This is a genomic window from Streptomyces sp. NPDC006430, from assembly GCF_040612395.1.
Classification (GTDB): Bacteria; Actinomycetota; Actinomycetes; order Streptomycetales; family Streptomycetaceae; genus Streptomyces.
This window is the reverse complement of record NZ_JBEXQA010000004.1, coordinates 171337-229007: the sequence shown is the minus strand read 5'-3', so window position 1 is coordinate 229007 and position 57671 is coordinate 171337. Positions and strand designations below refer to the sequence as shown.

Sequence of the window (57671 nt, the reverse complement as noted above, 5' to 3'; positions counted from 1 at the left end):
TGGGGTTGTAGTAGTAGCGGTTCGTTCCCCACTTGCTTCGTTTGAAGACGGGTTCGTCGTCATAACGCATGGCTGGACCCCTTGTCGACTGGTCGAGCGGCCGCCACGGATGTACTGCGCCACCTCGTGTGCGAGATCCACCACCGGCCCGGATGCCCTCCCGCTTCCGCAGTCCGGCATCAGGGCGGTGCTGGTCTCCCCCTGACCTGATCCTGCCCGTTCCGTGTGCGGTCGCGCATTGCCGGTGACCGGCAGTTTTTACGTCGTCTTGATTCCGATGACGGCGTGCTGCTCAGCACGTGTGGTGTGAGATCGGGGGCAATATGGCCGAGGCGACAGCGCCAACAGGGCTCGTGGCGGGGTGTGCTGAGATTCTGCTCGACGCCTGCGCCACGGGGCGTCGGCTCACCCGCGACGAGTTGGAGTCCCGGAGGGTTCAGGGGGCGCGGGCAGCGGAGGCGGGGCTGGCGCTGCGTGGCCTCATCCGGGACCATCTGGCGGCGGCGCGGGAGATACATCCGCGGTTGCCGTCCGGGTCGATGGGCCCGCTGCTGGCCGCAGTCGAGCAGGCGGTGGACGCTTCTCCCTGTCTGCTCAGCCGCGGCCTGCCCGTGAGCCGAGCATGGCCAGGCCCGTGATGAGCGCGGCGAGGCCGATGACCAGCACCGGAAATCCGGGGCCCGGCAGTACGTACAGCCAGGCGCCGACCAGCGTTGCAGGTGCACCGGCGATCACGAGGGCGACCGCGATGCGGGGTTCCGTGAGGTTGCGCCGCGCCCATCCAAGGAGTCCGCTTCCCGGCATCACGATCAACTCTTCGCTCGCGAGTTCACGCGGCGGGAGGCCCGTTCCGCGCGCAGGAAGCACATCGCGGCCACCACCACGAATCCGAAGCCCAGACCCGTGCAGGCCATGACGACGCCCGAGGGTGCGTCGACCATGCGGGGGACGGCGTTCAGTGGCATCACGGCATAAAGGCAGAGGAGGGCCCATGCGTAGGGGCGGACGGCCATTCGCCGCTCCCGAAGCCCGCGCGGCGTCCAGCCGTTGAGCACCGCCAACGCCAGGGGGAGCACGAGCAGTGTGCCTACCGCCAGCGCGATGCCGTGGTACAGCGGATTTCCGTTCATGGACACCTCTCTGATGCGTACGCCCACGATAGACCGCCGAAAAATGACGCGTTCATGCCGGAGTCCGGCAATGTACGGCTGTCCGGACTGCCGTCAGAGCCCCGTCAAGACGACGTAAGGGATACGTAAAGTGGCCGGTGGAGTGCCGGGAAGCCTGGTCGGCGATCACGAAACACATCTCTTCTCGAATCGGGGGCTTTTGCCATGGTGCTCGTAGCTGTCTTCGGTGTGGCCCTGCTGATCGCAGTCCTTTTCTCCGGGCTCGCCGCCCGCACCGTGCTCTCGACCTCGCTGCTGTTCCTCGTGGGCGGAGCCCTGGTCAGCGACGGGTTCCTCGGGCTGATCCACATCACCGCCGACAGCCCGATCGTGGCCGTCACCGCCGATCTGGCCCTGTTCGCCGTGCTGTTCACCGACGGCATGCACGTCTCCTTCCCGAAGCTGCGGGAGAACTGGAAGAACCCCGCCCGCGCCCTGGGGCTCGGTATGCCGCTGGCCATGGCCGGCATGGCGCTGATCACCCACTACCTCGTCGGGCTGGACTGGACGACGTCATTCCTGGTCGGCGCGGTGCTGGCACCGACGGACCCGGTGTTCGCCTCGGCCATCGTCGGCCGCAAGGAGGTTCCGGCGAAGCTGCGCCAGCTGCTGAACGTGGAGAGCGGCATCAACGACGGTCTCGCCCTTCCGGTGGTCCTGATCCTCATCGCCGTCGCCGGACCGACCTCCGGCCAGATGCAGGCATCCATCCCGATGATCGGTCTGGAGCTCGGGCTGGGGCTCCTCTTCGGGATCGTCCTCCCGCTGGCCGTCGCGGGTCTGGTGTGGCTGCGACTGCTGGGGGCGGAGCCCAAGCTCCAGCCACTGCTGCCCCTGGCGACCGGCATCATCCTGTACGGGCTGTGCCACCTCACCCACGCCAACCCCTACCTGGCCGCCTTCTCCGCAGGTGCCGTCCTGGCGGCCGTGTCGCCTGAGGCGAAGACGGTCTTCGAGCCGCTCGGCGAAGCGCTGGCCGAGCTGGCGAAGTTCGCCGCCCTGCTCGTCTTCGGCGCCCTGCTCACACCCCAGCTCTTCGGTGACCTGTCACTCGGCGGGTATGTGGCCGTGGTTCTGGCGATCGTCCTGATCCGCCCGGCTTCGCTGCTGCTGTCGCTGCTCGGCACCCGTCTGGAGCGGCGGGAGAAGCTGGTCGCCGCCTGGTTCGGCCCCAAGGGCTTCGCGTCCGTCGTCTACGGCCTGCTGGTCCTCCAGGCCGGCATCCCGCAAGGCCAGGAGGCGTACACCCTCATCGCGATCTGCATCGCCTTCTCGATCATCGCCCACAACAGCACCGACGTACCGATCGCCCGCCTCTTCCACGTCGATGACCTCGCCGGCATCCCCGCCGCCGACGCGCCCAGGGCCTCCCACCCGCCGGTCACCGCTGACCGCGAGACGAGCCGTGCCCAGTCGTAAGACGAGTCGCAGCGAGCGGACACGCGCCGGACGCAGGCGGCGTCTGCACGCCAGGGGGTGCTGGCCTTCCTCGGTGGGCCGGCCGGCATCGCGGTGGCCGCCGCCATATTCGCCCTGCTGCCCGGAACCGTCGTGGACGCAGGGGGAGGGAGAGCGGTGGACCGGCACGAAACGTGCCTCGAGGTCATCTCACTGACGGCTTGGTGGGTCATGGTCACCGGTGCTCATCTGGGCTTTCAGCGCCATCGCGGACCGACCCGCTTCCCTTGCGGCATGCGCGGGCAGCGCCGCTCTCCTGACCGCTCTCGGTGAGATCGGCGACTGGCTGCGAAGGCGCTGGTCCGCAGCCAGGTCGGCAAGGGGACGGCGAGAACCGTGACGGCCAGGCCGGGGCGCCGGGCGTGGTCACTTGCCGGCGCGCGGGGGAGCCTGCGGGGGCTCCCACCGGCACATGCCGCCGGGAGGAGTCCTGAACGGCTCGCTGCTGGCCCTTCCCCGAGCAGGGTTCTGCCGGCCGGCCATCCACGCATGATCGCGACCACGAGTGCGATCGCTGATCGCCTCGGCCATCTGGGCCGAGGTGAGGGTCACTATGTACGTCACGAGCGGACTCTATCGACGCCGCCATGACAGCAAGCGCCCGTCCGGCTGGCCAGGCGCTGGGCGGGCGCGTGGGGCTGAGCCGGGTCCAGTTCGGTGCCGGGACGACTGGGCCAGTACCGTCTGCGGCGAGCGAAGGACTGGTGGAACTGCGTCATCGCAGTACGGCAACGGGTCCGGATGCAGACGGCGCGACCGGCCTTGCGATGACCGGTTGCTTGATCACGTGGGTAAGGTAAGTCTGAGGTGCCCCGGGGGAAGCGAGTCGGCCTAAACCCTCCCAATCTGCGTGACGTGCCGTCAGGCAAGTCAGCATCGGTCCCCCCACATTCCGAAGTGGCTGTCCGATGCGACGCCTGGTCGGCGGCGTCACAACAGCCTGGTGCCCACGAAAGTGCAGGCCAGGAGCCTTCTCGTCAGAGGCAGTTGATTTTCTTTATGATCTCCGATCTGACCCCTACCGGTGTAGAGTGCAGGACGCCCTTGACCTGCAGAAAGCTGGCAGGGAGCCGTCTTCTAGGAGTTCAAAATGCTGCGCACCATGATCAAGTCCAACACATAGGATCTGGACATTTCCGCAGGTCAGCCTTGCGCTGTTGTGGTCCAGGTCAGCAAGTAGTCAGCATCGGTCCCGATCAGGTCCCGCCGTTGCTGACCTCGGAGACGGCAGTGGGGGAAGTCGGCGGCCTCCCGCCCTGCACCGGAGACTTGGCTCCTGCGCCGCTGGTCGCAGCAGGTTCTTCGTGTACGGGTGGCACAGTGGTCACACTCGCGCTGACCTGCGAAAACGATGGTGATTCATGCTGCGGTGGGATGCCGTAGCTCTGTACGGTCGCCCGGTCCGTGAATCGGTCGGCTCCTGTACCCGTTGGTCTGGGAACGAAGCCGTGGGTCGCCGCTCCGCCCGATACGGAGAGTCTGCCCTCGTCGGGATGGAGCGGTATGGACGGGTCGCAGGAGAGAGCGGGGTCCTGGCGGAGGATCGCCTGCTGTATCCAGGCGAGTTTTTCGCCCGGCTCCACGCCCAGTTCGTCGATGAACATCTCCCGGGTGCGGCGGTACATGGCGAGGGCTTCCGCCTGTCTGCCGCCTCGGTAGAGGGCCAGCATGAGTTGTGCGCGCAGACTCTCGCGCAGCGGGTTCTCGCGTACCAGCGGCTCCAGCTGGAGGACGGCCTCTTCGTGGCCCCCCAGGCGCAGGAGTGCGGTGGCGTTGCACTCCCTTGCGACGATGCGCAACTCCTCGAGGCGGCTGATCTCATGGACGAGCGGCTGGTGGTCATCAAGGTCCGCGAGGGCAGGTCCGCGCCACAGCGAGAGCGCGTCGGCCAGGAAGTAGTGCGCCGCTTCGGCGTCGCCGGAGCGGAGGAGGGCCTGACCACGTGCCACAAGACGCTCGAAGGTGACGCTGTCGATCTGATCACCTCGGGCGTGCAGCGAGTATCCGCCCGGCGCGCTGCGCACGATGCGGCCCGCGCTTCCGTCCCGGTCGGGGTCCAGCAGGCAGCGCAGCCGGGAGATATACGTCTGGAGGCAGTTGACTGCGCTGGGTGGCGCCGCGTCCCCCCACACGTACTCGATGAGCCGGGGCACCGGTACCAGCGTGTCGTGACACATGAGGAGCGAGGCCAGGACGGCGCGCTGTCTGCGTCCTCTGATGGGTAACGCGCAGCCCTGATGAACAATCGATACGGGACCGAGCACGCGGAATTCCATGGTCTCCCCCAGACCTGTAGTCATCCCCGTGGTTCCGCGACTGGGCCGGGTGCTCGTACGGCACTCGCGCCTCTACGCGGTAACCCCAGTCGGCATTGTGCAGCACGTGCATCGGAAGGTCGCCATGCAGGCGTGAACTGGCTTGATTCCGTGCCATGGACGCCGGCCCCGGACGTCCCCGGTCCCTGTTCATGCCTGCTGCACGCCGACTGCACGTGCGCTGCACGCGGTCTGCAAGAGCGTCCCGCGAGTATGGCGGCGCGGCATCACGGGACGCGGCCGCGGCTTGCGGGGTTACGGGGGGATGTATGGGGGGATGTATTGGCGCGTTCCTTCCCGCCACAGAGCGGGCCACCAACGACGATGTCCGAACAGCAGCAACAACTGCGTGACCGTCCAGAGAGCATGCATGTGACCGAGATCCGGATCGTACTGGTTGTGGAGGATGTCTTCGCGCGCGGCGGGATCAGCGCCATCCTGAACGGAGAGCCGGCCTTCCGGACCGTCGGCGAGACCGGAAGCCTTCGGGAGGCCGCCACGCTGGCTTCCCGGCTGCAGCCCGACCTCTTCGTGGTCGATTCCCCGGTCATGGCGGCCGACGGCATCGAGATGGTCCGGAGGTTGCGTGGCCGGGGACACACAATGGTGTGTCCGGTGCTTCTACTGGCGGACGGAGGCAGCGCGCTCGGCGCCGAGGCGCTGAGGCTGGGAGCCTGCTCAGTCCTTCGGCGCCGCACCGCGCCCGACGAACTCGTGGCGGCTGTCAGGTTGGTGGCAGCTGGCTATCTGCCCATCGAGGGTGCTCTGGTCGAACGGCTGGCCGAGACCATGACGTCGATCAGTGTGGGGCTCGAAGGTGCCGGATTCGGACATGGGCTGACCAAACGCGAGCGCGAGGTCTTCGAGCTCATGGTTGAGGGCATGTCCAACGCAGAGATCGCCGTGACCCTCAGCGTGGCGAGTTCCACCGTGAAGTCCCATGTCCAGGACATCCTTGGCAAGCTCGGACTGCGCAATCGACTGCAAGCCGTGATCTATGCCTATCGGTCCGCCATATCCGCAGGCTCCGTGGGGGAGCTTCCCCTCTCCCGGCCGGCCGAGCCTCCCGGGCACGGGTGCTTCGCCGGAATCGCCGTCGGTGAATTCGAGGAGCGGTAGTGGCGGGAAGGATGCGATGACCGCGGAATGCCTGCACGATCTGTTCGGGGAGGCGGTGGCCCGGTGGCCCGACACCCCGGCGCTCGTCACAGCCGGGGTCACCCTGACCTATCGCGAGCTGGACGAGCGGGCCAACGGGCTGGCCCACCGCTTGCGCGATCTAGGCGTCGGCCCGGAGAGCCTCGTGGGCCTGTGCCTGCCGCGCGGTCCGGAGGTGGTCGTGGCGATCCTCGGCGTACTCAAGACCGGAGCAGGCTATGTGCCGTTGGATCCCGACCATCCCGCGGAGCGGCTGACGCACTGTTTGCGCAACTCGGCGGCCGAGGTCGTCATCACCGATTCCGCTGTGCGCGACGGACTGCCGCCCATCGACTCACATGTCATCTGCTGCGACCGTGACCCGGACGTTCTGTCCGGCCGGACGCACGCCCCCGAGCGCCGAGGGGACACTGACAACGTCGCGTACGTCATCTTCACCTCGGGATCCACCGGCCGGCCCAAGGGGGTCGCGGTGCCGCACCGGGGCGTGGTCAACCTTGTTCCACAGCTGCGCGACGTCCTCGGGTACGGGCCGGGCGCCCGTGTCCTGCAATGTGTCTCCTTCGGTTTCGACGTTTCCGTCGTCGACGTCTTCTGCGTCCTGTCGGCGGGCGGCACCTTGTATGTCGCGGGTACGGCGGACCTCGCGACGCCGCAGAGTCTCGGCCGCCTGCTGCGGCAGAGCGCCATCACCGCGGTCAGCCTGCCGCCGTCGATGCTCGCACTCGTCCCCGACCAGGCCTACCCCCATTTGCGGACCGTCTTCGTCGCGGGGGAAGCGTGCTCAGTCGACATCACGCGCCGGTTCGCCGGCTTACGGCTGGTGAACGGATACGGGCCGACCGAGGGGTCCGTCATCGCCACCACCTACACCGTGGACCCGCTTGCCGAGCTGGCCGCCGTCCCGATCGGCATGCCGGTACGGGGCTGCCCCGCCTATGTGCTCGACGTGGACGGCAATCTGGCGCCGTGCGCTCCGGGGGAGACCGGGGAGATCCATCTTGCCGGAACTGGCGTCACCCGCGGGTATGTGGGGAGCCCCGGCGCCACGGCAGAGCGGTTCCTCCCCGATCCTTTCTCGCCGGGCGGCCGGATGTACCGCACCGGCGACCTGGGAAGAGTCCTTCCCGACGGCAACCTGGAGTACCTGGGCCGCACCGACCACCAAGTCAAAGTGCGCGGTCTGCGCATAGAGCTGAACGAGATCGAGCGGGCTCTCGAGGTCAGCCCGAACGTGCGGCAGGCGATAGTGACAGTACGTCAAGATATGGTGCACGGCGCTGAGTTGATCGCCTTCTATATTCCGGCAGGGCGGGTCCGTGGGGAGGAACAGGAGCTGTCGGGGCGCTTGCGTGACCATCTCGCGACCACCTTGCCGCGCTACATGATCCCGAACCTGATCGTTCCGCTGACGGAATTCCCGCTGACGCCCAACGGAAAAGTCGACCGCGCCGCACTCGCCGCACTCGAACTCGGCGTACACAGGACGCACGGAGAACGACTGGCACCTCGGACACCGTACGAGCAGGCCGTCGCTGCGGCCTGGCGCGAGGTCCTCGGCGTCGACGTCGTCAGCCTCCACGACGACTTCTTCGAACTGGGCGGCAACTCGCTGCTTGCCACACGGGTGCTGGCGCGTCTGCGAACGGCTCTCGGCGTCGACGCCGAGCTGCGGACCGTACTCGATGCTCGCACCCTGGAGGCGCTGGCGGCATCCCTTACACAGCTGTCGGCCGGGCACGGCACCGCCGCGCCGACGATCCGTCCCCGGCGGGCGAGTACCCGCGCCTCGTCCGGCCCCGGCCAGTAGCCCGACGCACGGTCCGGAACCCCAGAGCGTCCCGCCCGGGGCGGAGGGCGCCGTCTGCTCCGCCGTACGGAGGAGCGGCCGATGGGAATCCCGCCGCCAGGCGGATGGCCGTGGCCGTCCACGCAAAGGCATCTTTGCTGTATTCGCGTTTTCCAGTGAATTCACCGCCGCGCACACATTCTGGCGGCGCACTCATGCTGAGGGGTGGCCATGACGGACACGCAGGGCGATGACCGTGTGTACGCGGTGGTGCTGAACGACGAGGAACAGTATTCGATCTGGCTGGCGGACCGGGAGCTGCCGTTGGGCTGGCACCGGGAAGGGAAGACCGGCCGACGGGAGGACTGCCTGGCGTACATCGGCGAGGTCTGGACGGATATGCGCCCGCTGAGTCTGCGGCGGCGGATGGAGCAGGACGGCGTTCGATGAGTTCCCCGGCCACCCAGCCCGCGGAGGGACGCGACCCCGACTCCGGCGACCGCGTGCCGCAGTCGTTCGGCCAGCGGCGGCTGTGGTTCCTGGACCGGTTGACGCCGCACAGCGCCGAGTACGTCGAGCCCTGGGCGATCCGGCTGCGGGGCTGCCTGAACGTGGCGGCGCTGTGCGCCGCGCTGGACGCAATAGTCGCCCGGCACGAGGTGCTGCGCGGCGGATTCGATGTGGTGGACGGCGAACCGGTCCAGCGGATCGACCCGCCGGAACAGGTCGCCTTGGAGCAGGTCGATCTCACCGCCGACGGGGAGCGGGATCCGGCGGCGCTGCGGCGGCTGGAGGAACTGATCGCGTGCCAGACCGCACGGCCGATCGACGTGAAGCGCGGGCCGCTGCTCCGTGCGGTGCTGGCGATTCTCGGGCCCGACGACCACGCGCTGGTCGTCACGGTGCACCACATTGTCTGGGACGGCTGGTCGGCCGCCGTGTTCGGGAACGAATTGAGCGCCCTCTACGGCGCGGTTGTCGCCGACGGGTCCGTATCCGACGCCCTGTCCCCCTTGCCGGTCCAGTACGGGGACTACGCCCTCTGGCAGCGCGAGTGGCTGCGCGACGACGAGCTGGAGCGGCGGCTGGACTACTGGGGAGGCCGACTGGCGGGAGCGGTCGCAACCGAACTCGCACCCGACCGCACCCGTCGGCCCGTACGCGGCACGACGGGCGCGACCTCGGCGTTCCGGATCCCCGCAGGTCTCGTCACGCGCCTGCGCGACCTTGGCCAGGAACACGGCGCGACGCTGTACATGACCCTGCTGGCCGCCTTCGACGTGCTGCTGGCCCGCTACACCGGCTCGACCGATGTGGTCATCGGCACACCGCTCGCCGGACGCGGCAGGCGCGAGGCCGAAGACCTCATCGGATTCTTCGTGAACACGGTGATCCTGCGCGTCGACCTGGGCGGAGACCCGTCGTTCACCGAGGCGCTGTCCCGTGTGCGCGAGGCCGCCCTCGACGCGCATGCCCACCAGGACGCCCCGTTCGACCAGATCGTGGACCGGCTCGGCGTGGAACGTGATCTCAGCCGCACGCCGCTGTACCAGATCAGCTTCGTTCTGCAGAACAACCCCGAGGCCGCACTGGACCTGCCCGGTCTGCACACCGAGCGGATACCCGCGCAGAACCCGGCGGCACGCACCGATCTGACCTTCGACCTCAGAGAGCTCGGCGACGGTTCCGTCGAGGGCGTCATCATCTATGCGGCCGCCTTGTTCGAGCAGGCCACCATGGACCGCCTGGCGGACCATTTCGTGCGCCTGCTGGAGAGTGCCGGAGCGCGGCCGCACAGCCGGATCTCAGAGCTGGAGTTCGTCACCGATGCCGAACTCCACCAGCTGGTCGTGGCGGCCAACGACACCGCCCGGCCGCGCTCGTGGGAACCGGTCCACCGCGTGATCGCCCGGCAGGCGACCGACATCCCCGACGCGACCGCCGTTGTCGCGGGCCAGATACAGCTCACCTACGCCGAACTCGATGCCCGGGTCAACCGGCTGGCGCGTCATCTGCGCGACCTCGGCGCCGGGCCGGAGTCGGCTGTGGCCGTTTGCCTGGAGCGGGGGCCGGACCTGGTGGTGGCCCTGCTCGCCGTCCTCAAGGCGGGCGGTGCCTACGTGCCGCTCGACCCAGGCCACCCGGGCGAACGGCTGGCACACATCCTGACCGACTCCGGCGCGCGCATCATCGTGACGGGATCAGCGTCCGTTCCAGGGCCGATCGCCGCCGGCGACATCGTCCACGTCCGGCTCGACGACGACCGGGAACGCATCGAGTCGCAAGACCTGTCGGATCCGCACTACCCCGTGGACCCGGACGCTCTCGCCTACATCATCTACACATCGGGCACCACCGGGCGGCCGAAGGGCGTGTCCGTCAGCCATCGTGGACTGATCAACTACCTGTGGTGGACCGTCGAGCAGTACACACGGTACGGGGGCCGGGGCACCGCCCTCTTCTCTTCGGTCGCCTTCGACCTGGTCGTGCCGAACCTCTACACCCCCCTGTTGATCGGGCAGCCGGTGTATCTGCTGCCGCAGGACTTCGAAGTGGCCGGACTCGGCCAACTGCTGCTCGACGTCGGCCCGCTGGCGTTCGTCAAGCTCGCCCCCGGCCATCTGGAGCTGATCGCTGCCCAGCTCGGCCCCGGGCAGCCCGCCAAGATGGCCGCCCTGGTGATCGCGGCGGGCGATTCCTTCACCAGCCGCTTGGCCAACCACTGGCTGGAGCTGGCAGGTGCGGGGAAGACCCGGCTCGCGGCCGAGTACGGCCCGACCGAGATCACGATCGGCAACTCCGCCCACTTCGTGGAGGGACCGGTCACCGACGAGCTGGTGTCGATTGGCACACCGATCCCCAACACCACGGCGTACGTTCTGGACGCGTCACTGCGCCCGCTGCCGGCCGGCGTGGTCGGCGAGGTGTACGTGGGGGGAGCCGGGGTCGCGCGCGGCTATCACGGATTGCCTGCGCTCACTGCGGACCGTTTCGTGCCGGACCCGTACGGCCCCCCCGGATCACGCCTCTACCGCACCGGAGACCTGGCCAAGGTGCTGCCCGGCGGGGATTTCGGCTTCGTCGGACGTGTCGACACTCAGCTCAAGGTACGCGGCTACCGGGTGGAGGCGGGCGAGGTCGAGAACGCGCTCGCACGGCATCCGGACGTCGACGCCGCCGTGGTCACGGTCCGCGAGGTCGGCCCGGGCGACCACGAGCTGGTCGCACACGTCGTCCCTGGCCGCGACCGGGTGTTGAGCGCGGACGCGCTGCGTGCCTTTCTTGGAGAACGGCTGCCGTCCTACATGATCCCCGCAGCATTCGTGCCGCTGGACCGGTTCCCGGTCACCAGTAATGGAAAGGTCGATCTCCGTGCGCTGCCCGCACCGGGACGGCCCGCGCGTGGGGCAGTGGAGTACAAGGCACCGTGGACCCCCGCGCAGCGGGACGTCGCCGAGGTGATGGGGACCGTGCTCGGTGGGGCCCAAGTGGGAGCGGATGATCGCTTCTTCGACATCGGCGGCGATTCCATCCGCGCCGTCGCCCTCGTCGGACCCTTGCGCGCGAAGGGCTACACCGTCAGCGTCCGGGACGTGTTCGAGCACCCCACGGTCGCCCGCTTGGCGGAAGCGATAGGGGAGCGTGACGTGAAGACGGCGGCCGCACCGGTTCTCACCTCCTTCCAGCTGCTCGCCGAAGGCGACCGGAAGCGTCTGCCCGACGGTGTCGTAGACGCGTACCCGTTACCGCTGTCCCAGGCGGGCATGCTCTACGAGATGTCGCGAGGCGACGAACGGCCGGACTACCAGGTGATCGGCAGCTTCTACATCACCGACGACGGGCCGTTCTCCGAGCGGGCGTTCGAGCATGCGGTATCCGGGGCCGTGGCCCGGCACGAGGCGCTGCGCACCTCGTTCGACCTTGTGTCCTACTCCGAGCCCCTCCAGCTCGTGCATGTCGAAGCCAGCCCGCTGATCAGTATCCATGACCTGCGCGGCCAGGACGGCGACCAGGACCTCACGGTCCGCTCCTGGATCGAGGAGCAGCGCAGACTGCCGTTCGCCCTCGACCGGGCCCCGCTGATCCGGGTCGCTGTCCACCTGCTCTCTGACGAGGCTTGGCGGCTCACTCTGGTGCAGTGCCACGCGGTCCTGGACGGCTGGAGCGAACACACCCTGCTCAGCGACCTGCTGGCCCGCTACCGGACAGCACGGCAAGGGGGGACGGCAGCGGGCCAGGTGGCAGAGTCCGGCCGGGCGCGATTCGCCGATCTCATCCCGCTCGAACGCGCAGCGCTGTCCGACGCGCGGACGCGGCGCTTCTGGGAGGAGCGGCTGCGCGGCGCCGTGCGTTTCGCCGTGCCGGAAGCCTGGCGCGACGGCTCGGCGCCGGGCGGTGACATTTACTACCAAGTCGGTGTGCCGTTCACCGATCTCGAAGAGGATCTGCGCCGACTGGCCGCTGCCACCGGTGTACCGCTCAACGTCGTCATGCACACGGCCTATCTGCGCACGATGGCCACGGTCAGCGGAAACCGCCGGTTCTGCACAGGACTCGTGTGCAACGTACGGCCGGAAGAGACAGGCGGCGACCAGGTCCTGGGCATGTTCCTGAACACCGTCCCGTTCGTGTGCGACCCCACCTCCACGACATGGCGTGATCTCGTGGCCGAAGTCTTCGCCGAGCATCGCGCGCTGTCACCCCACCGCCGTTACCCGCTGCCGGAGATGCAGCGCCGCTGGGGCGGAGGCGAGAGGCTGGTGGACACCCTCTTCAACTATGTCGACTTCCATGTGGTCGACCACGATCTCGTCGACGTCACCCGCACTATCGAGGCGGGCCAGGGCGAGGTCGCCTTCGACATCACCGCCATGAACGGGACGGCCGTGGTCACCGGCAGGGCGGACCGCATCGGACGCGAGCACGCCCTGCTGCTGGCCCGCGTCTACCGCCGGGTACTGGAGCTGATGGTCGCCGACCCGGACGGCGACCCCCGGGGGAATGTGCTGCCTGATGACGATCTGCGGGCGGCGCTGAACAGTGCCGAGGCGTCGCCCGGTGAGCTGCCGCGGCTGTGCGTGCACGAGTTGTTCTCCCAGCAGGCCGCGCGCAGCCCCGGCGCCACAGCGGTCGTCGACGAGCGTGAACGGCTGAGCTACGCGGAACTGGACGCACGCGCCGACCGTCTCGCCAGCCGCCTGCGCGAGGCCGGCGTCGGCCTCGAGGTACCGGTGGGCGTATGCCTGCCACGCTCGGTGGAACTCGCCGTCGGCCTGCTCGCGGTGCTCAAGGCCGGTGGGGCGTTCGTGCCGCTGGACCCGGGCCACCCGCTCGACCGGTCGCACGCGATCCTGCGCGAGACCAAGGCGGCGGCGGTGCTCACAGCACCGTCGACGGCAGGGTTGTTCGACGGATTGCACTGTGTTGTCATCACGCCGGACGGGGAAGCCGGTGCCGCGTCGCCGACCGTACGGGCCGCCACCCTGCCGTCCTTGGCCAGCAGTCCGGACAACGCCGCGTACGTGGTCTACACCTCGGGTTCGACAGGCGCGCCGAAAGGTGCGGTGAACACACACCAAGGCCTGGTCAACCGCGTGCTGTCCGGTATCCGTCTGCACGGCGTGCGCACAAGCGACCGGATACTGCAAGCCACCCGACTCTCGTTCGACCCGGCGATCTACCAGATCTTCGTGCCGCTGCTGGCTGGGGCGAGCGTGGTGATGGCGCCCGACGGTGCGGAGCGCAGTTCCGCCGAACTCGTCCGGCTGCTGGCCCGGCACGACATCACCGGACTGGAACTCGTCCCCTCTGTCCTTCGCGCACTCGCCGACGAGCCCCGGCTGTCCGAGGCCACCGGCCTGCGCTGGCTGACCTCGGCGGGAGAAGCCCTCCACGCCGACCTGTGCGACCGGCTGGCCCGGCACAGCGACGCCCAGATGTGGAACGCCTACGGGCCCGCCGAGTGCGCGATCGGCGTGACCGATCGGCGCTGGCGGCCCGGTCAGGACCTGGGCCTGGTGCCACTCGGCCGGGCGATCGACAACATCCGGCTGCTCGTCCTGGACGCCCAGGGGCTGCCGGTGCCGGCCGGGGTGCCGGGCGAGCTGTACGTGGGCGGAGCGGGGGTGGGCCGTGGTTACGTGGCCGCGCCCGCCCTGACCGCTGAGCGCTTCGTACCGAACCCGTACGGGCCGTCAGGATCACGCCTCTACCGCACCGGTGACATGGTCCGCCGGTCACTGGACGGGGAACTGGAGTTCCTCGGCCGTATCGACCACCAGGTCAAGGTCAACGGTGTACGCGTCGAGCTGGAGGAGGTCGAGCACGCACTGCTCGGCCACCCTCGCGTCGCCGCTGCCGCCGTCACCGCCCGGACGGGCGATGACGGCAATTCCAGGCTCGTCGCGTACGTGCTCGGCGAGCCCGCCGACGGTGTGCCGGGCGACACCGAAGGGATCACCTCGGCCGGGCTGCGCGAGTTCCTGCGTACTCGGCTGCCGGAGGACCGTGTCCCGTCATCGTTCGTGAGGCTGGACGAGTTCCCGCTGACCGACAGCGGGAAGATCGACCGTGCCGCGCTGCCGTCCCTCGCCACGGGTGAGGACTTGCGCCCGCCCCACACACCGCCGGCTACCGAGGCCGAACGGATCGTGGCCCGGATATGGACCGACGTACTCGGCGTCCAGGGCATCGGGGCGACCGACGACTTCTTCCAGCTCGGCGGTCATTCGCTGCTGCTGACCCGGCTGGCCGCCCTGCTCGGCACCGAGACCGGCCGGAACGTGCCCGTACGCGAGCTGTTCCGTGCGTACACCGTGCGGGCACAGGCTCAGCTCATTGGCGCCGGGCACGACACCCTGCCACCGATCCGGCCGGTCGGCCGACACCTTCCGCATCCGCTGTCGTTCGCCCAGCAGCGGCTGTGGTTCCTTGACCGGCTGAATCCCGGCAGCGCGCAGTACACCCTGCCGCTGTTCGTGCGGCCGCCGGCGTCCGCGGGCGCCGGCGCCGTGCGGCGGGCCCTCGAAGAGCTGGCTGTCCGGCACGAAGCCCTGCGCACCCGCTACGCGCTGATCGACGGCGAGCCGCGGCAGGTGATCGAGGACGGGGTCCTGGTGGACCTGCGGGTAGTGGAAGCACGGCCGCACGAGATCCCGGCCCTGACCGCCGGGCAGCTGGCCCGTGGGTTCGATCTGGAACGCGGCCCGGTCTGGCGGGCGTTGATGATCACCGCTCCGGACGAGCAGCCTCTGCTGCTCGTGACCGTCCACCACATCGCGTGTGACGGATGGTCAGCGGTGACGCTGGAGCGAGACGTCTTGGAATTGCTGGCGGCACGGCTGCAACACCGTGCCCCCGCACTGCCGGAACTTCCCGTGCGCTACGCCGACTACGCGGTCTGGCAGCGAGGCCGCCTGGCTGCCGGGGAACTGGAGGACCAGCTCGCCTACTGGAGGAATCAACTGGCCGGTCTCGCCCAGCTGGAGTTGCCCACGGACCGGCCGCGTCCGGCCGGCCGTGACCCGCTCGGCGCCGCGATCGGCTTCACCGTGCCCGCCGACATTGCGCGCGCCGTTCTGGCGGTCGGCCGACGACACGGCGGCACTCCGTTCATGACGCTGCTCGCGGCGTTCGCCGCGCTGCTGGCGCGGTACAGCGGCCAGAGCGACATCGCGATCGGCACCCCGGTGGCAGGACGGCTGCACCCGGACGTCGGCGATATCGTCGGCTGCTTCCTCAATACCGTGGTGTTGCGCTGCGACACCTCGGGCGACGTCGCCTTCGGCGAACTGGTCGACCGGATCCGCGCGACGACGCTTGCCGCCCAGTCCGCCCAGGAGGCTCCGTTCGAACTCCTCGTCGAGGAGCTGGCGCCGGACCGCGACCTCTCCCGCAACCCCTTGGTGCAGGTCGTGTTCGACCTGCACGACGAGGGCGTTACCGGGCTCGCAGCCGAAGACACGCGGTTCGACGGGCTCGGCGGCGACTGGCGCGGGGCACAGGTGGACATCAACCTCACCGTCTCACGGCGCGCCGACGACTCCGTGGACGCGGTGCTGGAGTACGCCACCGCGCTGTTCGACGAGGCGACCGTGCGACGGTTCGCCCAGCACTACGTCAGGCTGCTGGAGAGCGTGGCCACCGCGGAGAACAGCCGGCTTTCACGACTGGAGATCCTCTCCGGACCGGAGCGGCATCGCCTGGTGCACGAGTGGAATGACACAGCCGTCGAACGCGCCCTGCGGCCAGCCCACGAGGTGATCGCCCGTCAGGCGGCAGCCACACCCGAAGCGGTCGCTGTCCGCGTGAGCGGCGCGTACCTCAGCTACGCCGACCTGGACCGGGGCGCGAACAGGCTCGCCCGCCATCTGTGTGCGCACGGCGTGGGCCCGGAATCCGTGGTCGGGATCTGCCTGGACCGGGGCCCCGACCTGATCACAGCGTTCCTGGCGGTGTGGAAGGCGGGTGCCGCCTATGTCCCGCTGGACCCTGCGCACCCGCGCGACCGGCTGGCGTACATGCTCGGCGACGCCGATGCCCGCCACGTCCTCACCCAGACCGACCACAGTGCCGGCCTGGCCGCGGCGCACGACGCCGAGTACATCCTTGTCGACCGTGATCGTACGGCGATCGACGCTCATGACGGCACGGCACTGCCCCCCACCGACCCGGACGCGTTGGCCTACATCATCTACACCTCCGGCTCGACCGGTCGGCCCAAGGGGGTGCTGATCGGTCACCGCGGTCTGGCGAACTACCTGGAGTGGACCGTCGAGGACTACACCCGGCAGGACACCGGAGGCACGCCCCTGTTCTCCTCCGTCGCCTACGACATGGTCGTTCCGGACCTGTACACCGCGCTCATGACCGGACAGCCGGTGCACCTGCTTCCGCCACGGTTCGACGTGACCGAGCTGGGGCGGCTGCTGGACGAAGCAGGGCCTTTCGCGTTCATCAAATTGACCCCCGGTCACCTCGACCTGCTTACGGCTCAGCTGACCCCCGACCAGGCAGCCGGCCTGGCCGGAACCCTGGTCGTCGGCGCGGACTCCTTCCCCTCCACGGTGCTCGACCGCTGGCTTGCGCTCGCCGGACCGAACGGGCCGAGGCTGCTCAACGAGTACGGTCCGACAGAGATCTCGGTCGCCAACTCCACCCACATCATCGACGGACCCGAACCGGGCAGCATCGTTCCGATCGGCCGGCCCCTGCCGAACACCACGGCCCACGTGCTGGCCCCGGGGCTGAACCCGGTGCCCGTCGGAGTCGTCGGCGAGCTGTTCATCGGAGGTGTCGGTCTGGCACGCGGCTATCGGAACCTGCCCGCGCTGACCGCGGAGAGGTTCCTTCCCGATCCCTTCTCGGACCGGCCTGGTGGGCGGCTGTACCGCACTGGCGACCTGGCCCGCCACCGGCCGGACGGCGAACTCGAGTTCCTGGGGAGGACGGACGAACAGATCAAGCTCCGCGGCCACCGGATCGAGCCGGGCGAAGTGGCCGCGGCCTTGACCAGTCACCCCGGAGTGCGCGACGCGTTCGTCACCGCCGACGGCGGTAGCCGCAGGCTGATCGCCTACTGCGTGCCCAGCGCCGATGCCCTTCCCGGACCGGCCGAGCTGGCCGAACATTGCTCGGCCCGGCTGCCCGACCACATGGTGCCGGACCTGTACGTGCCGCTGGACCGCATCCCGCTCAACGCCAACGGTAAGGCCGACCGCGGGGCACTTCCCGCACCGGACGCGGCAGCGGGCCCGGCGCCCGACGACACCCCGCCGCGCAACGCGCTCGAACAGCGGCTCGCCGACGCCTGGGCGGACCTGCTCGGGATCACCGGCGGCTTCGGAGTCCACCGCAGCTTCTTCCACCTCGGCGGGAACTCCATCCTCGCGGCCCGGCTGGTCGTACGCCTACAGGAGGAGTTCGACGTGGCCCTGCCCCTGCGCACCGTGTTCGAGCACGCCACCGTCGCGGCCATGGCGCAGGCCGTGGAGGCCGTGATCCGGGCCGAGATCGCCGCGATGTCCGATGCGGAGATCCGGTCCTATGCCACCGATCGCGATCGTTTCGACCCGGCACGAGAGGCCCGCTGATGACGACAAGCAGGGAAGGGTCCGAACGAGGCGGTACCGACTCGCTCCGCGAAGAGCTGCTCCAGCAACGGCTCGCGGGACGGGCGACGGCTCGCCCCGGCACACCGCCGCGCGTGGACCGCAGCCGCCCACTGCCTCTCTCGTCCGGCCAGCGACGCCTGTGGTTCCTCAGTCGGCTGGAGCCGGAAAACCCGGCCTACCTGGTGCCCCTGGCCTGGCGCCTGCACGGCCCGCTCGACGTGGCGGCCCTCCGGCGGGCAGCGGACAGTCTGGCCGCCCGGCACGAGATCCTGCGGACACGCTACGAACTCGACGGCGGCGGACCGGTGCAGCGCATCGACGCGCCGGGACCGGTCGATTTCGAGTCCGTGGACCTGTCAGGCGGTCCGGCGGGCATGCAGGACCTCGCCGAACGCGAGCGGCAGGCGGCCGAACTCGCACGCCGCGAGGCCAGAACCCCCTTCGAGCTGGATGCCAGGGCTCCGTTCCGGCTGCGACTGGCCATCCTGGGCGAGCAGGATCATCTGCTGATCGTGGTGCTCCACCACATCGCCTGCGACGGCTGGTCGGTCGGCGTTCTCACCGATGAGCTCACGGCCCTGTACCGGGCGGCGCTGACCGGCACCCCCGCGCAGCTGCCGCCCCTGGCGGCGCAGTACGTGGACTACGCGGCCTGGCAGCGCGACCAGTTGACCCCCCAAGTACTGAAACGCCAGCTCGACCACTGGACTGGCCGGCTCGACGGGCTGACCGCCGTCACCCTGCCCACCGACCGACTGCGGCCCGCCGTACACCGGTGGGAGGGGGACGACATCGGCTTCACAGTCCCGGCCGCTCTCGCCGACGACCTACGCGCCCTGGCCGCGAAGCACAACGCGACGCTGTACATGGTGCTGGTGACGGCGCTGCACGTGCTGCTGTCCCGCTACAGCGGTGAGCAGGATGTGGCGGTCGGCACCTCGGCAGTGGACCGCCGCAGGCCCGAGACCAAGAATCTGATCGGTGTCCTGCTGAACACGCTGGTGCTGCGCGCACGGTGGGACGGCGACCCGTCCTTCGCCGAGCTACTGCGACAGGGCCGGGAGATCGTGCTGGAGGCATTCGACCACCAGGATGTGCCCCTGGAACGGCTGGTCGACGGGATCGAACCCGACCGGGACCTGTCCCACAACCCGTTGTTCGGCGTGATGGTGGAGATGCACTCCGCGCCGCAGCGCGGCCTGGACCTGCCCGGAATCCGCTCCGAGCCGGTCGACCCGGCTGGACGGGTCACCAAATTCGACCTGACACTGCACCTGACCGAACGCGCGGACGGAGCGATAGCGGGAACGCTGGAGTACGCGACCGCATTGTTCGACGCCACGACGGCGGCCCGGATGGCCGAGCACTACACCCGTCTGCTGCGTGGTGTCGCCACGGCTCCGGACGGTGCGCTGTCACAGCTGGAAATAGCGGGCGAGGCCGAGCGCCGCACAATGGTCGTCGATGGGAACGCCACCGCGCGGCCTCGGCCGGAGCGGCCGGTGCACGAGGAGTTCGCCCGCCAGGCGGCGCACACCCCCGACGCGGTCGCGGTGACCGCCGGGCGGACCCGCATGACGTACGCCGAGTTGAACGCGCGGGCCAACCAGCTGGCCGGGCATCTGAGGGCGCTGGGAGTCGGCCCCGAGCGGGTCGTCGGGATCTGCGTCGACCGGGACCCGTCGCTGCTGGTCTGCCTGCTGGGCGTCCTCAAGGCCGGAGGCGCGTACTTGCCCCTGGACCCTGAACATCCGGCGGAGCGGCTTGTCTCCGTGCTTACGGACAATGGGGCCCACGCCGTCATCGTCGCGCCGGCCCATGCCGGGGCACTCGACGCGTTCCCCGGGGCCAAGGTCGACCTGGACCGTGACCGGGAGGCGATCGCCGGACATCCCGCACACGATCCGGCCACCCCCGACCCCGGTATGGACGGGCTCGCGTACATCATGTGCACCTCCGGCACGACCGGGCATCCCAAGGGAGTCATGGTCGGTCACCGTTCACTGATGAACTATCTGTGGTGGACCGTCGACGAGTACGCGTCGCCGGGCAGCGGCGGAACGCCCTTGTTCTCCTCGGTGGCCTACGACCTGGCCGTGCCGATGCTCTACACACCGCTGCTGACAGGGCAGACGGTGCACCTGCTGCCGGACGGCTATGACCTCGCCGACCTCGGCAGCCTGCTGGCCGCGGCGGCTCCCTACGGGTTTGTGAAACTGACGCCGAGTCATCTCAATGTACTGGCCACGCAGCTGACCGCCGAGCAAGCCGCCGGTCTGGCCGAGGTGGTGGTGGTCGCGGGTGAGCCGTTCGGAAACCGTCTGCTCGACCAGTGGCGGGCACTGGCCGGAGAGCGGGGCCCGAGGCTGGTGAACGAGTACGGCCCCACCGAGATCACGGTCGCGAACTCTGCCTACCGGGTCGAGGGCACCCAGGGCGTCGAGCCGCTGCCGATCGGCAGGCCGATGCCGAACACGACGGCGTACGTCCTCGACGACCACTACCGTCCCGTACCCATGGGTGCGGTCGGCGAGGTGTACGTCGGAGGCGACGGCGTGGCCCGGGGCTACCGGAACCAACCGGCGCTGACCGCCGAGAAGTTCGTACCCGACCCGCTGGGCACCCATCCCGGCGGACGGCTCTACCGCACCGGGGACCTCGCCAGGGTGCTGCCCTCCGGCGACTTCGCGTTCCTCGGGCGCCGGGACACCCAGCTGAAGCTGCGGGGTTTCCGCATCGAGCCCGGGGAGATCGAGACCGCACTGGCTGCTCATCCCGGCGTACGCGACGCCGCCGTCGTACTGGTCGGAGACAGCGACGCCGAGCGCCGCCTCGCCGCCTACCTCACCGCGGCCCGCGAATCGGTGCCCGACGCGGACGAACTGAGGGACTTTCTCGCGGCCCGCCTCCCGCAACACATGATCCCCGCCTTCTTCGTGCCGTTGGAACGCCTTCCGCTGACCGGCAATGGCAAGACCGACCTGCGCGCGCTCCCCGCCCCGGGGCCGCTCCGGCCGGGCGTCGCGCATGTGCCGCCGCGCAACGCCACCGAGGCCGCGATCGCCGCGGTCTGGTGTGAGGCCCTGGGGATCGAGCGGATCGGAGTGCACGACAACTTCTTCCACGTGGGCGGCGACTCGATCCGTGCCGTGGCCGTCGTCGGCGCACTGAGGGACGACGGATTCTCGCTGACCGTCCGGGACCTCTTCGAGCGCCGGACCATCGCCCGGCTCGGGGAGCTGCTGGCGACGCAAACGGGTCCCGTCCGCCCGACGGCGACCGTCGCGCCGTTCTCGCTGCTCACCGCTGAAGACCGGTCGGCTCTGCCGGCCGGGCTCGACGACGCCTACCCGCTGTCACAGATTCAGACCGGCATGGCCTACGAACTCCTCGCCTCCGGTGGGACCGGCAACTACCACAATGTCACCGCTCTGCGAATCAACGACAACCGGCCGTTCGACCTGGACGCTCTGCGAGCCGCGGTCGCGCTCGTGGTCGAGCGTCACGAGGCGCTGCGCACCTCGATCGACCTGACCTCGTTCTCCGAGCCGTTGCAACTGGTCCACGCCACCGCCCGGATGCCCGTGGGGGCACGTGACCTGTCCCGGCTCACGGACGAGGACCGGGAGCAGGAGATCCGCAGGCACATGGCCGAGGAACGGGCCAGGCCCTTCGACTTGATCCGGCCTTCCCTTTTCCGGCTCTTCGCCCACACCGGGCCGACCGAATGGTGGCTGGTGCTCACCGAGTGCCACCCGATCCTCGAAGGGTGGAGCTGCACCTCGATGATCGCGGAGGTGCTCGACCACTACCGGCGAATCCGCGACGGCAAGGTACCGCGGCCGACCGAGCTGCCCGCCGTGCGCTTTGCCGACTTCATCGCGGCCGAGCGGGAATCCCAGCAGTCGCCGCAGGAACGGGATTTCTGGAAGGGCGTCCTGGACAGCCACGTCAAGTTCGCGCTTCCCTCGGCGTGGGCCGGTGACCAGGACGCTCCCGATACGCTGCACAAAGTGCTCGTCCCGTTCGACGACCTCGACGCGGCTCTGCGCGGGTTCGCCGCCGAGGCGGGTGTCTCGCTCAAGAGCGTCCTGCACGCCGCGCACCTGAAGGTGATGAGCATGCTCACCGAGGAGCGCGCCGTGTTCACCGGACTCGTCTGTGACGGCCGGCCTGAACTCGCCGGCGCGGACCGCGTCTTCGGCATGTACCTCAACACCGTTCCGTTCCCGTTCACCCTGCGGTCCGGCAGCTGGCTCGATCTGGTGCAGCAGGTGTTCCGGACCGAGGTCGAGGTGTGGCCGCACCGGCGCTATCCGCTGCCGGAGATGCAGCGCGTCCTCGCCGACGGCGAGCGGCTCATCGAGGTGTTCTTCAACTACCTGGACTTCCACCGGCTCGACCCGGGCCTCGTGGACGGTGGCACCACCATCGACGACAGCCCCAACGAGTTCGCCCTCTCCGCGACCTCCCACCCCGGTGTTCTGACCCTGACGACCCGCAGCAGGGCCATCAGTCGGCAGAACACCGAGCGCCTCGCCGGGCTTTACCGCCTGGTGCTCGAGGCCATGGCCGAGGACCCTGGCGGTTCGGCGCTGACCAACCCCCTGCCCGGAGCCGAACTGAAGGCCCTCCACGAATGGAACGACACCGCGGCGAGCTACCGGCGTGACCGGTGTCTCGGCGAGCTGGTCGCCGAACAGGCGCACATGGCACCGGCAGCGGTCGCCGTGGTGGACGTCAGCGGGCGGAGCGTGTCCTTTCAGGAGCTCAACGAGCGGGCGAACCGGCTGGCACACCTCCTGCGCGAGGCCGGAGCAGCCCCGGAGGTGTTCGTCGCCGTCAGCTTCGAGCACAGCGTGGACATGCTGACCGGGCTGCTCGGCGTGGTCAAGTCGGGTGCCGCGTACGTCCCTCTGGATCCCGGCCACCCGGCCGACCGTTCCGCGTTCGTGCTCGCCGACACCCGCGCCGCGATTCTGGTGACCCAGCAGCATCTGCTGCCCAAGCTGCCGCCGTTCGACGGGCGGGTGATCTGCCTCGACCAGGATCAGGCCCTGCTCGACACGCGTCCCTGCACAGAGCCCCCGACCGTCAGCCACGCCGAGAACCTGGTGTACGCGATGTACACCTCAGGCTCGACCGGACGCCCCAAAGGCGTGATGATCACGCATCGGGGACTGATCAACTACCTGGACTGGGCAGTCGACGGCTACGGCCTGGACGGCGCCCAGGGCGCGCCCATGCTCGGGTCGATCGCGTTCGACCTGTCCGTCCCCAACTTCTGGCTGCCACTGATCGGCGGGCGCAGCGTGACGCTGCTGCCGCAGGACCGCAGTCTGCAGTCCCTGGCCGAACTGATCCAGGCGCCCGGTGACTTCAGCCTACTGAAGATCACCCCGGCGCACCTGGACGTTCTGCGCATGCAGATGCCGCCGGACGGTGTGGTGGACAGCGTACGCACCTTCGTGGTCGGGGCCGACGAAGTGCGCCCGGAGACCGTGGTGGCGTGGCGCCGCGTGGCCCCGTCCGCGCGGATCATCAACGAGTACGGGCCGACCGAGACCGTGGTCGGATGCTCGGTGTACGAGACAACCGAGGATTTCGACCCCGGCGAGCCCCTCCCGATCGGCAGGCCGATCGCCAACACGCGCATGTACGTGCTGGACAGCGCCCTGCAACCGGTCCCCGTGGGCGTCGTGGGAGAGCTGTGCATCGGCGGCTCCGGGGTGGCCCGCGGCTACCTTCGCCGACCCGCGCTCACCGCGGACAAGTTCCAGCCAGACCCTTACGATCCGGTGCCCGGAGCACGCCTGTACCGCACCGGCGACCTGGCCCGGTTCAGGCCGGACGGCAGTCTCGACTTCCTGGGACGGATCGACCACCAGGTCAAGATCCGCGGCTATCGCGTGGAGCTGGGTGAGATCGAGGCACTGCTGTCGCAACACCCGCGGGTGAGCGAGGCGGTGGCCGCGGTCCGCGAGGAAACGCCGGGCGACAAGCGACTGGTCGCTTACGTCGTGCCCGTCGCCGGGGAACGCCCCGGACACGACGAACTGAGGAACTCCCTGGCCGAGAGACTGCCCGACTACATGGTGCCCCGGCAGTTCGTCACCCTCGACGCACTGCCGCTGAGCGCCGGCGGGAAGGTTGATCGCACCAGGCTGCCAGCGCCCGGACACCTGCGAGCCGAACGGGCCGGAGCCGTCGCGCCGCGCACGGCCACCGAACGGCTCCTCGCCGGCATCTGGGCCGACCTGCTGCGGCTCGACAGCGTCGGTGTCCACGACGATTTCTTCCAGCTGGGAGGATACTCGCTGCTCGCCGCGCAGCTCGTCGCCCGGGTGCGTGCGGAAACCGGTGCCGATGTGCCGCTGCGCCGCATCTATCAGGCCGTCACGATCGCCGGGCAGGCGGAGATCGTCGAGGAGTGCGGAACACGGCAGATCCCCCCGGTGCAGCCGGTCCCGCGTGCGGACCGCCTGCCGCTGTCCTTCGGCCAGCACCGGATGTGGGTGCTGGACCAGCTCAACCCCCGGAGCCCCGAGTACATCGTCACGCACGTGCTGTCCTTCGACGGCGATGTGGACGCCGAGGTGTTGCGGAGGGCACTCGTCGAACTGTCCGCCCGGCACGAAGCGCTGCGCACCAGGTACCCGATGGACGACCAAGGCCCCCGGCAGGTCGTCGAGCTGGTCGGCGACGTCGGTCTCACGGTCGTACAGGCGGCGCCCGAGCAGCTGACCGAGCTCGCCAACGCCGACATCGCCCGGGGCTTCGACCTGGCCACCGGCCCGGTGTGGCGCGCGCTGCTGGTGCGCCTGCCGTCCCACCGGGCGGCGCTCGTGCTCACCATCCACCACATCGCCTGCGACGGCTGGTCCACAGTGATCCTCACCGAGGAGCTGCGGGCCCTCTACACGGCACTGAGCGGAGGCCGCCCGTCCCCGCTGGCCCCGCTGCCGGTGCAATACGCCGACTTCGCCGTGTGGCAGCGCACCTGGCTCACCGACGAGGCGCTCCGCGAGGACCTGGACTACTGGCGGCTCGCCCTCGCCGACGCGGCCCCGCTGAATCTGCCGACGGACCGGCCACGGCCTGCGGTCCGCGACATAGCAGGCGGGCTGTACGGATTCCGTATTCCGCCGGCCCTGTCCCGGCGCATCGAGCAGCTCGGCCGTGAACACGGCGCCACTCCGTTCATGGCGCTGCTCACCGCGTACATGGTGCTGCTGGCGCGGCACTGCGCACAGGACGACATCTGCGTCGGAGTGCCGGTCGCCGGGCGTGGGCGGCCGGAGGTTCACGGAGTGGTCGGGTTCTTTCTCAATACCGTGGTGCTGCGGACGGACACGGGAGGCGGTCCCGGCTTCGCAGAACTGCTCGACCGGGTGCGGCAGACCGCGGTCGAGGCCTTCGCCCACCAGGACGTGCCGTTCGAGCGGGTGGTCAACGAGCTGGTCGCGCAGCGTGACCCGTCCCGTACCCCCTTGTTCCAGGCGCTGTTCGACCTCCATGAGGCGGGACGGTCCGGTGTGGCTGGTGACCGGGACGACCAGGCGCTGTTGTCCGAAGGCGTGGTCCAGGCCGCGAAGACAGACCTGGCCCTGGTGGTCCGGCGCGAAGCTGACGGATCCTGCGAAGCGGCCTTCGACTATGCCACCGCGCTGTTCGACCGCACCACGATCGAGCGGTTCGCCGATGACTACCTGCGGATACTCGAACAGGCCGCGGGAGACCCGGTCACACCCCTGCTGCCCGTCCGCACGGCGGAGCGCAAGCGTGCCCCGGCGGCGTCCTCGGCCGCTCCCGCGGGCATGCCCACGCCTCCGCGGACGCCGACGGAGAAGCTCCTCGCCGCGATATGGGCCGAAGCCCTCGGGCTCGACCAGGTCGGGGTGCACGACAACTTCTTCGACCTGGGCGGCGACTCCGTACTGGCCATCCGGGTCGTTCAGCGGGCACGCCGCGACGGACTGCGCATACCCCCACGGCTGATCTTCGAGCACCAGACTGTCGCCGCTCTCGCCGCGTCGGCGGACACCCGGACCGCCCCGGCCACACCAGGTCAGGACAAGGCGACAGGAGAGGTGCCTCTGACTCCGATCCAGCGCTGGTTCACCGAACTGGACGGGGAATCACACCACTACAACAGCTCGGTCCTGCTGTCGGTGGAGGGAACGCTCGGGCCGGAACTGCTCGAACGAGCGCTGCACGCGGTCGTCGATCACCACGACGCGCTGCGTCTGCGGCTCGTCCGCGACGGGGACATCTGGCGGCAACGCGTCGTCGCACAGGAGCCGCATCACCTGCTCCGGCGTGTGGACCTGTCCGATGAGGGCCCGGCGGACCATGACGCGCTGATGGAGCGGATCGCGACCGAGGCACATCGCAGCCTGGACCTCGCCACCGGACCGCTGCTGCGCGCGGTGCTTTTCAAAACCGGCGACGACCGGCCACCCCGGCTGCTGATCACGATCCACCATCTGGCGGTCGACAGCGTGTCCTGGCAGATCCTGCTGGAGGACCTCGACCTGGCCTGCCGACAGATTTCCGACCGATCCATGCCGGAACTCCCGGCCGCCACCACCACCTACCTGCGGTGGGCCCGGAAACTCGAAGAGCTGGCCAACTCGGACGAACTTCTCACGGAACTGAACGTCTGGTCGCAGCCAGAGCTGAGGCGACCCACCGCCCTGCCCCCCGGCAAGCCGAGGGCGTCCGCCGGTCCGGGAGAGACCGGCACCACGGCCGACGCCCGCACCGTGGAGACCGTGCTGGACGCCACCGACACCGAAGCGCTCCTGCGCCGCGTAAGGGGCGTGCGCGAAACCCGGGTCGACGACGTGCTACTGGCCGCGTTGGCTCTCACCATTACCCGGTGGAACGGCGAGAACCAGCTGCTGGTGGACGTCCACGGCCACGGCCGCGAAGATCTCTTCGACGACGTCGACGTCTCGCGCTCCGTCGGCTGGTTCACCAGCCTCTACCCCGTCGCCGTACCGGTCCCCGCCGACCGCGACCCGGCGCGGCTGCTGGCCGGCATCAGCACGCAGCGGCGCCGCATCACACGCGGCGGTGTCGGCTTCGGCCTGCTGCGCTACATGCGCACCCATGGCGACACCGGCACGCTCGCCGCGCTGCCCTCGCCGCCGGTCAGCTTCAACTACCTCGGCGGGCAGAAGGACCAGGACGGAGGCGGGCAGTTCCTCCTGCTGCCGCTGCCGGACACCCCGGGAGAGCTGCGCAGCCCCCGGGGAGCCCGCCGCCACGTTCTGGAGATCACGGCGTCCATACGCGACAGCACGCTCCGGATGACCTGGACGTACCCGGGTGGGCGGTATGACAGCCTGACCATGAGGCGGCTCGCCGAGGACCATCTCACCGAGGTACGCAACCTGATCGGCGACAGAGCTAAGACCTCTGTCGTACCGCGGTCCACTTGCCCTGTACGGTCACCGCTGACCGCCGAGATCGCCGAGAAGATGGCCGAACTCGGAGTGCCCGGGCTGAGCCTCGCCGTCGTCAGCGACGCGAGATTGAACGCCGCATGGGGCTACGGAGTCACGGTGGCGGACGGGGCAGCCCAGGTCACACCGGACACGCCCTTCCAGGCGGGGTCGGTCAGCAAACACGTGGCTGCGCTCGCCGCGCTACGGCTCGCCGGACAGGGTCGGCTCGACCTGGACGCGGGCGTGCGCACGTACCTGACATCGTGGCGCCTCCCAGGCGAAGGCCGGTCTGCGCACGTCACCGTGCGGCAGCTTCTCGGTCACACCGCCGGGCTGACGTTCGCCCGGTACGGCGGCTACGCGCGCACCGAACAGCCGCCCTCGCTGCTGGACGTACTCGAAGGGAGGCCGCCCGCCACGACATCCGCCGTGCGTGTGCAGGCATCGCCGGGCGAGGCGTTCCGCTACTCCGGCAGCCACTACACGGTGTTGCAGCAGCTGCTCACCGATCTCACCGGGCAGCCGTTCCCCGAACTCATGGTGGAGCTGGTGCTGGATCCGCTCGGCATGACCGGCAGCAGCTTCGCCCCGGCGTTCCCCGAGAGCGGCAGGCACGGGCCGGCCCACGGCCATACCCACACCGCCGTCCCGCTCCCCGGCGGCTGGCGTGTCATCCCGGAGCTGGCCGCGGCCGGATTGTGGACCACCCCGGCGGACCTGGCCCGGCTCGCTCTGGACGTCCACGGGGCCCTTCGGGGCGAACCATCGGTGGTGCTCACGCGGCCGCTGGCCGAGCAGCTGCTCCTCGACCGAGGAAGCGGCTACGGGCTCGGCTGCATCGTCGATCCCCAAGGCCCGGTCTTCGGGCACTCCGGTGAAACGGACGGCTACCGGTGCCTGACCGTCATGGACGCCGGGCGCCGCAGCGCGCTGGTGGCCATGACCAACGCCGACAGCGGCGGCGAGCTCATCGACTTCGTGGAGGCGGCCCTGGGTCGAGAGCGGGAGGAACTGCGCTGGGCGGCGGGCTGCCGTCGGTGGATGAACGCGGTCCTCGCGGCCATGGGCACCGCATGAGCAGAGCTCAGGCACCCCGGGAGACGAGCCGGGAGGCGGGGCCTCTGCGGCGCAACCGCGACTTCCTGCTGCTGTGGAGTGGCGCGGGGATCGCCTTCCTCGGGTCGAGGGTGGGCGCGATCGCGTATCCGCTGGTAGCGATCAAGCTCACCGGTTCGCCCAGCAGCGCCGGCGTGGTGGCCTTCGCATCCACCCTGTCCATGGTCATGCATCTGCCCGCCGGGGTCCTCGTCGACCGGTTCGACCGCCGCCGCATGATGATCGCCTGCGATGCCGGCCGCACCCTGGCGGTCGTCAGCATGGTGACCGCCCTGCTCACCGGTACTGGCTCGATCCCGCATCTCGCGGCCGTGGCGTTCGTGGAGGGCAGCCTGACCACGTTCTACCGGATTGCCGAACGGGCCGCGGTGCCCAACCTGGTGCCTCCCGAGCAGCTGACCCTGGCCATGTCCAGGAACGAAGCCCGCGAACGCTCGGGCGGGCTCCTCGGTCAGCCGGTCGGCGGGGCACTGTTCGGCCTGGCGGCCTGGCTGCCGTTCGTCGGCAGCACCGCTTCCTACCTGATGTCCCTGGGTACCCTGCTGTGCATCAGGAAGGGCCTCCAGGACAACTCGGTACGGAAAGACGAACGTCTGACCAGAGAGATTGCCGAAGGGTTCGCCTGGATGTGGCGCCACGCCTTCGTGCGGGTCACCACCCTGCTGATCGCGGGCAGCAACACCCTCTTCCAAGTACTCACCCTCTCGCTCATCGTGCTGATCGAGGGCGACGGAGGATCGTCGACCGTGGTGGGGCTGGTGCTCGCCGCGACCGGAGTGGGCGGCATCGCGGGAGCGCTCAGCGCCTCCTGGTGCACGGAGCGATTGCGCATGCCGGTGATCGTGCTCGCCACCAACTGGATCTGGGCACCTCTGGTCATCCTGATCGCCTTCGTCCACGAGCCCCTGCTGCTCGCCCTGATCTCCGCCGTCAGCGGCTTCGTCGGCGCGCTGTGGAGCGTGGCGGTCTCCGCCTACCAACTGAGGATCACCCCGGACGCCATCCAGGGCCGGGTGCTCAGCGCGCAGCTGCTGTGCGGGTTCCTCCCGGTCCCGTTGGGCGCGCTGGCGGGTGGCTGGCTTCTCGAATCGCGGGGCGTGCACACCACCGTTCTGATCCTTGGTGCGGGCATGACACTGCTGGCCGTCGCGTCCGTGGTGAGTCCCGCCATGCGTCAGGCGCTCGCGTCCGACGAAACCGGCTCACGTCCAGGCCTCCGCCGCCCGGAGGAGTAGAGGCGAAAAGCCGCTGCGCGGCGGATTGCAGCCGGTGTGAACGACGTTGAATTCTTCCTTCTGACGATATCGGTATGACGGCGTCAGCCGAAAACCCATCGGGGGCCGTGGAGCCATGACCGCAAGCACAGAAATGAAGGCCACCGGCAAGGAGTTGCCGATTGTTCTGGACGACCGGGAGCGCTCGGAAGTCCGGGCTCTGGCCGCAGAGCTCACCAACGTCCCGCCGAGGCTGGTGGACGATGCCGGCTGGATAGCCCTCGCACGGGAGCGTTCGTGTGCACTGCCCCTCCGTCTGCGGCAGAGGCTGCGGCGCTTCCGAGGTGATCCCGATACCGATGGGCTGCTGCACATACAAGGCCTGCCGGTGGACCCCGGCCGGCCGACACCCGTCGAGAGCGGTTCCGTGGAACGCCACGCGACCGCACCGGCCTCGGTACTCGTTCTCAACGCGCTGCAACTGGGCGAGATCGTCGCCTTCCGTGCCGAGAAGTCCGGAGCACTCGTCCAGAATGTCGTGCCGGTGCCGGGCCAGGAATCGCAGCAGAGCAACGCTGGGTCGACCCCCCTGAAGATGCACGTGGAGAACGCCTTCCACCCGAACCGGCCCGACTTTGTGGCGCTGCTGTGCCTGCGCGCTGACCACGAGCGGAAAGCGGGGCTGGAGATCGCCTCCATCAAGGAGGCGCTGCCCCTCGTCTCGCGGGCCGACCGTGAGGTCCTGAGTGAGCCCCGTTTCCGCTTCGACCCGCCGCCTTCCTTCAACGACGCGCTCGGTGCCTCGGCCTCCCCCGTGCTCACCGGAGCCCCTGAAGACCCGGACATCCGGGTCGACTTCGCCAGCACTCACCCTCTGGACGACCGAGCAGGCTCAGCCCTGGCAGCTCTGGAGGGGGCACTCTGCGCCGTACGCAAGGTGATCGTCCTGGCCGCTGGCGATCTCGCGATCATCGACAACCGTGCCTCGCTGCACGGACGGACGGCCTTCACACCGCGCTACGACGGCCACGACCGCTGGCTCCAGCGGACGTTCATCCACCTGGACGACCGGCGTTCGCGCGCGGCGCGTGTCAATGACGGCCGTGTCCTGAGCTGATCGGGGAGATGCCAGCTATGTGTGCAATGCGGATCTCAGGCTCCCGCCTCCTGGCGGACCTTGCCGAACTCGCCACCTTCGGGGGCCGCGAGGACGGAGGCGTCGACCGGCTTGCCGGATCGCCCGAGGACATCGCCTCACGGGCCTGGCTGGCGCGCCGCATCGAGGATGCGGGACTGGAAGCGTGGACTGACGACGTCGGCAACGTCTTCGGGCGGCGGTACCTCGGCGAGGGGCCCTGGCTGCTCATCGGCTCGCACACCGACACGGTACCTGCGGGTGGACGCCTGGACGGGGCGTACGGGGTCATCGCCGCCTTGGAGGTGCTGCGCACCCTGCACGAGGCGGATCATCCGGCCGCCGCCCGTCTGGAGATCGTGGACTTCTGGGACGAGGAGGGCGCGCAGCCCTCCTCGACCGGCGGACTCGTCGGCTCCACGGCCCTGAGCGCGGGCGGTCACGCCGCGGACATCGTCGCCTTCCTCGAACTGCACATCGAGCAGGGCCCCCGCATGGATAAGGCGGGCCTCGAACTCGCCGCCGTCGACGGCATCGTGGGAATAGAGCGTCACATGGTGACCATGCGCGGCGAACCCAACCATGCGGGAACCACCCCGATGGCGGTACGCGCCGACGCCGGCCGCGCCGCCGTCAAGGTCGCGGACGCGGTATGGGACATCGCTTGCGATGTCGACAAGCAGATGGTCGCCAACGTCGGCTGCATCGAGTTCCATCCCGGTGCCCCCAACGTCATCCCGGGTGAGGCAAGCCTCGTTGTGGAGTTTCGGGCAGCTGCCGAGGCGTCACTGGGGGAGGCTGCGGCCCGTCTGTCAGCCGAGGCCCGCCGCGCGGCCGAGGGGCAGCGATGCTCCGTCGAGGTCACCCGTCTGTCCCACAAGCCGGTGGTCCGCTTCGACGAGGTGCTCGTCGACACCGTCGACCGAGTCTGCGGGCGCACGGGAGTTCCAGCCGCCCGGATGCCCAGCTTCGCCGGGCACGACGCGGGTGCGATGAGCGCCAGGGTGCCCACCGCCATGCTGTTCGTGCCCAGTACCGGTGGCGTCAGTCACTCACCGGCTGAGGACACGCCGGACCAACTGCTCGTACAGGGCGCGCAGGTCCTTCTCGACGCGGTGGTGGAGTACTGCGGCTCTTGGTCGTACGCTCTGGGCCGACGGCGGTAGGCAGCCCCGCCGGCCACGGTAGGCCTTGCGGACCCACTGGCGCAGCGACTCGCTGTTGACTGGTGGACTCCTCCCGGCTGCGCACGGTGACCGGTCTGCGCCGTCCTGGTGCAGCTGCGTGACGGCTTGGTTCATCTCGGCCCACCTTCGACCGCTCGGTGACCAACGCAAGGCCGGCGCGCGCCACCGCCGAGCGCGTCCCGGGCGCCAGATTTCCGGGCGAGATCGAACGTACGTACGCGCCCTCGCCTAGGCCTGCGCTCAGTCGCCCAGCGTCGGCAGTGCTTCGACCGACAGCATCCCGGGGAGGTCGTTCGCCATGGCCACAGCTCTGCACGCCTCATCCGCAACCACCGCGATCCCCGCGCACGCCTTCTACGGCGCCGCGTCCGGACTGGTCGGCGGCATCGGCATGGGCTCTGGATGTCGGTGTCCCGGCCGATGGCGGACACCGCGATGATCACGATGGTCGCCGGGCTCCTCGGCTCGACGAACGCGTCCGTCGGACGGCTGATCCACTTGTCCATCGCCCTCTTCGTTCGGCACAACCTTCGGCGTCTTCCTCGGCAGGTACGCCCAGAGGCTCGCACCCACCCGCCGCCGTCCTGCTTGGCCTACGGCGCCGTGGCGTGGACGCTCGGCGCCCTGTGGATCACGCCCGCCAACATGGGCATGCCCGTCTTCGAGTGGAACGACGCCGGCGCCTCCACCTGTCCCCGGACCGGCTCGCCGACGGGGCAGGCTGACGACTGCGGTACCGAGACAGTGGGGTGCACGGTCGCGAGATGACGGGGCCGTCGGTGCTTGCCGCGCGCTCGACCGGCCCCCGCAGGAGAGTGGATCCCATGACGTACGACGAAGGGCTGGCCGAGCGGATCCGGGAGCAGCTCGGCGAGCGGCCCTGCCTCACCGAGAAGCACATGTTCGGCGGCCTCTCCTTCCTGCTGGACGGCAACATGACCGTGGGAGTGGTCGGCGATGAGCTCATCGCCCGCGTGGGTCCAGATGAGAGCGAGCAGGCCCTTGCACGCCCGGAGGCCCGCCCCATGGACTTCACCGGCCGCCCGATGCGCGGCTGGGTGACGGTCAGTGGCCCAGCCCTCGCCGAGGGTACCGTCCTGGACCACTGGCTAGTCGGCGTCCCAGCAGCGGTTGGGCGCCGGGGCGACGAAGTCACGGTCGACCAGGTCCGGTGCCCGGGGTGCGGTCGGGTCCGGGATCGTGGTGATCACTCTCTTGCCGCGGACGGCGCCGGTGATGCCCAGGTCACGCATGAGGCGTTCGATGGTGCAGCGGGCCACGGGGTGGCCCTGGCGGTTCAGGTGCCGCCAGATCTTCCTCGCGCCGTAGACGCGGTAGTTGGCGTCGTACGACTCCTTGATCCGACGCCCTGGACATCACCGCGGAGGAACGGGCCCAGGTCTTGCGGCACCTGGACACCGGCGGCCTGGCCACCGCCGCCGACCTTGTCTATTTCCTGGGGATCGGCGAACCCGTCCCGGAGATCGAGACTGGGGAGTCGCACCTGATCGAGTTCTTCCCGAGCGTGCCCGACAGCCTGCGCAAGGGCATCGACCGCAAACTCGTCGACCTCGTCCGGTCCGGCGGCAAGCACCCCGTGGTCCCCGTCCTGGACTACGGATCCCTCTCCACCGACGAGGCGGCACTGGCGGCCGACGCTCTCGACGAGTGGCGGGAGCTGGGCGCCACCGAGCCGAAGGACCGGCTCGAGGTGTCCGCCCGGCGCCAACTGCTTCCGGCCCTCAAACTGCTCGGCTACGACGCCAAGAGCGCCAGGCCCCTCGATGAGCGGTCCCCGCACCGGCGCGAGTACCGCTTCTTCGAGGCGACCGAGGTGGAGATCAACGGGGTAGGGCGAAGGCGCCCGCGTTCGGCTCGCAGATCAGGGAGCAGGGCGGCAGCCTGCGCGTCCTAATGGTGTGGGGCCGTCCGCCCGCCAAGGTCGTGATGAGCCTGGCGGAGCGGGACACCAGCGGAGCAAGTCTCCTCGTCGCCTACTTCGGCACCCTGAGCCGCGAGGCCCGCGTCGAGCCGGCCGTGGGGTCATCCCGCTTGCAGCCGCTGCTGGTCGTGGACGACGCCGCACTCGCCTACCTCGCGGCCCGGGGCAACCGCCAGGTCAGCACCGACACGCAGACACTGCTGCCGTTCTCCGGCGTTAACCCGTACATCAGGGAGAAGCGTGGCCGGATCGGCGGCGAGATGTTCTACGGCCGCGACGCCGAACGCAAGAGCATCCTCGACAAGCACGGCACCCAGGTCATCTTCGGCGGCCGGGGCCTGGGCAAGTCTGCACTGCTCAGCGATGCCGGTGAACGGTTCGCGGAGCAGCGCCCCTGCTATCACCAGGCCGTGTACGTGAATCTCGACCAGGAGAACATCAGCAAGGGAAGCTCGCTGGGACCGGAAGCGCTGTGGAACGTGCTGGACCGGGAGCTGGCCGAAGCTCAGGTTCTGGGGCGGTCGCAGGGCCGCAGGTCATGTCAGGACTTCTCCGAACGGGTACGAGCCGCCATCCGGGCCTGGCTCGACGAGGACTCACGCCGTCGTCTGCTCATCCTGCTTGATGAGTGCGACCAGTTCTTCGAGGCGGACGCCCAAGAGCTGTGCCGACGGCCGGCGCGCCTGGGGGAACGGGACTGCTCGGAGGATTCCCGAAGCCCGGGACGCTTCCGCCGCCGGACTCCTGCCCGCTTCCGGGGGCGCTCGCCCATGCGGCGGGCAGCGCCCGGTACTGGCTGCCACAGCAGAACGAGACACCTGCAGGGGCGCCCCCGACTCCACCGTCATTGCCGACGAACGGCTTCGATGTCGAGGCCGTCCGGCGCGACTTCCCGCAACTGCACCGGGAGGTGAACGGACACCCGCTGGTCTGGCTGGACAACGGGGCCACCACACTCAAGCCCCGCCAGGTGATCGAAGCAGTCGCCGAGCACTACTCGATGGACACTTCCAATGTCCACCGCGGTGCGCACACCCTGGCCAAGCAGGCCACCCAGGTGTACGAGGAAGGGGGCCAGGCAGCGGCCGAACTGCTCGGTACGCAGGAACAGGATGAAATTGTCTTCGTCCGAGGAACGACCGAAGCCGTCAACCTGGTGGCGCAGAGCTGGGGGCCGCGCCCACCTCGGCGTGGGCGACGAAATCCTGGTCTCCGCAGCCGAGCACCACTCCAACCTGGTGCCCTGGCAGCTCATCGCCAAAGAGCGCCGAGCAAGAACCCGGCCGATCCCGCTGCTCCCCGATGGACAGCTGGACCAGGACGCCTACCGCGACATGCTCGGACCCCGGACCAAACTGGTCACGCTGACCCATGCCTCCAACGTGCTGGGAACCATCCCGCCGGTCGCCGACATGATCGCCCTCGCCCACCGATACGGCGCCAAGGCACTGATCGACGGCGCCCAGGCCGTGAGCCACTTCCCCGTGGAAGTCACCGCCCTGGACGCCGACTTCTACGCCTTCTCGGGGCACAAGATCTTCGCCCCCACCGGTATCGGGGTGCTCTTCGGCAAGCGTGAACTGCTGGAATCCATGCCCCCATGGCAGGGCGGCGGCAACATGATCGACGCGGTGAGCTTCGAGGAAACCACGTACGCCCCCATCCCGCACCGGATCGAAGCGGGCACCGGTCACATCGCCGGAGTCACCGGCCTGCGGGCGGCCCTGCACTACCTCGCCGGCCTGGACCGGGAGACCGCCACCGCATACGAGGAGCAGCTCACCACGTACGCGACGGGCGCACTGGCAACCGTCCCCGGACTGCGCCTGATCGGCAATGCGCCGGGAAAGATCGGGGTGCTGACCTTCCTGCTCAAGGGGACCGACCCGACCGCGCTGGCCGCGGCACTCGACCAACAGGGCATCGCGGTGCGCGCCGGCCGCCACTGCGCGCAGCCGGCGCTGGCTTCCTTCGGTCTGCAGAGCGCGGTCCGGGCCTCGCTGGCCCTGTACAACACAGAGCAGGTCGTGGACGCCCTGGTAGCGGCCCTCCACGACATCCAGGCCCAATCAACTTCCGCCGCTGGGTAGTCGAACCGGAACCCTACGACCTACGGACACCATCCGTTGACGGGTTTCGTCGACCACGGCAGCGCTGGCACGGGGGAGCCTGTGGCCGCGCTGCTTCGGCCCGGGAACGCGGGGAGCAACACCGCAGCCGACTCCATCAGCACGTACAGGTCAGAGTCGTGCTGTTGGGGTCCGGGTCAGCAAGTGGTCAGCATCGGTCCCGGTCATGTCCCGCCGTTGCTGACCTCGGATACGGCGGTGGGGGAGAGTCGGCGGCCTCCCGCCCTGCACCGGAGACTTGGCTCTTGCGCTGCAGCACCCGCTTGCGCAGGAGACCGTGCACGCCAGCTGTTCCGACCAGGTGCGACATGCCGCCTCTGGCGTAATCGGCTCTTTGGGCCGGTTGGCGGTGTCAGGCTGTGCGGGTTGATCACTGTCGTGCGAGAAGCCCCGAGTGGTACGGGCCGTGTGAGCAGCTCGAGTGGAGCCTTCGGTGACCGCCGGATGGATCCGATGGCGCTGGGGTGTGCGTCGGGTCCGTGGCACGGTGAGCCGGGATACGTGGCCGGGGCGTTGAAGCCACCAGCGCCGAGGTGATGGGAGAGTCGATCCCCATCCCGACGGGAACCCGCCACGACCGGTGTCTGGCCACCGAGGCTGAGCACGAAGCCGCCGGGCGCGCACCTCGGGGAGACATCCACCCAGTGGGTTTCCCGAGGCAGCGGGACGAAGGGATGCAAGCAGCGATGACCGAAGGCGGGCGGAAGTCGAGCAAGTTCGGAGTGGACCGGTCGGAGGGGTTCGGTGAGCGGCTGCTGGGCGTGTTGCTGGACCGGGCGCACGAGATGCCGCCGCAGTTGATCGCCCCGCTCGTTGCGGAGGAGGTGGCCAGGGTCGGCGGCCGGGACCTCTCGATCCTCTTGCAGGACTACGAACAGATGCTGCTGGTGCCGCTGCCGGGCCGGCGGCTGACGGTCGGTGACCCCGAACCGGTCGAGGGCTCTCCTGCGGGCGCGTCGTTCCTGAGCCGCAGAACGGTAGAGGTGCCGCAGGACGGCAGTGTGCGGATGTATCTGCCGCTGCTTGACGGCAGTGATCAGGTCGGGGTGATGGCCGTCACGCTGGACAGCGTCGATGACGACGACCGGCGGCTGTTGCACAGACTCGCCGGTCTGGTCGCAGACATGATCGTCACCAAGGACGCCTACACCGACCTGTTCTTCCAGGCCCGCCGCCGCGCCCCTATGAGTGTGGCCGCCGAGATCCAATGGTCGCTGCTGCCCCCGCTGTCGATGACCGTTCCGCAGGTTGAGGTGGCCGGAATCCTGGAGCCCGCGTACAAGACGGCCGGCGACAGTTTCGATTACGCCCTCAACGGCGACCTCCTGCACGTGGCCATGATCGACGCGATGGGCCACGGCTTGGACGCGGCGACCATGGCGACGGTGGCCATCGGCGCGTATCGCCACACGCGACGGGCCGACACCGGTCTGTCCCAGGTGTATGCGTTCATGGACCAGGCCATCAATGAGCAGTTCGGCCACGAACACTTCGTCACCGCGCAGATGATGTGTCTGAACATCGCCACGGGCCGGCTGCAATGGGTCAATGCAGGTCACCCGGCACCGCTGCTGATCCGTGACCGCGCCGTGGTGGACCGGCTGGAGAGCCCGACCACATTGCCGGTCGGCTTCGGTGGTGAGCAGCCGGAAGTCAGCGAGCGGATGTTGCAACCCGGAGACCGGTTGCTGTGTTTCACCGACGGCCTGATCGAGGAGCACCAAGCCGGCGGGGAACAGTTCGGTGAGGAGCAACTCATCGAGTGGACCAACCGTGTCGTCCGTGACCACACCGGGTTGCGGCCGGTGGTGCGCGCTCTCTCCCACGCCCTGAAACAGGAACGAGGCGGCATCACCAGCGACGACGCGACCATCTTCCTCATCGAGTGGCGCGGGGGCGACGCCGATCATCTCGCCACCCTTGGTTGAGCCAGGGGAGGCGGAAAGCTCGAGGTGGCCCCGGAGTAGCCCGACGGGGCATCAGGAAAGTCAGCAATCGGTCAGCATGAGTCCTGAAAGACCCGGGGAAAGCTGACCGAACTTGCGAACGGTTGTAGGCTGCCGGGACCGCCCTTGACCTGCGTGAAGCGGGCAGGGAGCAGACATTTTGGGAGCTTCTTCATGTTTCGGACAATGTTCAAGTCCAACACCTGACATTTTGCCATCTGTGCAGGTCAGGGCCATGATGACCGGGCCCAGGTCAGCAAGTAGTCAGCATCGGTCCCGATCATGTCCCGCCGTTGCTGACCTCGGAGACGGCAGTGGGGAAGTTGTCGGCGGCCCCCCACCCCGCACCGGAGACTTGGCTCTTGCGCTGCCGGTCACAGCAGATTCTTCGTCTGCTGCTGGTGCAAGAGCGGCAAGCCGTTGACCAGCACAGACAATCGCCTTGGGGCTTCGGATTCGCGGCCTGGTCCGAGAATGGTCCGGATCTTGCCCTGCGAGGTAGTCGGAGGCGTTGATGCGATCGAGTAGGACCGGGGGCGGGGTTCTGAGCGGGTAGTGCGCTGTCGTGCCAACTCCTGGGCACAGGGAGCAAAGTCGGCCGGTTGTGCCGGTCGTACTTTCGGGGTGTGCCCGGCCGTGAACGAGGCGGGCGCGATACCGATCGCTCCGAAAGGACACCCCTCATGTTCGACATCACCAAGGTGCAGGCCGCCCCGAGCGCGGACCTCCTTACGCCCGACAACGCCGTCATGCTCTTCGTGGACCACCAGCCGCAGATGTTCTTCGGCACCGGGAGCGGCGACCGCGCCGCGATCATCAACAGCACCGTGGGTCTCGCCAAGGCGGCTCAGGCGTTCGACGTGCCCGCCGTCCTGACCACGGTGGCCGCCGAGTCGTTCTCCGGGCCCCTGCTGCCGCAGCTCGCAGAGGTGTTCCCCAAGCACGAGGTCATCGACCGCACGACCATGAACGCTTGGGAGGACGAGGCGCTCGTGGCGGCGGTCAGGGCGACCGGGCGCAAGAAGATCATCCTCTCCGGCCTGTGGACCGAGGTCTGCCTCGTGCTGCCCGCGCTCTCCGCGTTGGAGCAGGGATACGAGGTGTACGTGGTCTCCGACGCCTCCGGCGGCGTCAGCCCGGCCGCCCACGAGCACGCGCTGCAGCGGATGCTGGCCGCCGGCGCGGTGCCGGTGACCTGGGTGCAGGTGCTCCTGGAGCTGCAGCGCGACTGGGCGCGCCAGGAGACGTACGGCGCGGTCATGGAGATCGTCAAGGCCCACGCGGGCGCCTACGGCCTGGGTGTCGTGTACGCCCAGAGCGTCATCGGCGCGCACGCGGCCGGCTGACCTCCTTGGACACCGGCATTCTGATCCTGCGTCTGCTGGTGGGCCTGCTCGTCGCCGGCCATGGGGTGCAGAAGATCAGCTCGCACCTGGGCGGCAGGGGACTCGAGGGCGGCACGGAGGAGTTCCGCTCCGACGGTTTCCGCGGCGGAGCCCTCACCGCACTGGCGGCGGGCGGTGGCCAGATCGGATCGGGTCTGCTGCTCGTCTCCGGCTTCCTGACCCCGCTCGCGGCCACCGGGGCCATCGGGGTCATGACCGTCGCCCTCACCGTGAAACGGCACAACGGCCTCTGGGTGCAGAACGACGGCTACGAGTACCCGCTCGTCCTCATCGGCACCGCCGCCGCTCTCGCCGCCACCGGACCCGGAGCCTGGTCCCTCGACGCGGCCCTCGGCCTCACGCCGTACCCGCTGTGGTGGACGGCCCTCGTGCTCGCGGCGGGCGTCGGCAGCGGGCTGCTCACCCGGCTCGTACTGCACAGGGCAGCCCCGGCGGCGCCGCAGACCGCCGCCCGCGGCGAGCGCTGACCGCGAGCACACAGACCGGGTCCGGCCACTCCGGGCCCCCGACCGGACGGCCGGGCCCTCCCACCTTCCAGGAGACTCGATGGAAACCACGACCGCCACACCCCCGCACGGCGGCGGCCAGCCGCTGCTGCACCAGAAGGGCGCCGAGACCCAGCCGTTCGGCACGCTCAAGCAGCTGCCGATCGGCCTCGGCCACGACACCCGCATGTATGCCTGCCAGCGGCTGAACCGCGTACTCGCCGACACGCAGATCCTGTACTCCCTCTACAAGAAGCACCACTGGCTCATGCGCGGGGCGACGTTCTACTCGCTCCACCTCATGCTGGACAAGCATGCGGAGGCCCAACTGGCCATCGTGGACGCGCTGGCCGAGCGGATCCAGAGCCTTGGCGGCGTCGCGGTCGCAGACCCGCGCCACGTCGCGGAGCTGACCGCCGTTCCCCGGCCGCCGGACGGCGTGGAGCCAGTACCCGTGATGCTGTCGCGGCTCCTCGACGCGCACGAGCGGATCCTGATCGACACGCGGGACGCCGCCGCCCGGATCTCCGCAGAGGGCGACGAGGGCAGCACCGACCTGCTCGTCTCCGAGGTCATCCGCACCGGCGAGGGCCAGGTGTGGTTCCTGGCCGAGCACCTGGTGGACACCCCCCTGGTGCGCGGCTGATGGAGGACACGTACGACGTCGTGGTGGTCGGCGGCGGGCCGGGCGGCGAGGTCGCCGCCGACCGGGTCGTCCGGTCGGGGCTGACCGTCGTCGTCGTCGAGGCCGAGGCGGTCGGCGGCGAGTGCTCCTACAGGGCGTGCGTGCCGAGCAAGGCGCTGCTGCGTCCCGGCGCGGCCCGAGAGGCCGCGCGGTCGGTCGACGGGGCACGGCAGGCGGTGACCGGGGCGCTCGACCCGGCGCAGGTCCTGGCCCGCCGCGACCGTTTCACCGGCCGTGGCGACGACACCGGCCAGGCCGACTGGCTGAACAGCGCCGGCATACCCCTCGCACGAGGGCACGGCCGCCTCGCCGGAGAGCGCCGGGTGGAGGTGACCGGGGCTGACGGCGCGGTCCGTACCCTGCGGGCGCGGCTCGCGGTCGTCCTCAGCTCCGGCACGGAACCCGCGCTGCCGCCGGTCGAAGGGCTCGACCGGATCGGTGTGTGGACCAACCGGCAGGCCACCACGGCCGATGCGGTGCCGGAGCGGCTCGTCGTCATCGGCGGGGGAGTGGTGGCCTGCGAGATGGCCACCGCGTGGCGCTCACTCGGCTCCTCCGTCACCCTGCTCGTTCGTGACCAGGCCCTGCTGACCGGCTGGGAGCCGTGCGCCGGCGAGGAGGTCACCCGCGGTCTGACCGGTCTGGGCGTCACGATCCGCTTCGGGGTCTCGGCCACCCGGGTCGCCCGTGACGAGACCACCCGCACCGTCACCGTGGAGACCGACGACGGCGCCACCCTCGTCTGCGACGAGGTGCTGGCCGCCGTCGGCCGTCGCCCGCGTACCGCGGACCTCGGCCTGGAGACCGTCGGCCTGCCGGCCGGCGACTGGCTCCCGGTCGACGACACCTGCCGCGTCACCGCTCTCGACGGGGACTGGCTCTACGCCGTCGGCGACGTGAACCACCGTGCGCCGCTGACCCACATGGCCAAGTACCAGGCCCGCGCCTGCGCCGCGGCGATCGCCGAGCGAGCCGCGGGCCGCCCCGCCGACACCGGTCGCCGGCAGGCCTGGAGTGCGGAGGCCGACCACATCGCCGTCCCCCAGGCAGTCTTCACCCACCCCGAGGTCGCGAGCGTCGGTCTCACAGAACGCGCGGCACGCGAAGCGGGAGTCGCGGTACGCGCGGTGGAGTACCGCATCGACGACGTCGCCGGGGCCGCGCTGTACGCGGACGACTACCGCGGTCACGCCAAGCTCGTCGTCGACGAGGCCCGCGGAGTCGTCGTCGGCTGCACCCTCACCGGCCCGATGGCGACCGAACTCATCCACACGGCCACCGTTGCCATCGTGGGAGAAGTCCCGCTCTCGCGTCTGCGGCACGCCGTCCCCGCCTTCCCGACGGTCAGCGAGGTCTGGCTGCGCCTCCTCGAGGCGTACGGCCTCTGAGGCGACCGCCGCACGTCCCTCCGCACCAACACAAGCACCCGACAAGGAACCGCACATGCTTCCCACGAAGCGCGCCCTCACGCTCGCCCTCGCCCTGCCCGCGACGCTGGCCTCCCTGATCGGCGCCGCACCCGCGAGCAGCTCGCCCGCCGCCGACACCGACAGGCACGCTCCCAAGCCCACCATCGTCCTGGTGCACGGGGCGTTCGCCGACGCCTCCAGCTGGAGCGGCACGATCAAGCGACTGCGCCGCGCGGGCTATCCCGTCGTCGCCACCGCCAACCCGCTGCGCGGCCTCTCCGACGACACCGCCTACCTCCGCGGAGTCCTCGCCGGCGTCGACGGCCCCGTCGTCCTGGTCGGGCACTCGTACGGTGGCGCCGTCATCAGCGGCGCCGCCGCCGGCGACAGCCGCGTGAAGGCCCTCGTCTACATCGCCGCGTTCACCCCGGACAAGGGCGAGAGTGCTGCCCAACTGGCCACCAAGTTCCCCGGCTCCACCCTCGGCGAGACGGTGAACCCGCAGCCGTACCCGCTGCCCGGCGGCGGCACCGGCACCGAACTCGTCATCGACCAGGCCGAGTACCACCGCCAGTTCGCCGCCGACGTCCCCGCCGCCGATGCGGCGGTCATGGCCGCGACCCAGCGCCCGGTCTCCACCCTCGCGCTCGAGGAGAAGGCCCAGGACGCGGCGTGGAAGACGGTCCCGTCATGGGCGCTGATCGCCACCGCCGACAAGAACATCCCGCCGGCCGCCGAGCGGTGGATGGCCCGGCGCGCCGGCTCCCACACCACCGAGGTGGACGCGTCGCACGCCGTGGCCGTCTCCCGCCCGACCGTGGTCACCGACGTGATCCTCGACGCCGCGCGCGCCACCCGCTGAGCACCCACCCGTACGTCCCAAGAAGGAGAACCTTCATGACGAACACCCCGACTCTCGAACCCGCCGCCCAGGCCTTCGCCGACGCCACCGCCCAGCCTCCGTTCCTCTACCAGATCCCCGTGGCGGACGGCCGCAAGGCCGTGGACGAGGTCCAGAACGGTGAAGGTGTCCCCCTGCCCGCCGTCGACGAGGAATGGGTCACCGTCCACGGTGGTCCCACCGGCGACGTCCGCGCCCGGATCGTCCGCCCCCGCGGCGCGACCGGCCCGCTCCCCGTCATCCTCTACATCCACGGCGCCGGCTGGGTCTTCGGCAACGCCCACACCCACGACCGGCTCGTCCGTGAACTCGCCGTCGGCACGGGGGCGGCCGTCGTCTTCCCCGAGTACGACCTCTCACCCGAGGCCCGCTACCCCGTCGCCATCGAGCAGAACTACAGCGTCGCCCAGTGGATCGCCCGCGAGGGACACCACAAGGACCTCGACGGCACACGGTTCGCCGTCGCGGGCGACTCGGTCGGCGGAAACATGACCGCCGCCCTCACCCTCATGGCCAAGCAGCGCGGCGACGTCCGCCTCACCCACCAGGTCCTCTTCTACCCGGTCACCGACGCCGGCTTCGACACCGACTCGTACCACGCCTTCGCCGAGGGCTACTTCCTGCGCCGGGACGCCATGAAGTGGTTCTGGGACCAGTACACGACCGACGAGGCCGAGCGCGCCCAGATCACCGCCTCGCCGCTGCGCGCCACCCCCGAGCAGCTCACCGGCCTGCCGCCCGCCCTGGTCATTACCGCCGAGGCCGACGTCCTGCGCGACGAGGGCGAGGCGTACGCGGCGAAGCTCCGCGCCGCCGGAGTCCCCGTCACCGCCCTGCGCGTACAGGGGGCCATCCACGACTTCGTCATGCTGAACGCACTGCGCGAGACGATGGCCGCGGAACTCGCCATCGGTGTCGCCACCGACACCCTGCGCAAGGCCCTGGCGTGATCGGGCCGTCGGCGAGCATGCCGGTGGCGGGCCTCGTTCCCGCCACGCGGCAGGAACCCTCGCAGGCCGACCTCCTCGTCCGCAACGCGAAGGTGTTCACCGGCGACCCCGGCCGGCCCGAGGCCCGCGCCGTCGCGATCCGCGACGGCCGGGTCGCGGCCCTCGGCGACGACCACGACCTCGCCCACCTCGTCGGGCCGGGAACCAGGGTCGTCGACGCCCTCGGCCGCCGGGTGATCCCCGGGCTGAACGACTCGCACCTGCACGTCATCAGGGGCGGCCTGAACTACGTCCTGGAGCTGCGCTGGGACGGTGTGCACAGCCTCTGCCACGCCCTCGCCATGCTGCGCGAGCAGGCAGGCCGCACCCCCAAGGGGCAGTGGATCCGCGTCGTCGGCGGCTGGACCGCCGAACAGTTCGCCGAGCGCAGGATGCCGACCGTCGCCGAGCTGAACGCCGCCGCCCCCGACACCCCGGTCTTCGTCCTGCACCTGTACCAGTCCGCCCTGATGAACCGGGCCGCGGTGCGGGCCGCCGGATTCACCCGCGACACCCCCGACCCGCGCGGCGGCCAGATCGTACGGGGCCGGGACGGCGAACCCAACGGCGTCCTCCTCGCGGCGCCGAGCGCGCTCATCCTGTACTCGACCCTTGCCAAGGCGCCGACCCTCGACGAGGCGGACAAGCGGACGTCGACACGACACTTCCTGCGCGAGCTGAACCGCTTCGGACTGACCTCCGCGGTCGACGCCGCCGGCGGGTTCCAGAACTTCCCCGACAACTACGCCACGGTCGTCGACCTCGCCAGGTCGGGGGAGCTGTCCCTGCGGATCGCCTACCACCTGTTCCCGCAGACGGCCGGTCAGGAGCTCGCCGACCTGAAGCGCTGGGCCGAGATGGTCAAGCCCGGGGACGGTGACGAGTGGCTCCGGCTCAACGGCGCGGGCGAGAACCTCACCTGGGCCGCCGCTGACTTCGAGAACTTCTCCGAACCCCGTCCCGAGCTCGTCGAAGGGTACGAGGCCGAGTTCGAGAAGGCCGTCCGGCTCCTTCTGGAGAACGGCTGGGGCTTTAGGCTCCACGCGACGTACGACGAGACGATCCGCCGCGACCTGTCCGTCTTCGAGAAGCTCGCGGCGGAAGGACTCTTCCCCGGCGGCAACCGCTGGCTCTTCGACCACGCGGAGACCGTCTCGGCCGACAGCCTGGACAGGATCGCGGCCCTCGGCGGCGCCCTGTCCGTCCAGAACCGCATGTCCTTCCAGGGCACCGCCTTCCGCGACCGCTACGGTGCCGAGGCCGCCGCCCACACCCCGCCGGTCCGGGCCATGCTCGACCGCGGCCTGACCGTCGCCGCGGGAACCGACGCCACCCGCGTCTCCTCGTACAACCCGTGGGTCGCACTCCACTGGCTGGTGACCGGGCGCACCGTCGGCGGCACGGCGCTCTACCCGGCCGGGAACCTGGTCGACCGGGCGACCGCCCTCGACCTCTACACCCGTGGGGGAGCCCGGCTCACCGGCGAGCAGGACGTCAAGGGAAGCCTGCGGGAAGGCTGGTACGGCGACCTCGCGATCCTGTCCGACGACTTCCTGACCGTGCCCGAGGACGTCATCCCCGACATCGAGTCCGTGCTCACCGTCGTCGGCGGCCGCGTCGTCTACGCGAGCGCGGAGTACGAGGGACTCGACGAAGCCGTCCCGCCGGTCAGCCCGGAGTGGAGCCCGGTGGCCCACTTCGGCGGCTACCAGAGCGGTGCCCGCCAGGCGTCGCTCGTGGCCGAGGCCGTCGCCGAGTCCGAGCAGCACCGCCGGTGGCGCGTCGCCCGTGGCTCCACTCCCGAGACGCCTCCGCCGTTCCTCGACCCCTGCTTCGAGCACTGAACGAGAGATCCCCACGATGAGTACAGACTCCGCCTCCGCCGACGGCGCCGACGACGGGTCCTCCGGCCGACCGGACGCTCCCCCGGGACGCCGCTTCGAACCGGACCTCCGGTCGATGACCCGGATCAACCTGCGCCCCATCGCCTCACCGATGCCGCTGGGCTTCTTCACGGTGGCGATCGCCTCCGTGATGACGGGATGCATGCAGCTCGGGCTCTTCGAGGACGCGGCTCGCGGCGCCGTCGCCTTGTGCGTACTGCCCGCGTTCGCCCTGCAATTCCTCGTGAGCATCCTGGCCTTCGGTGCCCGTGACGTGATCGCGGCGACGCTCATGGCCGTCTTCGCCGGCAGCTGGCTGGCCTACGCACTCGTCATGTTCAGCGGCGCGGCCGACGGCCTGCGCGTGCTGGGCGTCTTCAATCTGGCGCTCCTCTGCTTCGGGGCGCTGATGACCGCCGTGACCCGGCCCAAGCGCGCGCTGTGGCTCGTCCTGGCGGTCTCCCTGCCCCGCTGGGCCGCGACCGGTCTGTCGGGTCTCACCGGCGCCGAATGGCTCACGCGCACGTCCGGGATCCTCGGCCTCCTGGTGGCGCTCGTCGCGATGTACGCCGCGTTCGCCCTGATGTTGGAGGACATGCGCAGCGAGGAGGTCCTGCCCATCGGCCGCAGCGGCCCCGCCCACGCCGCTGTGGAGGGCGACCTCGCGGTCCAGCTCCGGAACCTCGAACGCCAGGCGGGCGTGCGCCGCACGCTGTGAACACCCACACGCCGACCCACGATTTCCACAACCGCACAGGAGCATCCATGGAACCGCAGGTGGTGGACCGCCCCGAGAAGTCCCGGTACGAGATCCTCGCCGGAGACGACGGCACCGAGACCGCGGGCTTCGCCGAGTACTTCCTCTCGGAGGACGAGATCGCCTTCATCCACACCGAGACGGATCCCCGGTTCGCCGGCCGGGGCCTGGGCGGGCTGCTCGCCCAGGGAGCCCTCGACGACGCCCGCGCGCGCGGGCTGCACGTCCTGCCGTACTGCCCCTTCATCCGGGGGTGGATCGGCAAGCACCCCGAGTACGTCGGCCTGGTGCCCGAGACGCGCCGCGCCCGGTTCGGCCTGTAAAGCACGACGATTCCGCCTTCCACACCGCTACCCACGCACCGAGGAGTTCTCGCATGTCCCGACCCGTCCGCCCCACCGTCGTGCTGGTCCACGGCGCCTTCGCCGACGCCTCCAGCTACGCCCGTGTCATCCCCGAACTGACCGCCGCCGGCCTGGAGGTGGTGGCTCCGGCAGTGCCCAACCGAAGCCTCGTCGACGACGCCGCGTACATCGCCTCGGTGATACGTGCCGTCGACGGCCCCGTGATCCTCGTGGGGCACTCCTACGGCGGCGCCGTCATCACCCTCGCCGGCACGGAGGACAACGTCCGTGCGCTGGTCTACCTGGCCGGATACGCCTTGGAGGAGGGCGAGAGCCTGGGCGAGCTGCAGGGACGCTTCCCCGACTCCGGCCTCGCCGACGCGCTCGTCTACACGCCGTTCCCCGTGGCGGGGTCCGACGAGACCGGCACCGATGTCTCGGTGGAGGTCGGGAAGTTCCCCGCCCTGTTCGCCGCGGACGTCGACCCCGAGTTCGCCGCCGTGCTCGCCGTCTCCCAGCGGCCCCTGGCCGCGCGGGCCTTCAGTGAGGCGGCGCCGGTCGCGGCGTGGAAGAGCAAGCCGTCATGGGGCCTGGTCGCCTCCTCCGACCGGACCATCAACCCCGATGTGGAGCGCTACGGCTACGAGCGCGCCGGCATGACCACCGTCGAGGTCGACTCCTCGCACCTGGTCATGCTCGCCCAGCCGAAGGCCGTGGCCGAACTGATCCAGGACGCGGTCCGCTCCACCGCCCACTGACCCGAGCCCCGGCCCGGAGCCCGTGCCGATCCCACCCCTCGGGGCGGGGTCGGCACGCCCGCGCGAGGCGGTCGGCCGGTTGCTACGGTGACGCCGGGCGAGAACCGCTTCGGTTCACACGTGACGCGTACTCGACTGCCATTCCCGGGGCGACATCCCGTACGCGGTGCGAAAGGCGCGACTGAAGTGGGACGGGTTCACGAAGCCCCAGCGCTGGGCCACCGCGGGGAGATTCGCCCGGGTGGGCCCCCTGACGCACGATCCCAAGCTGCTCGCCGAGGCCTCTCTGTGCGGAGGCTGGTCGCTGTCCGTCGCACTCCGCCATGCGGACGCGCTCGGATTCCTGCTGCCCGTTGCCGAATCCATGGCCACCGCGGCTCCCGCCCTGGCGCTGGACGCGCTGGGAACGGCGGCGACCCTGGCCTACAACTCCGGCGACCCCGCCTACCGCGCCGAACTCCAGCGCGTCGGTGACCTGATCCCCCTGCAGCCCGACCGGAGCGACAGACTGTGGGCGGAGGCGGTCGCCCGCCCCTTCACGGAGCGGGAGAAGGCACTGAAGCGCCTGCGCGACGTGGCTGGCCCGTTGTGGGAAGCGTCGGTCTCGGACACCACCACCCTCGGCGACCTCACCATGCTCGGCGCCACCGCCTGGATCCTGGACGAGACCGACCTGTCCGTACGTCTTCTCGGCCGGGCCATGGACCACTTCCGCCCGGCCGCCACGGCCGGCACCAACTGCACGGTCACCCAGGCTCTCGCCCTCGCCCTGTTCGACGGCGGAGCATGGACGGCAGCCGGGTCCGCGGCCGAGGACGCCTACTACCTGGCCGCGGGAGCGGGGGCGGAGAACGTCGCCGTGGGGGCGCCGATCCTCCAGGCCACGCTGCGCGCCGTCCGCGGCGACCACACCGGCGCGCGGGAGCGGGCCGCCGAGGCCGTCCGCGGCATCGAGCTGAGCAAGTCCCGCAGTCTGTACGTCCGTCACTGCCAGGCGCTCGGCATGGCGGCGGTCGCCGAAGGCGACCACAGGACGGCGTACGAGAACCTCCGCCGCGTCTTCACGCAGGATTCCCCTCCCGTCCCCGTACACCACCACCTTTCGCACTACTACCTCGCCGATCTCGCCGCGGCCGCCGTGACCGTGGCGGCCTCCGCCGCCCCGGAGACCGTGGCCGGCCTGACGCCGCAGGAGCTGCAGATCGCCCAACTGGCCGCGGAGGGACTGACGAACCGCGACATGGGCGCCCGGCTCCATCTGTCCCCTCGCACCATCGGCTTTCACCTGAACAAGATCTTCCCGAAGCCAGGCATCACGGGACGCGCCCAATTGCGGGACGGCCTCGGCCCCTGACCTCGAACCGGGCTGGCGAACGGTCAGTGGCCCTCGTCACCGCCGCGGACAGGGAGGCTTGGCGCAACGGGCTCAGGCACGTGGCGGTCAGGGTGTCCAGGTTGGGGCGCCGGTACGGCAAGGTGGCGCACTACGGTGCTGGGTTCAAGCACTGCATGGGGACCGCTGCGGGAGAACCGGGCGATCGGCTGAAGGCCACGGGCCGGCCTGCCCGGCGCGACACGGATCCGGCGAGGCGTGCACCCTCAGGCCCCCCGGGTCGGTCCGGGCGGCAGGTGCCCGCGTGTCCGGTCGCGGCATTGGTGCCCGTCGGCACGCCACCTCCGTGACCAGCCGACTCTCCTCACGATCGCCTCCTACCGCCGGCGAGCGACTCATCCCACCGCCTAGGACAAAGGCATATTCTTCGGTTTTGGGAAGAGCAGGGAGAATCATGTCCGGGGAGAGACCGTTCGGGGCCGTTCTACGTGGTCTGCGGCAGCAGACTCGTCTGACGATGGAGGAGTTGGCCGAGGCGTCAGGTGTGAGTGTCCGGGCCATCGGCGATATGGAGCGGGGGCGCAGTCGGGTTCCGCAGCGGCGCACGGTGGTGGCTCTGGCGGAGGGGCTGGGGCTGGGGCTCGCGGACGCGGAGCGGGAGGCGCTGCTGGCCGCGGCGCGGGGGGCGCGTCCGACGCGCGCGGTTGCGGTGGCGGGGACGGTTGTGCCGCCGCGATCGGTGGGGGACTTCACGGGGCGCGAACCGGAGCTGGCGCTACTGCGGGGGGCGGCGGAACGGGCCCGTGCCGGCGGGGAGGTGTCGGTGTGGGTCGTCTCGGGTCCTCCGGGGTGCGGGAAGACGACGCTGGCGCTGAAGGCAGCAGCGGATCTGGCGGAGGAGTTCCCCGACGGGCGTTTCGTGGTGGACCTGCACGGGGTGGATGGCCCCGTGGACACGGGCGAGGCGCTGCTGAAGCTGCTGAAGGCCCTTGGCGTGTCGGACCGCCGGCTGGCGCACGAGGATCCACAGGGCCGCGCGGGGCTGCTGCGGGCGCTGTTGGGTGATCGCCGGTGCCTGGTGGTGTTGGACAACGCCCGCGACGAGGGGCAGGTCCGTGCGCTGCTGCCCGCGGGCGGGCGGAGTCTGGTGCTGGTCACCAGTCGGCGGCCCTTGACCGGGCTGGAGGATGTCGACCGCCTGGCGCTGTCGGAGATGGCGCAGGACGAGGCGGTCGATCTGCTGCGCCGGATCCTGGGCGAGGAGCGGGCGGACGCGGAAGCCGAGGCTGTGGCGCAGGTGGCGGAGCTGTGCGGGCGACTGCCGTTGGCCTTGCGGGTGGCGGGAAACTGGCTGACGGTCCGTTCCGGATGGACCGTTGACCACCTGGTCCGGCGCCTGGCCGACGAAGAACGCCGACTGGGCGCGCTCGCCGCCGGCGACGTGCGGGTGGAGGCGGCATTCGAACTGTCCTACCGTCAGCTGACCGGCCAAGCCGCGCGGATGCTGCGGCTACTGAGTCTGGTTCCGGGGCCGGACATGACCGCTGCCTACGGCGCCGCTCTGACCGCGACCGGCGTCTTCGAGGCCGAGGACGTGATGGAGGAGCTGGTCGAGGCCGGGCTGCTGCAGGCCACCTTCACCGGCCGCTACCAGCTGCACGACCTGCTGCGGCTGTTCGCCCGTGCCCGGCTGTCCCGCGAGGAGGAACCCGGCGAGCCGGAAGCGGCCGACGACCGGCTGCGCACCTGGCTGCTGGAGACGGCTGTGGTCGCCGGCCGCTGGTACAAGCCCAAGTACGGGGCGCCGCCGTCCTCCTGGCAGGGCCTGGTGCCGCTGGAGAGCGCCGAGCAGGCCCGTGCCTGGCTTCAGAGCGAAGCCCCCTCCTGGCTCGCCGCGCTGCGCGTCGCCGCCCACCGGGGTGAGCACACGCAGGTCGTGGAGACCACCTATGCCATGGAGTGGTTCTGTGACCTATGGGTCCACTGGGGACACTGGCCCGAGGTCTTCCGCCTGGCCGGCGAAGCCGCCACCGCACTCGACGACCCGTACATGCAGGCTTTCCACCTCAACATGTACTCCTGGTCCCTCTCCTGCGAATCCCGGTACGGGGAGGCCGTCGAACGGGCCCGCGAAGGGCTGGACTGCGCCCGCCGCGCCCAGAACGCTCCCCAGCAGGCCTCGGCACTGACGCTGGCGGCATGGGCCCAATCGGAGCTCGGCGAGGTCCAGGAGGCAGCCGACACGTCGCTCGCCGCCATAGGACTCTACGAAGAGACCGACGACCGCGAGGGCTGGCTGGGTGCCATGTTCACCCACGGAACCTCCCTGGGCCTGCTCGGCCGTGGGGAGGAAGCCCTGATCCAGCACCAGCGCATCATCACGTTCCTGGATGCGCCCGACTGTCCGGTGAGCGGGCACCTAGCCGACATCTACCGTGCCAACACGACCCGCGCACTCGGTCGCGGCTACGCCGTTCTGGGGCGATGGCGCGAGGCCGCCGACCACTATCGCGACGCTGTGGCCCAGTCCACTCGTATCGACATTCCCCACATCGAGGGCAGCACGCTGGTGCATCTCGGAGAGGCCCTGATCGAACTGGGAGAAGCCGAGGAAGCCCGCACCTGCCTCCGTCAGGCCCTGGCCTTCGGCGACGCGATCGACAACAAGGACCTGAAGACTGCACGGAAGCTCCTGGACTCGCTCCCCGCCGAGTGAGGAGCGCATGCCGCCGCGATGTGCCCTGGGCCCGGCATCCCGCGGGCTGCCGCCGGCCCTGATGATCACGGCCCGACGTGCGGGTGCGCCGGTCCCGGGGCGGAGGGCTCAGCCGCGGTGCCGGTGCAGGGCGACGTGCACGGTGTCGAGGGCCTGGACGAGGGCGGCGCGGGCGGCGTCCGTATCGCGTAGCGGATCGAGCACCATGAAGCCGTGGATCGTCCCTTGGTAGCGCATGGACACCACCGGGACGCCGGCCGCCCGGAGCTTCGTCGCGTACGCCTCACCCTCGTCGCGTACCACGTCGGCCTCGCTGGTGACCACCAGTGCCGGGGGGAGTCCGGTGAGCTGTTCCAGGGATGCCCGCAGCGGTGATGCGGTGGCCTGGCTCCGCTGCCGTACGTCGGGCAGGTACTGGTCCCAGAACCAGCGCATGGTCTCGCGGCCGAGGAAGTAGCCGTTGGCGAACTCCTGGTACGAGGGGGTGTCGAAGCCGGCGTCGGTGACCGGGCAGAGCAGCACCTGGTGCAGCAGCCGCACCCCTCCGCGCTCCTTGGCGAGCAGGGTCAGTGCCGCCACCAAGTTGCCGCCCGCCGAGTCGCCCACGGCGGCCATCCGGCTTCCGTCCAGGCCGATTTCGCCGCCTTGCTCGCAGATCCACTTCGCGACCGCGTAGCACTGCTCGACGGCGATCGGATACTGCGCCTCGGGGGCGCGCTCGTACTCGACGAAGACCACGGCCGCGTCCGTGCCGAGGGCGAACGCGCGCACCAGACGTTCATGGGTTCCGGCGTCGCCCAGGGCCCAGCCCAGACCGTGCAGGAACAGCACGACGGGGATCTCGCCGACGCTATCGGCGGGCCTGACCACCTGCACCCGTACGTGACCGGTCGGCCCGCCCGGCAGTGCGAACCACTCCGTGGAGGTGGTTTCCTCGTCGAGAGGGTCGGGGGCGTCCTTCCCCTGGAGACGCGCAAGGTCCAGACGGGCCTGTTCCAGGTCCGGGTCGTGCGCCGACGGTGGGCAGGTGTGCCGGGCCACGAATGCTCGGGTCGGGTGGTCCAGGACCGGGTGCCGAGCGGACGAAGGGACGAAGTCGGTCACACACGGTCTCCTGCCGAGAGGGCCTGAAGCGAAAGGGTGGTTCGGTGCACCGGGTCCCTGGTCGGGCGGCGGGACGCAGTGCGGCGGCTGTCGGGCCGGGACACTGCCGCCGCAGGCACAGGGCGGCCGGTGCGGCTCCGAGCGGGGACCTTACCCGCTGGACGGCGGGAGGTCAGCCCCTTGCCGGTCAGTACCGTTGACATCGGCGGCGTCCTTGGGGATGGTCCCGGGCGCCGAGGTGACCGCCGGGGACCGCCCGAGGTCGTCCTGGGCGGTGCGCAGGTTGCGCCATTCACGGGGGGAGACGCCGTAGGCGGCGCGGAAGGCCCGGCTGAAGTGGGCGGGGTTGACGAAGCCCCATCTCTGGGCCACGGCGGACACGGTGGGGGCCGTCCTGCCGCGGCGGGCCAGTTCGCGGCCGCACTCCTCCAGGCGCCGTTGCCGGATGAGCCGGCCGACGGTGGTCCCCTCGCCTTCGAACAGCCGGTGCAGGTACCGGACGGAGATCCGGTGCGTCCGGGCGATGCGCTCCGGTGACAGGTCCGTGTCGCCCAGGTTCCGGTCGATGTGGTCGCGGACGCGCAGCATCAGATGGCCCCGTGCGTCCGCGTCCGTGCCGCCCGGGTGGGCCCGCTCCGCGATCAGGGTGGCGAACAGGTCGACGACATTGCCGGCCAACCGGTTCGCGACGGCCGGCGGGTAGCCGTCGGCCGGGGAGGAGGCCAGGGTGGCCAGGAACGGCAGCAGCATCGCGCCGAAGCCGTCCCCGGTGCCGATGGCGTTGCCCGTGACCTGCCGGATGTCGCTGTCCGACACGCCCAGCGTGCGGCGCGGAAGTTGGAAGACGTGCGTGGCGAACCGCTGCGGATAGTCGAAGGAGTACGGCCGGGTCGTGTCGTACACCACCAGGTCACCCTCACCCACCTCGGCCCGCCGGCCGTCCTGGACGAAGGTGGCCGTGCCGGATATCTGGACACCGACCGCCACCAGCGCCTCGGACGACCTGGCGATCAGCGCCGGCGTGCGGCTGACCCGCTCCGCGTCGGCCTCCATGGTGGAGACCTGGAGATATCCGAGGCGGTCGGTGGCGATCCGGCCGTCGAACGGCCCGTCGCCCCGAGGGGCGACCGTCATCGGCACCAGCGTCCTGCTCACCGCATCGTTCCAGTACGCGACCTTGTCCCGGTCCGGCACGGAGGCGGTCGTCAACACCAAGCTCAAATTGCTCTCCGCTCAGGGGAAGTGACTCCGGGGCTGCGACGGGCGGGAACAGGACGCTGCACCTCCCCGGAAGGCGGCGGCCGGTGCCCGGCAGGGCCGGACGGCTCGTCGTACGGGCAGCGACCTCGCTGGAGCGCAACCGGACCACTTCGGTGAGGTCCGGGTTCCCGCCCGCACCGAGCAGCCAAGCAGCGGGACGTTTCTGTCTCCAGGCAGAACCACAGGCAGGAATCGCGGGAGCCGACGGGCACGTCCGGTGCTGTGTGAGGTACCCGAACAGCGCAGGGCACCGTGAGCAAGCAACCGAAGGGAACTGCCAGCCCGCGTCGAGCTGGTCGGTCTCGACGAGGACGCCACGCGCAAGGGCCGTCCCTGCGGCACCGTCCTCGTGGACGTCGAAACCCGCCGTCCGATCGATCTGCTCCCAGACCGGGCAGAACGCTGCGCTCATGGGCAAGACGTAGTGCGTGGCGCGACAACAGGCGGCGCTTCCCCGAACGTAGCGTGGCGGCGTTCCGTACCGCACAGAGGCGCGGACCAGCCACTTCGCATCGAGGAGACAACCCATGCCGTACATCACCGTGGGCCAGGAGAACACCACCCCCATAGACCTCTACTACGAGGACCACGGCGCCGGGCAGCCGGTCGTCCTCATCCACGGCTTCCCGCTCGACGGCCACTCCTGGGAGCGACAGACCGCCGCGCTGCTGGACGCCGGCCACCGCGTGATCACGTACGACCGCCGCGGATTCGGGCAGTCCTCCCAGCCGACGACCGGCTACGACTACGACACCTTCGCAGCCGACCTGAACACCGTGATGGAGACCCTCGACCTGAACGACGCCGTCCTCGTCGGCTTCTCCATGGGCACCGGCGAGGTCGCCCGCTACGTGTCCACGTATGGCTCCGCCCGCGTCGCCAAGGTCGCCTTCCTGGCTTCGCTGGAGCCCTGCCTGCTCAAGACCGACGACAATCCGGACGGCGTGGCCCCGAGGGAGTTCTTCGACGGAGTCGTCGCCGCCGTCAAGGCCGACCGCTACGCCTACTACACGGCCTTCTTCAACGACTTCTACAACCTCGACGAGAACCTGGGCACCCGGATCAGCGAGGAAGCGGTCCGCAACAGCTGGAACACCGCGGCCGGCGGCGGCTTCTTCGCCGCTTCCGCCGCGCCGTCGACCTGGTACACCGACTTCCGCGCCGACATCCCGTCCGTCGACGTGCCCGCCCTGATCCTGCACGGTACGGCCGACCGCATCCTGCCCGCCGAGGGCACCGCGCGCCCCTTCCACAAGGCGCTCCCCTCCGCCGACTACGTCGAGATCAAGGGCGCCCCGCACGGCCTGCTGTGGACCCACGCGGAGGAGGTCAACACCGCCCTCCTCGCCTTCCTGGCGAAGTGACGCCCCACCCGCCGGTTCACACGGGGTGAGCGCATCGCCGCGCGGCAGCCGGGGGAACCGGCCCGGCTGCCGCGGTGGGTGATGCCGAAACCCCGGCGTCACCCCGCCTTCCACGGCCACCGCCGCAGGATCCAGACAGGACCAGGAGAACAACCTCATGCAGTTCGGCATATTCACCGTCGGGGACGTGACACCCGACCCCACCGACGGCCGTATTCCGTCGGAACACGAGCGCATCAAGGCGATGATCGCCATCGCCCTCAAGGCCGAAGAGGTCGGCCTGGATGTCTTCGCGACCGGCGAGCACCACAACCCGCCGTTCGTCCCCTCGTCCCCGACCACCCTGCTCGGCTACATCGCCGCCCGCACCGAGAAGCTGATCCTGTCCACCGCCACGACGCTGATCACCACCAACGACCCGGTGAAGATCGCGGAGGACTACGCGACGCTCCAGCACCTGGCCGACGGCCGGGTCGATCTCATGCTGGGGCGCGGCAACACCGGCCCGGTGTACCCGTGGTTCGGACAGGACATCCGTCAGGGCATCAACCTCGCCAAGGAGAACTACGCGCTGCTGCGCAGGCTGTGGCGTGAGGACGTCCTGGACTGGGAGGGTACGTTCCGCACGCCCCTGCAGGCCTTCACCTCGACACCCCGGCCGCTGGACGGCGTCCCGCCGTTCGTCTGGCACGGATCCATCAGGTCTCCGGAGATCGCGGAGCAGGCCGCGTTCTACGGCGACGGCTTCTTCCACAACAACATCTTCTGGCCGGCCGACCACACCCGGCGCATGGTCCAGCTGTACCGTCGGCGATACGCCCACCACGGCCACGGCCGCCCGGAGGACGCCGTCGTGGGCCTCGGCGGCCAGGTCTTCATGCGGAAGAACTCGCAGGACGCCGTACGGGAGTTCCGCCCCTACTTCGACAACGCGCCCGTGTACGGCCACGGCCCGTCGCTGGAGGACTTCACCGAACAGACCCCGCTGACGGTGGGCTCTCCCCAGCAGGTCATCGAGCGGACCCTGTCCTTCCGGGAGAGCGTCGGCGACTACCAGCGCCAGCTCTTCCTGATGGATCACGCGGGGCTTCCCCTGAAGACCGTCCTGGAACAGCTCGACATCCTCGGCGAAGAGGTCGTGCCCGTACTGCGCAAGGAGTTCGCGAACGGGCGTCCCGTCGGCGTTCCGGACGCGCCGGCGCACGCGGCGCGGGTCACCGCCGCCGCGGCGCAGCGGGGAGCGACCGCCGCATGAAGCTGACCGTCGTTTCCGCGGGACTGAGCACGCCCTCCTCCACCCGCCTGCTCGCCGACCGATTGGCCGAGGCAGCCCGCGACGAACTCGCCGACCAGGGCCATACCGTGTCGATCGAGGTCGTCGAGCTGCGCGCACTCGCCGGCGACGTCGCCAACCATTTCGTGACCGGATTCGCACCGCCGCGACTGGCCGCCGCGATCGACGCGGTGACGGGAGCCGACGGCCTGATCGCCGTGACCCCGGTGTTCACGGCTTCCTACAGCGGGCTGTTCAAGTCCTTCTTCGACGTGATCGCCCCGGACGCCCTCACCGGGCAGCCGGTCCTGGTCGCGGCGACGGGCGGTACCGCTCGCCACTCCCTGGTCCTGGAGCACGCCTTGCGCCCGCTCTTCGCCTATCTGCGCGCCGCCGTCGTTCCCACCGCGGTGTACGCGGCTTCCGAGGACTGGGGATCCGGGGGAGACGAGTACACCGACGGCCTGCCCGCGCGCGTCCGGCGGGCGGGCGGGCGGCGAGCTGGCCGCGCTCATGGCGGCCCGCCCGCCCCGGGCCGAGCCCGCGGACGAGGTCACCGCCCTCGAACGGCAACTCGCCGACCTGCGCTTCGACTGAGGCCGGACGGTCCTTCATACTGAGCCTTTTCCAACCTCATGTTGAGGCGTGGTGAAGGACGAGGACTGCCTTCACGATGTCGGTGATCCGGTTCGTGCTACAGCGGAGTTTCCGTAGCAGGTGCCAGCCCTCTCGCTGATGCGTTTGCCACCATCACTCCCGCACTGGTTCGGCCAGGTGCAACCTATGCGGAGCCGCGTGTCTTGCGGCGGGCTTTGTATTCGTGGGCCTTCAACAAGAATGCCTGGGAACAAAAGCCTGCTGATGACTGGCAGCACGCACTCG

General features: G+C 70.0%; 36 protein-coding genes and 6 pseudogenes (2 of these 42 only partly in view). 33 read left to right on the top strand and 9 right to left on the bottom strand.

From position 1 onward, the window contains the following. On the bottom strand, positions 1-70 hold the start of the coding sequence (locus ABZZ20_RS08975; protein WP_356868310.1) for a hypothetical protein. 209 nt of this gene lie to the left of the window's left edge; only the first 70 of its 279 coding nucleotides appear in the window; it begins with the start codon at positions 68-70; the stop codon falls past the left edge of the window. A 253-nt stretch (positions 71-323) separates the two neighbouring features. Between ABZZ20_RS08975 and ABZZ20_RS08970 the strand changes: the two are divergent. Then, positions 324-581, top strand: a pseudogene (locus ABZZ20_RS08970) (PucR family transcriptional regulator); the annotation flags it as partial. 13 nt (positions 582-594) lie between these two features. On the opposite strand, the gene ABZZ20_RS08965 reads toward ABZZ20_RS08970, so the two are convergent. Next, complete coding sequence (locus tag ABZZ20_RS08965; RefSeq protein WP_356868308.1) at positions 595-804, bottom strand: hypothetical protein; 210 nt, start codon at positions 802-804, stop codon at positions 595-597. Positions 805-809: 5 nt separating this feature from the next. Beyond that, positions 810-1130 (bottom strand): hypothetical protein, encoded by a 321-nt coding sequence (locus tag ABZZ20_RS08960; protein ID WP_356868306.1) that lies wholly within the window; start codon positions 1128-1130, stop codon positions 810-812. A gap of 204 nt (positions 1131-1334) precedes the next feature. Between ABZZ20_RS08960 and ABZZ20_RS08955 the strand changes: the two genes are divergently transcribed. After that, on the top strand, positions 1335-2588 hold the full coding sequence (locus ABZZ20_RS08955; protein WP_356868304.1) for a cation:proton antiporter: 1254 nt from the start codon (positions 1335-1337) through the stop codon (positions 2586-2588). Between the two features lie 1235 nt (positions 2589-3823). On the opposite strand, the gene ABZZ20_RS08950 is transcribed toward ABZZ20_RS08955, so the two are convergent. Then, the gene (locus ABZZ20_RS08950) at positions 3824-4780 is read right to left on the bottom strand and encodes a BTAD domain-containing putative transcriptional regulator (protein WP_356868302.1); all 957 of its coding nucleotides are present in this window, start codon (positions 4778-4780) and stop codon (positions 3824-3826) included. A 486-nt stretch (positions 4781-5266) separates the two neighbouring features. On the opposite strand from ABZZ20_RS08950, the gene ABZZ20_RS08945 reads away from it, so the two are divergent. The 10 genes and pseudogenes from ABZZ20_RS08945 to ABZZ20_RS08900 form a co-directional block, all read left to right on the top strand. Further along, the gene (locus ABZZ20_RS08945) at positions 5267-6061 is read left to right on the top strand and encodes a response regulator transcription factor (RefSeq protein WP_356868300.1); all 795 of its coding nucleotides are present in this window, start codon (positions 5267-5269) and stop codon (positions 6059-6061) included. 16 nt (positions 6062-6077) lie between these two features. Next, complete coding sequence (locus tag ABZZ20_RS08940) at positions 6078-7910, top strand: non-ribosomal peptide synthetase (RefSeq protein ID WP_356868298.1); 1833 nt, start codon at positions 6078-6080, stop codon at positions 7908-7910. Positions 7911-8120: 210 nt separating this feature from the next. Beyond that, positions 8121-8339: an MbtH family NRPS accessory protein gene (locus tag ABZZ20_RS08935; protein WP_356868296.1), complete on the top strand. Its 219-nt coding sequence runs from the start codon at positions 8121-8123 to the stop codon at positions 8337-8339. Further along, entirely contained in the window at positions 8336-17980 is a 9645-nt protein-coding gene (locus ABZZ20_RS08930) for an amino acid adenylation domain-containing protein (protein ID WP_356868294.1), read from the top strand. The genes ABZZ20_RS08935 and ABZZ20_RS08930 overlap by 4 nt, the downstream gene beginning before the upstream one ends. Beyond that, positions 17980-28530, top strand: a complete 10551-nt coding sequence (locus ABZZ20_RS08925) for an amino acid adenylation domain-containing protein (protein ID WP_356868293.1) — start codon at positions 17980-17982, stop codon at positions 28528-28530. Before ABZZ20_RS08930 ends, ABZZ20_RS08925 begins: the two co-directional genes overlap by 1 nt. Further along, positions 28527-29804 (top strand): MFS transporter, encoded by a 1278-nt coding sequence (locus tag ABZZ20_RS08920; RefSeq protein ID WP_356868291.1) that lies wholly within the window; start codon positions 28527-28529, stop codon positions 29802-29804. Before ABZZ20_RS08925 ends, ABZZ20_RS08920 begins: the two co-directional genes overlap by 4 nt. Positions 29805-29919: 115 nt before the next feature. Then, positions 29920-30900 carry a TauD/TfdA family dioxygenase gene (locus ABZZ20_RS08915; protein ID WP_356868289.1) on the top strand — a complete coding sequence of 327 codons (981 nt, stop codon included), beginning with the start codon at positions 29920-29922 and terminating at the stop codon, positions 30898-30900. 26 nt (positions 30901-30926) lie between these two features. Further along, positions 30927-32084 carry a M20 family metallo-hydrolase gene (locus ABZZ20_RS08910; RefSeq protein WP_356868287.1) on the top strand — a complete coding sequence of 386 codons (1158 nt, stop codon included), beginning with the start codon at positions 30927-30929 and terminating at the stop codon, positions 32082-32084. Between the two features lie 441 nt (positions 32085-32525). Continuing rightward, positions 32526-32873 (top strand): hypothetical protein, encoded by a 348-nt coding sequence (locus tag ABZZ20_RS08905; RefSeq protein ID WP_356868285.1) that lies wholly within the window; start codon positions 32526-32528, stop codon positions 32871-32873. Continuing rightward, positions 32870-33205, top strand: a pseudogene (locus ABZZ20_RS08900) (TfoX/Sxy family protein); the annotation flags it as partial. The gene ABZZ20_RS08905 and the pseudogene ABZZ20_RS08900, both read left to right, overlap by 4 nt. Before the next feature lie 12 nt (positions 33206-33217). Here the strand turns inward: ABZZ20_RS08900 and ABZZ20_RS08895 are convergent. Then, positions 33218-33454 (bottom strand): annotated as a pseudogene (locus ABZZ20_RS08895) (IS3 family transposase); the annotation flags it as partial. Between the two features lie 53 nt (positions 33455-33507). Here ABZZ20_RS08895 and ABZZ20_RS08890 point away from each other — a divergent pair. The 15 genes and pseudogenes from ABZZ20_RS08890 (at position 33508) to ABZZ20_RS08820 (ending at position 47739) form a co-directional block, all read left to right on the top strand. Next, entirely contained in the window at positions 33508-34020 is a 513-nt protein-coding gene (locus tag ABZZ20_RS08890; protein ID WP_356868634.1) for a hypothetical protein, read from the top strand. Continuing rightward, the gene (locus tag ABZZ20_RS08885; RefSeq protein ID WP_356868283.1) at positions 34020-34961 is read left to right on the top strand and encodes a hypothetical protein; all 942 of its coding nucleotides are present in this window, start codon (positions 34020-34022) and stop codon (positions 34959-34961) included. Before ABZZ20_RS08890 ends, ABZZ20_RS08885 begins: the two co-directional genes overlap by 1 nt. Next, positions 34958-35179 (top strand): annotated as a pseudogene (locus ABZZ20_RS08880) (aminotransferase class V-fold PLP-dependent enzyme); the annotation flags it as partial. The gene ABZZ20_RS08885 and the pseudogene ABZZ20_RS08880, both read left to right, overlap by 4 nt. Next, a complete protein-coding gene (locus ABZZ20_RS08875; RefSeq protein WP_356868281.1) occupies positions 35160-36137 on the top strand; it encodes a cysteine desulfurase in 978 nt (325 codons plus the stop codon). The pseudogene ABZZ20_RS08880 and the gene ABZZ20_RS08875, both read left to right, overlap by 20 nt. Positions 36138-36862: 725 nt before the next feature. Next, on the top strand, positions 36863-38104 hold the full coding sequence (locus ABZZ20_RS08870; RefSeq protein WP_356868279.1) for a GAF domain-containing SpoIIE family protein phosphatase: 1242 nt from the start codon (positions 36863-36865) through the stop codon (positions 38102-38104). Between the two features lie 701 nt (positions 38105-38805). Next, positions 38806-39468: a hydrolase gene (locus ABZZ20_RS08865; RefSeq protein WP_356868277.1), complete on the top strand. Its 663-nt coding sequence runs from the start codon at positions 38806-38808 to the stop codon at positions 39466-39468. A gap of 5 nt (positions 39469-39473) precedes the next feature. Continuing rightward, positions 39474-39995 (top strand): DoxX family protein, encoded by a 522-nt coding sequence (locus ABZZ20_RS08860; RefSeq protein WP_356868275.1) that lies wholly within the window; start codon positions 39474-39476, stop codon positions 39993-39995. Positions 39996-40074: 79 nt separating this feature from the next. Beyond that, positions 40075-40659, top strand: coding sequence for a DNA starvation/stationary phase protection protein (locus ABZZ20_RS08855; RefSeq protein WP_356868273.1), 585 nt, complete (start codon positions 40075-40077; stop codon positions 40657-40659). Beyond that, entirely contained in the window at positions 40659-42086 is a 1428-nt protein-coding gene (locus tag ABZZ20_RS08850; protein ID WP_356868271.1) for an NAD(P)/FAD-dependent oxidoreductase, read from the top strand. The genes ABZZ20_RS08855 and ABZZ20_RS08850 overlap by 1 nt, the downstream gene beginning before the upstream one ends. A gap of 55 nt (positions 42087-42141) precedes the next feature. Continuing rightward, positions 42142-42969 (top strand): alpha/beta hydrolase, encoded by an 828-nt coding sequence (locus tag ABZZ20_RS08845; RefSeq protein WP_356868269.1) that lies wholly within the window; start codon positions 42142-42144, stop codon positions 42967-42969. 35 nt (positions 42970-43004) lie between these two features. Next, positions 43005-43958 carry an alpha/beta hydrolase gene (locus tag ABZZ20_RS08840; protein WP_356868267.1) on the top strand — a complete coding sequence of 318 codons (954 nt, stop codon included), beginning with the start codon at positions 43005-43007 and terminating at the stop codon, positions 43956-43958. Between the two features lie 17 nt (positions 43959-43975). After that, positions 43976-45841 carry an amidohydrolase gene (locus ABZZ20_RS08835; RefSeq protein WP_356868606.1) on the top strand — a complete coding sequence of 622 codons (1866 nt, stop codon included), beginning with the start codon at positions 43976-43978 and terminating at the stop codon, positions 45839-45841. 16 nt (positions 45842-45857) lie between these two features. Then, positions 45858-46598, top strand: a complete 741-nt coding sequence (locus ABZZ20_RS08830) for a GPR1/FUN34/YaaH family transporter (RefSeq protein ID WP_356868266.1) — start codon at positions 45858-45860, stop codon at positions 46596-46598. 47 nt (positions 46599-46645) lie between these two features. Then, on the top strand, positions 46646-46960 hold the full coding sequence (locus tag ABZZ20_RS08825) for a GNAT family N-acetyltransferase (protein WP_356868264.1): 315 nt from the start codon (positions 46646-46648) through the stop codon (positions 46958-46960). A gap of 53 nt (positions 46961-47013) precedes the next feature. Continuing rightward, complete coding sequence (locus tag ABZZ20_RS08820; RefSeq protein ID WP_356868262.1) at positions 47014-47739, top strand: alpha/beta hydrolase; 726 nt, start codon at positions 47014-47016, stop codon at positions 47737-47739. Positions 47740-47853: 114 nt separating this feature from the next. Here the strand turns inward: ABZZ20_RS08820 and ABZZ20_RS08815 are convergent. Beyond that, positions 47854-47970 (bottom strand): annotated as a pseudogene (locus tag ABZZ20_RS08815) (AraC family transcriptional regulator); the annotation flags it as partial. Positions 47971-47980: 10 nt separating this feature from the next. Between ABZZ20_RS08815 and ABZZ20_RS08810 the strand changes: the two are divergent. Together ABZZ20_RS08810 and ABZZ20_RS08805 are read left to right on the top strand one after the other, a co-directional pair. After that, positions 47981-49093 (top strand): helix-turn-helix transcriptional regulator, encoded by a 1113-nt coding sequence (locus ABZZ20_RS08810; protein WP_356868260.1) that lies wholly within the window; start codon positions 47981-47983, stop codon positions 49091-49093. A gap of 433 nt (positions 49094-49526) precedes the next feature. Continuing rightward, positions 49527-51788 (top strand): NB-ARC domain-containing protein, encoded by a 2262-nt coding sequence (locus tag ABZZ20_RS08805; protein ID WP_356868258.1) that lies wholly within the window; start codon positions 49527-49529, stop codon positions 51786-51788. Positions 51789-51896: 108 nt separating this feature from the next. Here ABZZ20_RS08805 and ABZZ20_RS08800 read toward each other — a convergent pair whose 3' ends face one another. After that, entirely contained in the window at positions 51897-52892 is a 996-nt protein-coding gene (locus tag ABZZ20_RS08800) for an alpha/beta hydrolase (protein WP_356868256.1), read from the bottom strand. A gap of 150 nt (positions 52893-53042) precedes the next feature. Next, on the bottom strand, positions 53043-54104 hold the full coding sequence (locus ABZZ20_RS08795; protein WP_356868605.1) for a helix-turn-helix domain-containing protein: 1062 nt from the start codon (positions 54102-54104) through the stop codon (positions 53043-53045). A 575-nt stretch (positions 54105-54679) separates the two neighbouring features. Here ABZZ20_RS08795 and ABZZ20_RS08790 point away from each other — a divergent pair. The 3 genes from ABZZ20_RS08790 (at position 54680) to ABZZ20_RS08780 (ending at position 57409) form a co-directional block, all read left to right on the top strand. Beyond that, on the top strand, positions 54680-55516 hold the full coding sequence (locus ABZZ20_RS08790; protein ID WP_356868254.1) for an alpha/beta hydrolase: 837 nt from the start codon (positions 54680-54682) through the stop codon (positions 55514-55516). 157 nt (positions 55517-55673) lie between these two features. Further along, positions 55674-56771: an LLM class flavin-dependent oxidoreductase gene (locus ABZZ20_RS08785; protein ID WP_356868252.1), complete on the top strand. Its 1098-nt coding sequence runs from the start codon at positions 55674-55676 to the stop codon at positions 56769-56771. Further along, positions 56768-57409 carry an FMN reductase gene (locus ABZZ20_RS08780; protein ID WP_356868250.1) on the top strand — a complete coding sequence of 214 codons (642 nt, stop codon included), beginning with the start codon at positions 56768-56770 and terminating at the stop codon, positions 57407-57409. The genes ABZZ20_RS08785 and ABZZ20_RS08780 overlap by 4 nt, the downstream gene beginning before the upstream one ends. Positions 57410-57422: 13 nt before the next feature. Here the strand turns inward: ABZZ20_RS08780 and ABZZ20_RS08775 are convergent. Further along, a pseudogene (locus tag ABZZ20_RS08775) lies at positions 57423-57518 on the bottom strand (IS5/IS1182 family transposase); the annotation flags it as partial. Between the two features lie 71 nt (positions 57519-57589). On the opposite strand from ABZZ20_RS08775, the gene ABZZ20_RS08770 reads away from it, so the two are divergent. Then, positions 57590-57671: the beginning of an integrase gene (locus ABZZ20_RS08770; protein WP_356868248.1), read on the top strand. 935 nt of this gene lie beyond the right edge of the window; 82 of the gene's 1017 nt are visible here — the first part of the coding sequence; it begins with the start codon at positions 57590-57592; its stop codon lies off the right edge, out of view.

Excerpts from the sequence above, each read along its gene's own strand:
- ABZZ20_RS08840 (WP_356868267.1), top strand. The coding sequence starts at position 43,005 with ATGACGAACACCCCGACTCTCGAACCCGCCGCCCAGGCCTTCGCCGAC.
- ABZZ20_RS08875 (WP_356868281.1), top strand. The coding sequence starts at position 35,160 with ATGAAATTGTCTTCGTCCGAGGAACGACCGAAGCCGTCAACCTGGTGG.
- ABZZ20_RS08785 (WP_356868252.1), top strand. The coding sequence starts at position 55,674 with ATGCAGTTCGGCATATTCACCGTCGGGGACGTGACACCCGACCCCACC.
- ABZZ20_RS08955 (WP_356868304.1), top strand. The coding sequence starts at position 1,335 with ATGGTGCTCGTAGCTGTCTTCGGTGTGGCCCTGCTGATCGCAGTCCTT.
- ABZZ20_RS08865 (WP_356868277.1), top strand. The coding sequence starts at position 38,806 with ATGTTCGACATCACCAAGGTGCAGGCCGCCCCGAGCGCGGACCTCCTT.
- ABZZ20_RS08885 (WP_356868283.1), top strand. The coding sequence starts at position 34,020 with ATGGTGTGGGGCCGTCCGCCCGCCAAGGTCGTGATGAGCCTGGCGGAG.
- ABZZ20_RS08790 (WP_356868254.1), top strand. The coding sequence starts at position 54,680 with ATGCCGTACATCACCGTGGGCCAGGAGAACACCACCCCCATAGACCTC.
- ABZZ20_RS08925 (WP_356868293.1), top strand. The coding sequence starts at position 17,980 with ATGACGACAAGCAGGGAAGGGTCCGAACGAGGCGGTACCGACTCGCTC.
- ABZZ20_RS08930 (WP_356868294.1), top strand. The coding sequence starts at position 8,336 with ATGAGTTCCCCGGCCACCCAGCCCGCGGAGGGACGCGACCCCGACTCC.
- ABZZ20_RS08910 (WP_356868287.1), top strand. The coding sequence starts at position 30,927 with ATGCGGATCTCAGGCTCCCGCCTCCTGGCGGACCTTGCCGAACTCGCC.
- ABZZ20_RS08915 (WP_356868289.1), top strand. The coding sequence starts at position 29,920 with ATGACCGCAAGCACAGAAATGAAGGCCACCGGCAAGGAGTTGCCGATT.
- ABZZ20_RS08945 (WP_356868300.1), top strand. The coding sequence starts at position 5,267 with ATGTCCGAACAGCAGCAACAACTGCGTGACCGTCCAGAGAGCATGCAT.
- ABZZ20_RS08920 (WP_356868291.1), top strand. The coding sequence starts at position 28,527 with ATGAGCAGAGCTCAGGCACCCCGGGAGACGAGCCGGGAGGCGGGGCCT.
- ABZZ20_RS08940 (WP_356868298.1), top strand. The coding sequence starts at position 6,078 with ATGACCGCGGAATGCCTGCACGATCTGTTCGGGGAGGCGGTGGCCCGG.
- ABZZ20_RS08845 (WP_356868269.1), top strand. The coding sequence starts at position 42,142 with ATGCTTCCCACGAAGCGCGCCCTCACGCTCGCCCTCGCCCTGCCCGCG.
- ABZZ20_RS08870 (WP_356868279.1), top strand. The coding sequence starts at position 36,863 with ATGACCGAAGGCGGGCGGAAGTCGAGCAAGTTCGGAGTGGACCGGTCG.
- ABZZ20_RS08780 (WP_356868250.1), top strand. The coding sequence starts at position 56,768 with ATGAAGCTGACCGTCGTTTCCGCGGGACTGAGCACGCCCTCCTCCACC.
- ABZZ20_RS08820 (WP_356868262.1), top strand. The coding sequence starts at position 47,014 with ATGTCCCGACCCGTCCGCCCCACCGTCGTGCTGGTCCACGGCGCCTTC.
- ABZZ20_RS08960 (WP_356868306.1), bottom strand. The coding sequence starts at position 1,130 with ATGAACGGAAATCCGCTGTACCACGGCATCGCGCTGGCGGTAGGCACA.
- ABZZ20_RS08855 (WP_356868273.1), top strand. The coding sequence starts at position 40,075 with ATGGAAACCACGACCGCCACACCCCCGCACGGCGGCGGCCAGCCGCTG.
- ABZZ20_RS08850 (WP_356868271.1), top strand. The coding sequence starts at position 40,659 with ATGGAGGACACGTACGACGTCGTGGTGGTCGGCGGCGGGCCGGGCGGC.
- ABZZ20_RS08825 (WP_356868264.1), top strand. The coding sequence starts at position 46,646 with ATGGAACCGCAGGTGGTGGACCGCCCCGAGAAGTCCCGGTACGAGATC.
- ABZZ20_RS08830 (WP_356868266.1), top strand. The coding sequence starts at position 45,858 with ATGAGTACAGACTCCGCCTCCGCCGACGGCGCCGACGACGGGTCCTCC.
- ABZZ20_RS08805 (WP_356868258.1), top strand. The coding sequence starts at position 49,527 with ATGTCCGGGGAGAGACCGTTCGGGGCCGTTCTACGTGGTCTGCGGCAG.
- ABZZ20_RS08935 (WP_356868296.1), top strand. The coding sequence starts at position 8,121 with ATGACGGACACGCAGGGCGATGACCGTGTGTACGCGGTGGTGCTGAAC.
- ABZZ20_RS08965 (WP_356868308.1), bottom strand. The coding sequence starts at position 804 with ATGCCGGGAAGCGGACTCCTTGGATGGGCGCGGCGCAACCTCACGGAA.
- ABZZ20_RS08835 (WP_356868606.1), top strand. The coding sequence starts at position 43,976 with ATGCCGGTGGCGGGCCTCGTTCCCGCCACGCGGCAGGAACCCTCGCAG.
- ABZZ20_RS08905 (WP_356868285.1), top strand. The coding sequence starts at position 32,526 with ATGGCGGACACCGCGATGATCACGATGGTCGCCGGGCTCCTCGGCTCG.